Consider the following 52,000-nt stretch of genomic DNA (forward strand, 5'->3'; position numbering starts at 1 on the left):
CCTGACGAGCGTCACGAGTAACGAAGCCAGCTTTACGCAGTTCAGAACGCAGGGATTCGTCGTACTCCATCAGAGCGCGGGTGATACCGTGACGGATCGCACCTGCCTGACCGGAGATACCACCACCTTTAACGGTGATGTACAGATCCAGTTTTTCTACCATATCAACCAGTTCCAGCGGCTGGCGAACTACCATGCGGGCAGTTTCACGACCGAAGTACTGTTCCAGAGAACGTTGGTTGATTACGATTTTACCGCTGCCCGGTTTGATGAACACGCGAGCTGCGGAACTTTTGCGGCGACCAGTGCCGTAGTATTGATTTTCAGCCATTGCCTATAATCCCGATTAGATGTCAAGAACTTGCGGTTGCTGTGCCGCGTGGTTGTGCTCGTTACCTGCGTAAACTTTCAGTTTACGGAACATAGCACGACCCAGCGGGCCTTTTGGCAGCATGCCTTTAACCGCGATTTCAATCACACGCTCAGGACGGCGAGCAATCATCTCTTCAAAGGTCGCTTCTTTGATACCACCGATGTGGCCGGTGTGATGGTAGTACATTTTGTCTTCGCGCTTGTTGCCGGTTACAGCAACTTTTTCTGCGTTCAGAACGATGATGTAGTCACCAGTATCAACGTGCGGAGTGTATTCCGCTTTGTGCTTACCGCGCAGGCGACGAGCCAGTTCGGAAGCCAGACGGCCCAGAGTTTTACCGGTCGCGTCAACAACATACCAGTCGCGCTGTACGGTTTCTGGTTTAGCTGTAAAAGTTTTCATTAAAAGCTTACCCAAATAATAAGTTACACGTTGGTGAACACCCAAACGTTTAGTCAGTTGAGGCTCACACGACAAAGTCCGGCAAACCTACCCCTTCGAATAGCAAATGCCGACACATAGAAAGTTTCGGGAAAAAAACCTTCTCGTAACGTGGGGTCGCAAGATTATAGAGAAGTTGAGGTCAAAGATCGACCCTTAAATGTGATTCGGAGCGGGTTTTTCGGGGGGTGAGTTTTGTGCGGCCTGATGCCCTCACCCCCAGCCCCTCTCCCACGGGGAGAGGGTAGCGTAATAAAGTCGATGCCCCCCGGCGCCTCTCCCACTGGGAGAAGGTAGCATTTATGGCATATGCTCACGCTTGAGGTACTCTTCGCTTTGCATCTCCTGCAAACGCGACAGGCAGCGCTGAAACTCAAACTTCAGCCGTTCGCCCTGATACACCTCATATAAAGGCACTTCTGCGCTCACCACCAGCTTCACATGGCGCTCATAGAATTCATCCACCAGCGCAATAAAACGGCGCGCTTCGCTCTCCATCAGCGGCGTCATGACGGGCACGTCCAGCAGCATCACCGTGTGGAACAGGCGTGAAAGCGCAATGTAGTCATGTTGACTGCGGGCATCCACGCAAAGCGTGGTGAAAGAGACCGCCAGCGTTTGATTCTCAACGCCCTGCGTTTGCAGTGGCCGGTGGTTAATGTCCAGCACCGGCATGTTAGTTCGCGCCGTACCCGCAAGCGCCAGCCACAGCTTATCCATCTGGCTTTGTGTGTCGGCGTTTAACGGTGACAGCCACAAATGTGCCTGGGTCAGCGTGCGCAGACGATAATCCACACCCGCATCAACGTTCATGATGTCGCAATGCTGCTTGATAGCATCAATGGCTGGCAGAAAACGCGCCCGCTGCAAACCGTTTCGGTAAAGCTCGTCAGGGGGAATGTTCGATGTGGCCACCAGCGTAATCCCGCGCGCGAACAGCGCTTTCATCAGGCCGCCCAGCAGCATGGCATCGGTGATGTCGGAAACGAAAAACTCATCGAAACACAGTACGTCCGTTTCGGCTTTGAACCGCTCGGCAACAATATCCAGCGGATCGCTCTGCCCCTGTAGCGCCGTCAGCTCTTCATGAACACGCAGCATAAAACGGTGGAAGTGCAGGCGCTGTTTACGCGTTCCCGGCAGGCTTTGGTAGAACATATCCATCAGCCAGGTTTTACCGCGCCCCACGCCTCCCCACATATATAAGCCACGAACTGGTGCATTCACCTGCGGCTCTTTTTTTCCGAGCAACCGCCCAAATGCCGCTTTTAACCCACCGCTTTGCACTACGTCTGCGGGTTTTGCCGTGAGCTCCTGGTAAATCGTATCCAGTCGGTTTACCGCTTCACGCTGAACGTCATCCGGCTGATGCGAGCCCTCATTCAGGGCCTGTTGGTATCGCGATGAGGGGGAAAGGCTTTGCATGATATTGTTGTTATTCCTTCAGTTAATGCTCATCAGTGTGCATGACTGATGAAAAAAAGGCCGTTCTACACTACGCGATGATACGTCAGGATTCCACTTCTGCGGAAATAGCGGTTATAGTGGCATTATCAGGCACAGGCAGGAGCCGAGCCAACACCCTACGGAATCACAAGACAACGGGAGAAGTTCATGACCTGGGAATATGCGCTAATTGGTTTAGTCGTCGGCATCGTGATCGGTGCTGTGGCCATGCGTTTCGGTAATCGCAAATTGCGTCAGCAGCAGTCCTTACAGTACGAACTGGAAAAGAATAAAGCTGAACTGGAAGAGTATCGCGAAGAGCTGGTCAGCCACTTTGCCCGTAGCGCCGAGCTGCTGGACAACATGGCGACTGATTATCGCCAGCTGTATCAACACATGGCAAAAAGCTCCAGCAGCCTGCTGCCGGAATTGACCGCGGAATCCAACCCATTCCGCAATCGTCTGGCTGACTCCGAAGCCGGTAACGATCAAGCCCCGGTGCAGATGCCACGCGACTATTCAGACGGCGCATCCGGCCTGCTTCGCGGTGGCGCAAAACGCGATTAATCGCACAACCTGAATATATTTTACGGGTGCACATGCTGCACCCGTCCTTTCTTTCTGACCCCAGCTATTATTTAGTCAAACACCTCATTGTTCAGCGGTTTAAAATTCAATAACATCAACATGTTTTTGGGGCCGTTCTTCCTTTATTTCAGGTTACGAGAGTCAGCATCGATGAAGAAAAAAAACCAGCTTTTAAGCGCTATCGCGTTAAGTGTCGGGTTATCTCTCTCGGCGTCCTTCCCTGCAACCGCAAGCCTGCCTGCGCTGGTTCCAGGGCAGGCGGCCATTCCTAGCCTCGCACCGATGCTGGAAAAAGTGCTACCTGCTGTAGTGAGCGTAAAGGTGGAAGGTACTGCGCTGCAAAACCAGCGCGTCCCTGAAGAACTGAAAAAATATTTCGGTGATGAATCCCCCGACCAGCAGGCTCAGCCTTTTGAAGGTCTGGGCTCCGGGGTGATCATCGATGCCGCTAAAGGCTATATCCTGACCAACAATCACGTTATTAGCCAGGCCGATAAAATCAGCGTGCAGCTGAACGATGGCAGGGAGTTTGATGCCAAACTGATTGGCGGTGATGACCAGAGTGATATCGCACTGTTGCAGGTGCAAAACCCCAGTAATCTGACGCAAATCGCCATCGCAGACTCCGACAAACTTCGCGTCGGTGATTTCGCCGTGGCGGTCGGTAACCCGTTTGGTTTAGGGCAAACGGCAACCTCCGGCATCATTTCCGCGCTGGGGCGCAGCGGCCTGAATCTGGAAGGGCTGGAAAACTTTATCCAGACCGATGCCTCTATTAACCGGGGTAACTCCGGCGGCGCGCTGCTTAACCTGAACGGCGAACTGATTGGCATTAATACCGCTATCCTGGCGCCTGGCGGCGGCAGTATCGGTATCGGTTTTGCTATCCCGAGTAATATGGCCAAAACCCTGGCGCAACAACTGATGCAGTTTGGCGAAGTGAAACGCGGGCTGTTGGGCATTAAAGGGATGGAGATGAGCGCGGATATCGCTAAAGCGTTCAACATCAACGTGCAGCGTGGCGCGTTTGTCAGCGAAGTGCTACCAAACTCCGGCTCCGCTAAGGCGGGGGTAAAATCAGGCGACGTCATTGTGAGCCTGAATGATAAGCCTTTGAGCAGTTTTGCCGAGCTTCGTTCACGTATCGCCACCACCGAACCGGGTGCCAAAGTAAAACTCGGCCTGATTCGCGATGGCAAGCCGCTGGATGTGGAAGTCACGCTGGATAAAAGCACGTCCTCTTCGGCCAGCGCAGAGCTTATCGCCCCTGCGCTGCAAGGCGCGACCCTGAGTGACGGGCAGCTTAAAGACGGCACGAAAGGCATTACTATCGATAGCGTCGAAAAAAGCAGCCCTGCAGCTCAGGCGGGTTTACATCAGGATGATGTGATCATCGGCGTGAACCGCAACCGCGTGCAGTCCATCGCGGAAATGCGCAAGGTGCTGGAAAGTAAACCAACGGTCATTGCCCTGCAAATTATGCGTGGCAATGAGTCTATCTATATTTTACTGCGCTAAGCATTTGCGACTCCGGACATCGCCGCTGCGTGTGATGTCCGGAGAACTCATGTTATGCTGCAAACCGTTCCTTTTTTAACGACACGCGCATCATGCTTTTAAAGCTCTTTCGTTCTATTGCCATCGGTTTGATCGTTGCAGGCCTGCTGTTAGTGGCTATGCCGTCTTTACGTCAGTTCAATAAGCTGACGGCACCGCAATTTGACAGCACGGATGAAACGCCTGCCACTTACAACCAGGCCGTTCGCCGTGCCGCCCCCGCCGTGGTTAACGTCTATAACCGCGGTCTTAACAGTTCGAGCCATAACCAGCTGGAGATCCGTACCCTTGGATCCGGTGTGATTATGGACGAACGCGGCTATATCATTACCAACAAGCACGTTATCAACGATGCCGACCAGATAATCGTCGCATTGCAGGATGGCCGCGTGTTTGAAGCACTGCTGGTTGGCTCTGACAGCCTGACCGACCTTGCCGTGCTGAAAATCAACGCCACCGGCGGCCTGCCGGTTATCCCGATTAACCGCAAACGTACGCCGCATATCGGGGATGTTGTTCTGGCGATTGGTAACCCCTACAACCTGGGGCAAACCATCACTCAGGGAATTATCAGCGCCACCGGTCGAATTGGCCTGAACCCATCTGGCAGACAAAACTTCCTGCAAACAGATGCCTCTATCAACCACGGTAACTCCGGCGGTGCGCTGGTGAACTCGCTGGGTGAACTGATGGGGATCAATACCTTATCTTTCGATAAGAGTAATGACGGCGAAACCCCTGAAGGGATCGGTTTTGCAATCCCGTTCCAGTTGGCCACCAAAATCATGGACAAGCTGATCCGCGATGGTCGCGTGATCCGTGGCTACATTGGTATTGGCGGACGTGAAATTGCCCCAATGCATACCCAGGGTGGCGGCATTGATCAGATCCAGGGGATCGTGGTCAACGAGGTGTCACCAGGCGGCCCGGCAGCCAATGCAGGTATTCAGGTCAACGATGTGATTGTGTCAGTGAATGGCACACCGGCGGTATCTGCGCTGGAGACCATGGATCAGGTTGCGGAAATCCGTCCAGGCTCGATCATTCCGGTAGAAGTTATGCGTAATGATAAGAAGCTGACAATCCAGGTGACTATCCAGGAATACCCGGCTACAAACTGATGTGCATAAAAAAACCGAAGCCTGTGCTTCGGTTTTTTTTTGCCGGGTGGCGCTTACGCTTACCCGGCCTACGAGGGGGGAGGTCGTATTACTTGTTAACGAACTCTTCGCCCAGGGTGATATCTTTCTTCAGCGTATCCAGCATTCCTTCCATCGCGTTCTGCTCAAACGCGCTCAGTTTGCCAATAGACTGACGTTCTTCGATACCATTTTTGCCCAGCAGCAGTGGCTGAGAGAAGAAGCGTGCGTGTTCGCCGTCGCCTTCAACGTAAGCGCATTCCACCACGTTTTTCTCGCCTTGCAGAGCGCGAACCAGAGACAGACCGAAACGTGCAGCCGCCTGGCCCATAGACAGAGTTGCAGAACCGCCACCCGCCTTCGCTTCCACCACTTCGGTGCCTGCGTTCTGAATACGTTTGGTCAGGTCAGCCACTTCCTGCTCGGTGAAGCTCACACCCGGGATCTGAGACAGCAGAGGCAGAATCGTCACGCCTGAGTGACCACCGATAACCGGCACTTCGATGTCGGTTGGCTGTTTGCCTTTCAGTTCAGCAACAAAGGTGTTGGAACGGATGATATCCAGCGTAGTCACGCCGAACAGTTTGTTCTTGTCGTAAACACCGGCTTTCTTCAGCACTTCTGCCGCGATAGCCACGGTGGTGTTGACTGGGTTAGTGATGATACCTACGCACGCTTTCGGACAGATTTCAGCGATCTGCTGTACCAGGTTTTTCACGATACCAGCGTTGACGTTAAACAGGTCTGAACGATCCATGCCTGGCTTACGTGCCACACCTGCGGAGATCAGCACAACGTCAGCACCTTGCAGGGCAGGACGCGCATCTTCACCGGAGAAGCCTTTGATTTTCACAGCTGTCGGGATGTGGCTCAGATCAACCGCCACACCTGGGGTTACCGGAGCAATATCGTACAGGGAGAGTTCTGAGCCTGAAGGCAGTTGGGTTTTCAGTAGTAGGGCAAGCGCCTGGCCGATACCACCAGCAGCGCCGAGGACTGCGACTTTCATCCTAAACTCCTTATTATGGTTAACTTAAGTATCTGAAACTCCGTTGCGGCGACCATAATTCAGCAAGTAAATAATTTCAATTTTCGTAGCTAAAGAATTTGAGGTCACTCGCCTTTCGCCAACGCCAGAATGCTATCAGGCAGCAGGCGGCAACGAATTAAGAGGTGGTTACAATACACCCTGCCCCGCCACCAAAACAACATCAATTTGATAACATTTAATTTACTTTTAACCTTATTTGCGCGGCGTGACCCAGGCATGTTTTCTGATAACGAAATCTGATAAAATCACTCCCTTTCATAACATTATTTCAGCCTTACACCTGGCAGATAGTTTGCATAAAAATTCATCCACATGCATAATAATGTTGTTTCTACCGTCATATTCCGGGTGACTTATGCGAAGCTCGTCTAAGCAAGAAGAATTAGTGAAGGCGTTTAAAGCGCTACTCAAAGAAGAGAAATTCAGTTCTCAGGGAGAAATTGTTCAGGCGTTGCAAGAACAAGGCTTCGATAACATTAACCAGTCGAAAGTCTCCCGCATGTTAACCAAATTTGGCGCAGTACGTACGCGTAATGCCAAAATGGAAATGGTCTACTGCCTGCCTGCTGAGCTGGGCGTACCAACAACCTCAAGTCCACTGAAAAACCTGGTTCTGGATATCGACTACAACGATGCCGTTGTGGTTATCCACACAAGCCCGGGCGCTGCACAGCTGATTGCCCGTCTGCTGGACTCCTTAGGTAAAGCGGAAGGCATCCTCGGTACCATTGCCGGCGATGACACCATCTTTACCACTCCGGCAAATGGCTTCTCCGTAAAAGATCTCTACGAAGCCATTCTGGTGCTGTTCGAACAAGAGCTGTAACCCTTCTCCCCGTGGCCGCTGGCTGCGGGGATCATCCTGCTCCCGCCTCGTTTCACCCTACTTTGTACCACCCTTCACTTTGACAAATAGTGCGTTTTACCGCGTTCAAACATTCATTTGGTGAGTGCTAAATCAACAAATCGCACAAAAAATCAAAATCTCATATCCATATGATTTTTTTAGACATAACCAAACAACGTGACGAGAAAATGACCATTTTTATACATTTTGGTTATAAAAAATACGTTGGTTAACACTTAATTACCACCGAAACAATTAGCATGGTATTAATTTTTGTCGTTATTAGTGTATACTTGATTTTGTGATGAGGGTCACGAAACAAGACCCCAATAAAAAAATTCGACGAGGTAAAGAATCATGAAAATCAAAACTACTGTAGCGGCTCTGAGCGTTCTGTCTGTCCTGTCATTCGGTGCTTTCGCAGCCGACTCCATCAACGCAGATCAGGCGCAATCCCGCCAGGCAATCGGTACGGTTTCCGTAGGTGCTATCAGCACTTCTCCTATGGATATGAACGCGATGCTGAACAAAAAAGCGGAAGAACAAGGCGCGTCATCTTATCGCATCATTGAAGCCCGCACTGGCGACCACTGGCACGCAACAGCTGAACTGTACAAATAAGAATTGCTGATATCTGAAGACATAATTTCCCTTAACGGCACCAGGCATAAAAAAAGCAGTTTAACCCTTCTCGCCGTTAAGCAAACACGATTCAGGAGTAATGACTATGAACACTAAATTAATCATCGCAACCCTTGGCCTGGCCTCTGTTCTCTCTTTTGGCGCAAGCGCCGCAGTTCACCAGGTGAATGCCGAACAAGCAGAAAATCTGCAATCCATGGGTAGCGTATCTGTTGCAGCGGTAGCGGGTTCTCCGATGGATATCCGTCAGGAATTGGCCGCTAAAGCTGAAAAAGCAGGCGCCAGCAGCTATAGGATCACCGAACTGAACGAAGGTGACCACTGGCACGCAACGGCTGAACTGTACAAATAGACCCTCGTCGTATCTCATCATACGACTTGCCCCTGACTCCGGTCAGGGGCTTTTTTTTATCTGTGATTCAATACCGGGCGTTAAAACGCAACTGCCCTTCAAGCTCTTCTTCAGCCTCATCGAACAACAACACCAGCGCACCAAAACGCCTGCGCAGTTTTTCCGGCAGATGGATAAATTCGATTTCCAGCGGTAATGGCAACTGATTGCCGGTAACCACATCCCACAGCGTGTCTAAATTGGTAACGCTTTCCCGCTCCAGATCAAACACCCGAATAAATTCACGATAGAAGTCTTCCTGACTGTCGATCTCGTCAAAATCAAATGTGTAGGTTTTCATTGCCAGCCACCCGGTCCAGGCGGGCGGCAGTTGCCGCCCTGACGATTATAATCCCCCAATATGCAGGGTTTTGACTTCCAGAAACTCTTCCAGCCCCAACACAGAGCCTTCACGGCCTAGCCCTGACTCTTTAACGCCGCCGAAAGGTCCCAGCTCAGTCGAGACGGCGCATTCGTTAATGCCGATCATGCCACTTTCAATGGCCTGAGAAACGCGGAACACGCGCGACAGGTTCTGGGTATAGAAATAGGCTGCCAGGCCGAAGGGAGTATTATTGGCGCGCTGAATGACTTCCTCTTCTGACGTAAAGCGGAAGCAGGCAGCGACCGGGCCAAATGTCTCTTCTGCTGCAAGCAGCATATCTTCGTGGCAATCACCCAAAACAGTCGGTGTCCAGAAGTTACCGCCCAGAGGATGCGCCTTGCCGCCTGCCAGCACGGTTGCACCTTTGGCAACGGCATCTTCAACATGCTCGCGCACTTTACTCACCGCCGCAGGCTCAATCATCGGCCCCACGACAACGCCCTCATCAAGCCCATTTCCGACTTTCAGCGCTTTCACGGCATCAGCAAGCTTGTTCACAAACTGGTCGTAGACGGTTTCCTGAATATAGAAGCGGTTTACGCTGACGCAAACCTGCCCGGCATTACGGAATTTGTTGGCGATAGCACCTTTCACGGCGGCATCGATATCGGCATCTTCAAAGACGATATAGGGCGCGTTTCCCCCCAGCTCCATAGAGACTTTTTTCATTGTCTCGGCCGCGTTGCGTACCAGCGTTTTACCCACCGCAGTCGAACCGGTGAAGGAAATTTTACGTACATCGTGGCTGGCCATAATCGCATCGCTGATTTCGTGCGTGTTCCCAGCCACGGCGTTTAATACGCCATCCGGTACACCCGCCTGTTTTGCCAGCGTCAACAGAGCAAAGGCGCTTAGCGGCGTGTTATTAGCCGGTTTGATCACGCCAGTGCATCCCGCGGCCAGCGCCGGACCCAGCTTACGCGTCAGCATCGCCATCGGGAAGTTCCAGGGCGTAATCGCCGCCACCACACCGACAGGTTCACGGGTAGCCAGAATGCGCGAGCCGGGTTTGATCGGCGGGATAATCTCACCGTTCGCCCGTTTAGCCTGTTCAGCAAACCACTGGATAAAACTTGCTGCATACTCAACTTCGCCCTCGGCCTCTTTGAGGGGCTTACCCTGCTCGGTGGTCATTAACCGCCCGAGCCAGCTTTTGTTTTCAATAATCAGTTCATACCAGCGATACAGGATCGTCGAACGCTCCTTCGCTGTTTTCGCCCGCCAGGCGGGGAAAGCACGGGTCGCCGCCGCAATGGCGTCTTCGGTTTCTTTTTTTCCTGCTTTTGCGACTTTGGCGATCACCTCACCCGTTGCCGGGTTGAGCACATCAAAGGTGGTTGTCAGCGTTATCCATTCGCCATTTACCAGATAACCGGTCTGAAAGAGTGCATTGTCCTGAAGTGCCTGGGTAGTCATGTGTCCTCCCTTTCTGAGTTTAAGAACTTGCAAGACTAAGTATAGCCACAAAAAAACCGACGCTTTTGGCGTCGGTTTTTTAAGGTAATCAGTTGTCTGTTAGCGCGTTCTGGTAGCGATGAAGCATAAACACCAATCGCTCTACCGGCTCTGTGACCTGCGGTGGCGCTTCCCAGATGCGCAGCTTCTCCTGGTAAATATCCAGCTCTTCCAGCAGCTGCTTAAAGTAGCGGCGGCGTTTGTCATCACTGGAGGCTGAAATGACATGATCGGCGGTGCGGCGCAGCTGGCGGTGAAACGCTGAGAGATCGTCGTTGATCGGCACTGGCGCATTTCGCAAACGCTGGTGCGCGATGATCATCGTTAATGCCAGGCGGAACTTGGCGATGTCGCCAGGGAATTTATTCAGCAGTAAAAACAGCTGCTGATACAGCGCGGGCAAGTGGTTCTCTTTACGCCGCGCGGCGTTGGTGGTCATAGACGATACCGCAGCCGAAACAAACTGATTTAACAACACGCGGCCGGTGCGCGCCTGTGAGTTATCGCGTACCAGCAGAATCACCATCATCGCCAGGAAACAACCCACCAGTTGACCCAACGCGCTGTCGAGGAACTGACTGAAATGGAAGGTCATTGGGTTATCCAGCACAATGATGTTAATGGTGCTCGCCAGCGCCCCCAGAGAACCAATACGGCGCTTCTGTACCTCAATACCAATAAAGAAGGCCAGTACCGCCAGGCTAATACAGAGCAGCAGCATACTTTGCTGGGTCGAAGGGATGATCACCAGGAAATAGAAGGCGCCAATCGGCAAGGCGGCAATGGTCCCGTACAGGAAATCAATCGCCACCATCCGTGGGTTTGGCAGGCGCATTGCCAGCGAGGTGACAACGGCAATCATCACCATGGCACCGCTACCGGAAGTCCAGCCCGTCCAGAGCCAGAACAGCGTGCCAAGCATACAGGCAAGCGTTGTACGCCAGAAGTTAACCATCGCGTGATGCCGCTCGGCGGACTCCGGCTTGATAACCACTTCGCCTTGCAAGACGTCTTCTTCGGTTGCGCTGATTTTGGTGTTGCTGATTACGCCACGTTTGAGCAACAGATAGCGTGTGGCCGCGCCAACCCAGGTATAGATTGTCTCCGGCGTATCGCGTTCACCCGTCCAGGCGATGACCCTGCGCATACGTTTAAGCTGTTTGTGGACATCCTGTACCGTTTCAACCGGCTCATCAAACAGCTCACGGAAAGTATCAGTCACCACTTCCGGGCGCGTGTTCTGGATAAGATAGGTTTCACACGCCTGGGTTATCAGGGTGAGTGATAGCGTATTGATGGCTTTCAGGCGGCGATTAGCACGCGCCCAGCGGGATGACTCCATGTTCAGGTTGCTGCGCATCCCTTCCAGAGCCGCAGTGCGACGCACCAGCCCGCTCCAGGCTTTATCAACCACCTCGCTGTCGCCGTGCTTAATGCACAGCTGCATCAGCTGATACTGCGAAACCAGCAGCGAATCCAGCTCAATATCGACTTCTTGTTTGATTGAACGAGGCGAGAAAAGCAGGTCGGCAACAATAGCGCAGACAATACCAATGACGATTTCACTACAACGCTCCACCGCGAATTGCGGCGCGAGCAGCGGATCGGTCTGAATAGTAATGATGATGATCAGCGCGGTATAACCCGAAAGCCCCCAGGCGTAGGAGTTTTCCACCTTCACAAGGGAAGAGATCCAGGTACAGAAACCGGCCCAGATACAACACACCATCAGCATCAGCAGAGGCGTGCGGATCATCAGAATGATGATTGTTAGCGCCGCAATACAACCGATGAACGTCCCGACAATACGCAACATCCCGCGGTAGCGGATAGCGCCCGAGTAGGGTTCACCGCCCGCAGCAAATGCCGGGCCGGCGGCCACAATCGCCGCCGTCAGCACCGCCCAGCGGGGAGTTTCCAGCTGGAAGTGAAAGCCAACAAACAGCGCCAGCACAATGGCACATGCCAGCTTCACGGCGAAGCGGATGTGCTGGCTGGCGATGGAGAAGATGCCCATAGCGATTAACCAAACTCACGCAGGCGATGTGCGATTTTACGGAAGATAGAATCCTGGCTGGCATCCCGATCTTTTTCGCCGGTAATCACCACCGTGGCGGTTGTCCCCGCAGGCCACAGGTTCCCCTGCTGCTCATCCAGATGAATACGCACCGGCACACGCTGCGCCAGACGCACCCACTCAAGATTGGAATCAACGGTAGCCATGCCTTTCGTGTCGTTGGTGCTGCTGGAGTTAGTGACACCCGCTGCTACGCTGTCCACCGTGCCTTTCAGCACGCGGTTACTGCCAAGTGGAGTAATTTCTGCACGATACCCCGGACGGACGCCCTCAAGCTTGGTTTCTTCCATATAGGCGAGCACGTAGAACGAGTTTTGCTTCACCAGTGCGACCGCGGTGGAACCCCGGGTAATAAACTCACCGGTATAAACATTCAGGTTTGTCACCCAGCCGTCAGAGGGCGCACGGATCACGGTACGCTCCAGATCGAGCTTCGCCAGATCGCGCGTTGCTTCAGCTTTGGCCAGTTGATGCAGCACGGTTTGCAGTACGTTATTGGACTGGTCAATCTCTTCACGAGACATAGCCTGAACACCTAACTGGTTGCGGCGTCCGGCTTCACGACGTTTTTCAGCCGCCAGCGCCTGGTAGTAGGCTACGTCGGCGTCTGCCTCTTCTAAGGCTTTTTGATAACGTGGCTGGTCGATGGTGAACAGCACCTGATCCTTTTTCACCAGCTGGTTATCGTGTACGTTCACCGCAGTGATAAGACCGGCGACATCTGGCGCTATCGCCACCACATCGGCACTAAAGCGCGCATCGCGCGTCCACGGTGATTCGGTGTAATAGACCCAGGCGCGAAAAATAGCGATGAACGCGAGGATAACCAGCGCCATGGTGATGGCGGTGCGGGAGATTTTTCTTGTTAGCGTTTTCACATCGACCTCAGACAAACATGCGCGATATTAGATAAAACAGGCAGCAATACAGCGCGGTATTAAACAATGCAGGATGCCAGACGAAATCGTAGATCCCGGTAGGAACCAGCACCTTGCGCACCAGCCAGAAGATCGCCAGTGATAAAAGAAGTTCGAAGAATATCGGTGGGAACGACAAACCGAACACCACGATAACGGGAAACAGACTCATGTTGACCTTGATTAGAGAGAGTGCAGGCTACAGAATTTTTAAGCACACGCCACCGCAGGAGAGCAAGAAAAGCTGGGCGAGAGTGGCGTAGCCGTTATGTAATTAATAATATATTAACGTAACTGTTATGCTGTTATCTATAATATGTGATCTAAATCACTTTTAAGCCAGAGTGAACAATGGAACGTTTAAAACGCATGTCGGTCTTTGCCAAAGTGGTCGAACTTGGCTCCTTTACTGCCGCTGCCAGGCAGCTCCAGATGAGCGTCTCTTCCATCAGCCAGACGGTTTCTAAACTGGAAGATGAGCTACAGGTAAAACTGTTGAACCGGAGCACTCGCAGCATTGGGCTGACGGAAGCGGGCAAAATTTACTACCAGGGTTGCCGTCGCATGTTGCAGGAAGTGCAGGAAGTGCACGAACAGCTCTATGCCTTTAACAACACGCCCATCGGTACGCTGCGCATCGGTTGTTCTTCAACTATGGCACAAAATGTACTCGCTGGCATGACGGCTGAAATGCTCAAAGAGTACCCGGGATTAACGGTAAATCTGGTCACGGGGATCCCCGCGCCGGATCTTATCGCCGACGGGCTTGATGTGGTGATCCGCGTCGGTGCGTTGCAGGATTCCAGCCTCTTTTCCCGCCGCCTGGGAAGTATGCCTATGGTGGTCTGCGCCTCAAAAAGCTATCTGGCGCAGTATGGCGTCCCGGAAAAACCCGCCGACCTCAGCAACCATTCATGGCTGGAGTACAGCGTTCGCCCGGACAACGAATTCGAGTTGATTGCTCCGGAAGGCCTTTCAACCAAACTGCTGCCGGAAGGGCGGTTTGTCACCAACGATCCGATGACCATCTCGCGCTGGCTGGTTGCAGGTGCCGGGATCGCCTACGTGCCCCTGATGTGGGTGATCAACGAGATCAACAGCGGAGTGCTGGAGATCCTGTTCCCGCGCTATCAGTCCGACCCGCGTCCGGTGTATGCCCTGTATACCGAAAAAGACAAGCTGCCGCTGAAAGTGCAGGTGTGTATTAACTATCTGACGGAGTATTTTGTGGAAGTGGCGGAGCTGTTTCAGGGAATGCGGGGAAGACGCAAAGAGTAATAATTAAATCCTGGAAAGAATATTTGGCATGAATATTTCCGGGATTCTCCAGCCGCATTTCAGGAATTTTCCCGCCCTCCTATCAAGAATAGTTAATTGACACTGCCACCACCCGACATTTACCGTGTAAGCAGTCTGACATTCAGACTGTTATTTTTTTGTTACCAATATGAATAATAAAAATATAATTTTCAGGATTATTTAAACAAGGACCAGAAATGAATCTATTTGAACAAACACCGCCTTCACGCAGGCGCTACGGGCTTGCTGCGTTCATTGGGCTGATCGCAGGGATTGTCTCCGCGTTCGTCAAATGGGGAGCCGAAGTGCCCCTTCCCCCGCGTAGCCCCACCGATTTATTCAGCGGCGCCTGTGGGCCAGAGCAATTAATAAGAGCAGCAAGTCAGATTGATTGCTCTCGCAACTTCTTAAATCCCCCTTATATATTTTTACGCGACTGGCTGGGTGTTGTTGATCCTAACGCGGCGGTTTACACATTTGCCGGGCATATATTTAACTGGGTTGGCGTCACGCATATTATCTTCTCTATCGTCTTCGCCGTAGGTTATTGCATAGTTGCAGAAGTCTTCCCAAAAATTAAACTCTGGCAAGGCCTGCTCGCCGGTGCCCTAGCGCAGCTTTTTGTCCACATGATCTCGTTCCCGCTGATGGGGCTGACACCACCGCTTTTCGAGCTCCCCTGGTATGAGCACGTTTCGGAGATCGTGGGGCATCTGATCTGGTTCTGGTCGATTGAAATTATTCGCCGTGATTTACGTAACCGTATCACTCACGAGCCCGACCCTGAGTTCCCGCGCGGAAACTTACGTTAAAAAAATGGCGCTACCCACAGAGTAGCGCCATTTTTCATGTCGGGTCAGGTCAGGCTGTGCCGCCCACCGTCAGGCTGTCCACTTTCAGCGTTGGCTGGCCTACGCCAACCGGCAGGCTCTGCCCTTCTTTACCGCAGACGCCCACGCCGTTATCCAGCTTCAGATCGTTACCCACCATCGAAATCTGCTGCATGGCTTCAATGCCGGAGCCAATCAGGGTTGCGCCCTTCACGGCTTTGGTCACTTTACCTTTCTCAATCAGATACGCTTCTGAGGTGGAGAAGACAAATTTACCGGAGGTGATATCCACCTGGCCGCCGCCAAAGTTCGGCGCGAAGATACCGTAATCAACAGATTCGATAATTTCCTGCGGTGTGGATTTGCCCGGCAGCATGTAGGTGTTGGTCATACGCGGCATCGGCAGGTGCGCATAAGACTCGCGACGACCGTTACCGGTTGGCGCAACGCCCATCAGGCGCGCGTTCAGTTTGTCCTGCATGTAGCCTTTCAGCACACCGTTTTCGATAAGCACGTTGTACTGGCCCGGCGTACCTTCATCGTCGATAGCCACAGAGCCGCGGCGATCGCGCATCGTGCCGTCATCGACCACGGTGCAAAGCTCAGACGAGACGAGCTGCCCCATCTGGCCACTGAATACGGAAGTGCCACGGCGGTTAAAGTCGCCTTCCAGACCGTGACCCACGGCTTCATGCAGCAGCACGCCCGGCCAGCCAGCCCCCAGCACTACCGGGAATGTCCCGGCAGGCGCAGCAACGGCATTCAGATTCACCAGCGCCATGCGCACGGCTTCTTTGGCCCATGCGTCAGCGCGTGTTTCACCGTCAACATCGCCCAGGAACCAGTCATAACCGAAACGACCACCGCCGCCGCTTGAGCCGCGCTCACGTTTGCCGTCGTCATCGACCTGCACGCTAATGGAAAGACGCACAAGCGGACGCACGTCCGCTGCCAGGGTGCCGTCAGTCGCAGCAACCAGGATTAATTCATAGACTCCGCTCAGGCTGGCAGACACTTCCTGTACACGTTTATCGGCGGCGCGAGCCACTTTGTCCACGCGGCGCAGAATATCCAGCTTCTCTTCGCGGCTCATGCTTTGCAGTGGATCGATGCTGGTATACAGCGGGGAGTGCTGTACTTCACCCAGCGTTTTTACCCGGCCATCGCCAGTGTCACGTACGATGGTACGCGCGGCTTGCGCACTTTGCTCCAGCGCAGCCAGGCTTATCTGATCCGCATACGCAAAACCGGTCTTCTCACCGCTGACGGCACGCACACCAACGCCCTGGTCGATGTTATAAGAGCCATCTTTAATGATGCTGTCTTCTAAAACCCAGGATTCGTGATAGCTCGACTGAAAGTAAAGATCGCCGTAGTCGAGTCGGCGTTCGGTCAGTTGACCAAGAATGGAAAACAGGTCCTGATGGCTCAGGCCGTTCGCTGCCAGCAGATGTTCACTTACCAGGTTCAGACTCATCGTTTTGCTACTCGTTCGTTGCCGCCAAAAGGCGGTAAATAAATTCTTATCAGTTGAGAGTGAGGCAATTAAGCGCCTTCGTCAAATCATTGCTGTGCATCTTTGCGCGGCTGGCGCAGCACTTCATTAATCTGCGGCTTATCAACCGGGCCCGTAATACGGTAACGCAGAATAGAGACTTTACTCCACAGCGGCCCCAGCACTTTACTGGCTGCAAACACCGCCGCGCCGATAATAGGGTTCACCACGAATGCCGTCGCAACGCCTACGGTTGCGGAGATCTCTGGTGCAACCACGGCCTCCATATTCAGCTCGCGGCGAACGAGATCCACCGAACCTTTCATGGCGATATCAGCTTCCAGGCCATCCACCAGCGTGTCGTCCGTGTGCAGCACACCATCTTTGATCCAGGCCGTACTGCGGATGGAATCATAGTAGAAACCTTCGCTGAAGGTATCGCTGAAATCGAAACGCAGCTTACGCAGCAGGGCATCAAAGCTCAGCAGGCGCAGGATCTGCCCTGCATGGCCGGTGCTGACATCTGCGATCTCCCCTTTACCAAAGTTGGTTTTCAGGATGCCGTTCAGAGAAGCTTCGTCTGGTTTCCACGGCGCTGCACGCCAGTGCAAATCGTAGTTCACGTCAAACGAGGAACCACGCAGCGGAGTGCTGATACCAAAGAAGTTGGCCGCCGCATCCAGTTTGTTCCCCTTAATTTGCCCTTTGAGGGATGTACGCTGTTCGCCTGGGTTATTCACCCATTCGCCCTCTGCCGTCAGGCGCCCAAAACCGGTATCCACCAGACCGCCGGAAAGACTTAACGTATTTCCCTGAATCGCTAAATCAGCGTCGATACGGCCATACTTTTGTCCCCACAACCAGCACTCGGCGCAGCGCAGTTGCAGATCGGGCCAGCCGCTGAAATCCACACGCGCAGTGCTGCTGAACGGCGACGAGTTTGCTGACTGATCTTTCCCGGACGCAGTCACCGGGTTGTAGTAGAGGTAGCGGATCGCCGCTTGCCATGGCGCATTATTACGCAGGGTGAGTGTGCCGTTGATCTCCCTGCCCTGCGCCTCGACTTTCGAGCCCGTCGCCGTGGGCTGAGAAACAATGCTGAGGTTATTCCACTGCTGCCCGGCCATCGTCAGCGCCGGGGTGCGCAGGGTAATGGTTTGCGGGAATTGCGCAGCGTCGTCGACATTTTGCCCGACACCTTTCTGGAACAGAGCCAGCCATTCAGCACCATCCATCGGTGGCAGATTCAGCTCGATGCCTGATTGTTCCGGCAATGGCGGGATGGTGCGGCTGTCCGTGGTCCAGATGGCTTTATCAAGGGTAAGCTTGCGGTTCAGCAGCCAGCGGCTATTAAAGTGGTTCGTGCCGTTCGCATTGCCAGTCAGCTCAAAGCTGTTCAGGTTGCCATCCACGTTAAGTTTCACCGGCAGCGACTGGCCGGCTTTCTTATTCAGCGGCGCCGGAAGGTCACTGCTGAGGTTTTTCAGGTCGCCGGTAATGTCGACGTTATACCGCGCGCTGGCGTGATACGGCAGCTCAATGCCAACCTTACCCTTCCAGGACACTGCGCCGTTGATGGCGCCCGCAATCGGCTTTGGTAACACGTCCATGCGGGATGGCTGCCAGCTGGCGTCCATATTGACGGCCACCTGATAGGCTTTTTCACCCTCAGTGGTCGAAAAATCAATGTTAACCGGCTGATTGAACCAGCTCGCCTTCAGCGGGTCACTCTTCAGATTGCCGTTCTCAAAGCTGAACTGCCCGGTGAGGTTTTTCAGGGTGCTATTAAGCGGTTTGATAAACAGGCTGTTGTTATTAAGCCGGACGTCGCCTTTAGCGGTGGTCATCTTCCCGTCCAGCGGGATGTCCAGATGTAAGCGAGCATTCACATCGCCATCAAGTTGCAACTCCTGAAGGGTAGCGGCCAGGGACTCTTTCAGCGGCGTCTCTTCAAAGTAAGGACCAACGGCTTTACCTGGACCGTTGATATCCGCATCAATGAGCAGTTTTTCTTTCGAATAGTCCGGGATGTTCGCCGTCAGGTTGCTGGCGGTCACGCCTCCAAGCCCTACGCTTGCCGACTTCATCCACAGCCCGTCATTGAGGAAGTTAAGCTCAATATCGAGGTTTTTCAGCGCAGGCCAGTTCGGCTGGAAGGCAAAGGTGGCGTTGTGCAAAGGCACCAGCACCTGGAACTGCCCTTCATTATGTTTGTACGGGAAAAGATGCGGGTTGCCGCCATACACCAGCGTGGCGTTATCGGCCTGGCCGCCCTGGATCGCGCCGCTCAGGTAATCCACCAGCTCTTTGCCCATCAGGTTTTCCGGGAAATAGCGCCAGGCCTGAGAGCCATCGTCAGTGCTAATACCGGCCAGGATGCCAAGCCAGGGTTCATCGCCCTCCGGCTGCAAATAACGGAAGTCACCGCGGGCATGTACCGCTTTGGCTTTCACATCAATATTGCGTCCATCCAGCTGGAAGCCTTTATCATTTTTGAGCCAGTTAAGCGTGGCGGTGCCTTTTTCTATCTCCAGCGGGGCGCGGAATACCGTTTCGTATGGCATTTTGGCGTCGGCCATTTCAGCCGTCAGCCTGCCGTCCTCAACGCTGCCTTCCAGCTTGCCGCTAAAGTGCTGCGCGCCTGGCAGCAGTTTCCACTGTTTCCAGGCCAGGTCTTTCCATGTCGCCTGGAAGCGGGTTTTTTCTGTGGCCTGTAAGGGGATATCCAGCGCCAGCGTCTCTATCTGCCCGCTTGGCTGTGTTGCCAGCCAGATGTCACCCAAATCAGGAGAGAGTTTGGCCGCCATTGAGCGCAGTCCTTCGACTGCGGCCAGATCCAGATTGCTGGCGCGGATGCGTAACTCATCGCTACGTTTACTGCTTGTCCCGCCAACATCCTGCTCGGGTATCCAGGCCAGCGCCAGCGCGCCACGCGGCCAGGGTTTGCTGTCCATGGTGATGCGTGTATCCGGGATAACGAATTGCCAGCCGTTCTGTACTTTGGTGACGTGTGCGGTCAGGTTATCAACGGATAGCTGATGCTGCTCGTTTTCCCCTTTCCAGCTCCCGCCCCCTTGTTTCAGCCAGATATCACCGCTGGCGAATTCGCCTTTGGTCAGAGTCATCCAGCCTTCCAGACTAAAACGGGCGGTTTCCAGCTGCATGTTTTGCTGTAACCAGTCGCCCAGCCAGGGCTTCACATCCACATCATCGGCTTGCAGCCAGACCTTGCCATTGTTCAGCAGACCATTGTCATCGCGCAGATCCATCCGCACCTGCATCACGCCATGCTGCCCGTTCAGGCTGGAGAGGTTAACCTGCCCTTCGGCGCGATGTCGGTCTTTGCCGTTAAGCCAGGTCAGCTGTGGAATGGCCAGCTCAGCGCGCTGGCCGGAGAGCGTAATAAAGCTCACTTCGCTGTCGCGCAGATCGAAATGATCGAACTGGCGCAGGAAGAGATCGCTTATCCGGTTGGTTTCGATACCCTGGCTACTGTCACCACTGCGCAGTGGGGTGTTGGTCAGAAACTGGAGCTGATAAAAGGTGAGATCGCGAAACTGCCAGCGAAGATGCAGCAAGCTTTGCCAGACATCCAGCGCCAGAGTCACACGTTTGATTTTCAGATAGCCGCCATCTTTCAGGCTGGCATTGATATCCCGCACATCGAGCGTCGGGCCGAAGTTTTGCCAGTTGGCGCTAACCTGGCTCACGTCCACCGGCACGCCGGTGGTGGATTCGATTTTCGCCAGCACCTGCGGGCGCCAGCTGTCAAGATGCGGTAAAACGAGGCGCAGCCCGCTCACGAGCAACGCGACAATCACGACAAGCGTTGCCCCTGTAAGCAGTAAAATCCCCGGCAATCGCCTCACGCATCTCTCCTTGTCAGCCTTTGGTCTCGCAGCGTACTGCGTCTTACATCATGACTACGTCAAACTGCTCCTGGTTATAGAGCGGCTCGATTTGCACTTTAACCTGTTTGCCGACAAAGATTTCCACTTCCGCCAGCGCGTGCGACTCTTCACCTTTGAGGGCCTCAGCCACCGCAGGGGAAGCATAGACCAGAAAACGGTCAGAGTCGTAGGCGTGATGGACACGTACAACTTCACGCATGATTTCGTAACAGACAGTCTCCACCGTCTTTACGGTGCCGCGACCGTGACAGGTCGGGCATTCATTACACAGCACGTGCTCTACGCTTTCGCGGGTACGCTTACGCGTCATTTCCACCAGACCCAGCTGTGAGAAGCCGTTGATACTGGTTTTCACGCGATCTTTACTCAGCGCCTGCTCCAGCGAGTGCAGTACGCGGCGGCGGTGATCTTCATTATTCATATCGATAAAGTCGATGATGATAATGCCGCCCAGATTCCGCAGACGAAGCTGGCGCGCGATAGCCTGCGTCGCTTCGATGTTGGTATTGAAAATGGTGTCGTCCAGATTACGATGGCCAACAAAGGCCCCGGTGTTGATATCCACCGTGGTCATGGCTTCGGTCTGATCGATAATCAGATAACCGCCCGATTTCAGCTCAACCTTGCGCTCAAGCGCGCGCTGGATTTCGTTCTCTACGTCATAGAGATCGAAAATCGGCTGGCGGCCGGAGTAGTGCTCCAGCAGACCGGGCATTTCCGGGATATATTCAGCGGTAAACTCCAGCAGCGCTTCATACGTCAGGCGGGAGTCAACACGAATTCTGTCGAGCTGCGCATCGGCAAAGTCGCGCAACACGCGCTGAGCGAGCGCCAGTTCGCCGTACAGCTGATAACGGGTCTGGTTGCGTTTTTTACGCTCCATCACCTTGGTCCAGACGCGTTTCAGGTAGGCCGCATCAGACGCCAGATCCTCTTCGCTGATCCCTTCTGCCGCAGTACGGATGATAAATCCGCCCTGTTCGTCGCAGTAGGCGCTCACCACTTTTTTCAGGCGTTCGCGTTCGCTTTCGCTCTCAATGCGCTGCGAGACACCAACGTGCGAAGCACCCGGCATAAAGACCAGATAACGGGAAGGAAGCGTGATGTCGGTCGTCAGGCGTGCGCCTTTGGTGCCCAGAGGATCTTTCACCACCTGCACCATCAGATCCTGACCCTGACGTACCAGCTCGGAGATATCGCGGACGGCAAACTGTTTTTGCTCTTCGCCTGCAACGCACTCGGTGTGCGGCATGATATCGGAGGCATGTAAAAATGCCGCCTTATCCAGTCCAATATCTACAAAAGCCGCCTGCATACCCGGTAGTACACGACTGACACGACCTTTGTAGATATTGCCTACTATTCCGCGCCGCGCTTCACGCTCAATATGAATTTCCTGAAGAATGCCACCATCAATGTAGGCCACACGGGTTTCCGATGGCGTTACGTTTACCAACAATTCAGCCGTCATAATTATCCCTTCCCTCACGCAGTGAGTTAAAATTGCTCAGCAACTCATACGTTTCCACCAGCGGTAAGCCGACTACGGCGTGATAGCTGCCATTAATCTTCCTGACAAAACAGCCACCCAACCCTTGAATACCGTATGCACCTGCTTTATCCATTGGTTCACCGCTGGCGATATACGCGGCGATCTCGTCGTCGGTAAGCACTCTGAACGTGACGTCCGTGACCACCAGGCAATCCAGTACGTCCTGGCTATCAGCCAGCGCCACTGCGGTCATCACCTGATGAGTTTGTCCGGACATCTTGCGCAGCATTCGCGCCGCATGTTCTGCGTCGCGGGGTTTCTCAAGGACTTCACCGTTTAGAATGACGATGGTATCTGCCCCCAGCACCGGTAAATCACGCGGCACAAGCGCCACACCAGCACGCGCTTTTTCACGTGCAAGGCGGGAAACATACTGCTGGGCGCTTTCACCCTCAGCACGTTTTTCTTCAATGCCGGTAACGATGCGTTCAAAGGAGACGCCCAATTGCGTGAGCAACTCCTGACGACGCGGTGAACCAGAGGCAAGATATACAGACGTCATAGAAACCTTTTATTGCACGGCAAACTGCTGACGAACTTTACGCATCAGCAGGAACAGCCACGGCCAGAGCACACCATTCACTACACTACTCCAGAACACTTCCGGTCGGAAAGAGACATTGATCACTAAAAACTCTGCCCAGAAAACAACGATATCCGCAGCAAGCGACAACAACATCACCACCAGCGCCTGTTGCCAGAGCGCGAGGTTACGAAAGAGCTGGAATTTGAGTGCGACGAGGTACGCAATAATGCTCATGGATAAGGCGCGCACGCCAAGCGTAGAGCCACTAATGAGATCCAGTATGGCACCCATCACAAAACCTGTGCCGACATTTACGCGGTGCGGCAGGGCCAGGATCCAGTAGAGCAAAATGAGCAATACCCAGTTTGGCCGGAAGACAAGGATGTCGTCCGGCCAGGGCATAATTTGCAGCAACAGTGCTATGAGAAACGAGAGCCAGATAACCCAGCGTCCCTGGCTACGATAACTTGCCACTACTGCCCTCCCTGGGAGAGTCGTGGTGGCGGTGGCGCATCCGGTGGAGGCTGCGTTAATCCCGTAGCAGGAGCAGGGACTGGCGCAGGTGGCCCCATAGAGTCTGCTGGCGGAAGCACCTGCGGCATCATTTGCATCAGGCGTTCATTCGCAACACGGTGAACCTCTTCCGGGGTCATCGGGTTAGTGCCGTTACGATCGGCGCCCCACAGAAGCAGCAAATAGCGCAAACGCTGTAAACCGGCCGTTGGACGAGCCTGAATCACGGTGTAAGCACGCTGAGTATCCAGCTTCACAGACGAGACAACCCCAACCGGATAGCCTTCAGGGAAGCGTCCGCCAAGGCCGGATGTCACCAGCACATCGCCCACACGAATATCCGTGTTGGCTGGCAGGTGTTCCAGTTGCAGATCGTCCGTACAGCCGTTACCGGCCGCGATCACACGGATGTCGTTACGGAGTACCTGAATCGGCAGTGCATGGGTTGCATCGCAAATCAGCAGGACGCGGCTGGTCAGTTTCGCGACCGCCACAACCTGGCCGACAACACCTTTATCACTGATGACAGGCTGGCCTTCATAAACCCCGTTGACGCTACCTTTGTCGATCACCACCTGATCGCTGTAAGGATCGTTTACGGTGGAGATAACCTGGGTCACCATTTTCTGCTCGTCCTGACGCAGCGGCGAGCCAAGCAGTTCACGCAGACGCGCGTTTTCCTGCTTATATTGCCCAAGCATCAGCAGCTCGCTATTTTTCAGCAGCAGTTCCTGACGTAACGCCCGGTTTTCAAGTTCGAGCTGGTCACGTGAAGACAGCGTTTGAGAAACGGAGTCGAGTAATTCACGGGGACCATTTGATACAAAGTAGAAAGGACTGACGGCGGTATCCATGTACGTTCTGATTTGGCTGAACGTACCGAGGCGGCTATCGGCAATAATGACACCAAGCGCCACCAGAACCGCCAGGATCAGGCGAAACTGTAGCGATGGGCCACGGCTAAAAATTGGCTTCATAGGCTATGCGTATTCTCGCGTCAGAGAGAAAGGGTAGCCATTCGCTACCCTTTCACAACCGACTACTCTTCGCTGAACAAGTCGCCGCCGTGCATGTCGATCATTTCCAGCGCCTTGCCACCACCACGGGCGACGCAAGTCAGTGGATCTTCTGCAACTACGACAGGAATACCTGTCTCTTCCATTAACAGGCGGTCGAGGTTACGCAGCAGCGCACCACCACCGGTCAGCACCATACCGCGCTCTGAGATGTCAGAAGCCAGTTCTGGTGGGCACTGTTCCAGGGCAACCATTACCGCGCTCACGATACCGGTCAGCGGCTCTTGCAGCGCTTCGAGGATTTCGTTGGAGTTCAGGGTAAAGCCACGTGGAACGCCTTCAGCCAGGTTACGACCACGAACTTCGATTTCGCGAACTTCGTCACCTGGGTAAGCAGAACCGATTTCGTGCTTGATACGCTCTGCGGTGGCTTCACCGATCAGAGAGCCGTAGTTACGGCGCACATAATTAATAATGGCTTCGTCGAAGCGGTCACCACCGATACGTACGGAAGAGGAGTAAACCACACCGTTCAGGGAGATAACGGCCACTTCAGTGGTACCACCACCGATATCAACCACCATAGAACCGGTCGCTTCAGACACAGGCAGACCCGCACCGATTGCCGCAGCCATTGGCTCTTCAATCAGGAACACTTCACGCGCACCAGCACCCTGAGCGGATTCACGGATCGCACGACGTTCTACCTGCGTTGCACCAACGGGCACACACACCAGAACACGCGGGCTTGGACGCATGAAGCTGTTGCTGTGAACCTGCTTGATGAAGTGCTGAAGCATTTTTTCAGTCACGAAGAAGTCAGCAATAACACCGTCTTTCATTGGGCGGATCGCGGCGATGTTGCCTGGGGTACGACCCAGCATCTGCTTCGCATCATGACCCACAGCAGCCACGCTTTTTGGCGAGCCGGCACGGTCCTGACGAATGGCCACAACGGAAGGCTCATTCAATACGATGCCTTGTCCTTTTACATAAATAAGGGTATTCGCGGTACCCAGGTCAATGGACAGGTCATTGGAAAACATGCCACGAAATTTTTTCAACATACTAAGGGATAATCCTGAAAGCTGGGGCGGAAAACAAAATCCGCTTACTTTACCAACCACACGCAGCAGCGACAAGGCGCAAAAATCGTCTGCTACGGTGAAAATTAGTGCAGTACGTTTCCTTTGTTACAAATTCATCCCCTGAGTCCATCAGGGCTGAGTAAACAGTAGCGTCCCTCACTTTCATTTGTAACCAGTCAAAGGTCGTTCACTGGCTTTTGCTCGTCATACTCAAAGCTACAGGCGCGATATTCTACGTGAAAACAAATTAAACGGCAGGTCAAACAGAGTATCTTTGCAAATATTTTTTCACATTGGTGTCAAGAGGCTGAGAGGACGCAAAAAAATCGCCCTGACCGCCCGCAACACCGCGCTCTGTCAACATCTGCCATTCGCCTCTGGAGCGCACGCCGGTGGCAAATACTTGTGTTCGCGTTCCTTTGCACGCTTCAACCAGGCTCTGAACCAGAAGCTGATTTTCCGTGCGTTTTTCGATATTCCTTACCAGCCCTGGATGAAGCTTCAATAATTCGACATCCAGTTCCTTGATCCAGCTGGTGCTGACCAGCGTCAGGCCCGCCTGCGTGACCGCCACACGAGCGCCGAGCGCATTCATCAAACGTACCACCGGGCGTAACCGGCTGATGTGTTGACCTACATCCGCCTCAGCAAGTTCAAAAATAATGCGTTTGCGTTGCGATTTTTCGCATTGCATTAATACATCGCGTAGCCAGCGCTGAAAACGCGGGCGAATCAAAGACTCGACGGTGACCTGTAACGCCAGGTTTTCCTCAGGCCAAAACGTTAAGAAAGGAATAAGCCGCGTAATTTGCTGGCGGTCGTACTCTTCTGATAACCCAAATTGCAGCACCATCGGCAGATACTCTGCCGAAATCACCTCTTCCGTACCGTCGAAAATACGGCACATCAGTTCACGGTGATGTACATGACCGTCTTTCATGACCGCCGGTTTTTGATAAATACGTGGCCCGCCGCGACTCAGCATTTGCTCAATCAGCGTCCGCCAGCGCACATTCCCGCGCCCTTTTTCCGGCAGCGAATCATCATATACGGCCCACCCGTTCGCTCCTTGCAACACAGCGTTGCGGGTAGCGGCTTCCGCATGTTCCATGACCTGTTCAGTCGATTGCCCGCCGCGCCAGGCGCAGATACCAATATGGACCATGTCATCCCTGTCGAGCATTTTACTTTGCGGCAGGGCATCAACAGCTTTAAGCAGTTGACCTGCAATACTTTCCGACTCTTTTAGCGTGCGGTGCGGCAACAGCACGGCAAAATCGCTGCGGTGATAGCGCGCCAGCAGCGAGCCAGGATAGCGCATAATAAAGGTCGACAGCAGGTTGATAAGGACAAAGAGATTATCTTCCGCCACGGCCCGTCCCCAGTTGTCACGTAGCAGATCAAAATCGGGCAGGCGGATCATCATCACGACCCCGTGCGTACCCACTTTTTCAGGGTCATCCAGCAGCGTAGCCAGCTGATTATCAAAGAAGAGACGGTTATTCAGACCGGTTTTATTGTCCTGCGCGGCGTAAGAGCGAATCAGAGTATCCATCCGACTGCGCTGATCGCTGGCAAACTGGATCTCCGAAAGCAGCACGTCCAGAGCGCTGCTGGTGCGCGACGGCCATTCGTAGATTGACCCGCGAACCTGCGGACCACGTTCACCGTTTAAAATGCGTACCGAGCGATTTTCCAGCAATTCCTGCCCTGAAAGCTGACGACGCTGCCAGCGCACGGCCAGAAAAATCAGCAACACAATAAACCCGACCGCCAGCGTGAGCGGCGCGGTGGTCATTAAAGAGCGGAAGTAATTTGCCATCGGATCCTGGTAAACCAGTTTGATGGTCATACCTGGATTTTTCAGCGAGTGGACTGTCACTTCACGATACTGATTCATCATGCCTGCCGGACGGTAGCTTCCCTGTCGGGCATGGCTGAAGACGAGCGAATTCCCCTGGCGGATGTCTATCTGGACGATATCAACCGGTACCATAATTTCATCCAGCTCACGCGACAGGGTCGGCAGTGGCGTGGTCACCAGACGCGTATCAATGACTGATGCCACAGACTGGATACGGTTTACCAGCTTGTCCTGAATGGCGTTATAAAAACTCAGGGAACAGCCGATAAGCGTGACAAAGATGGTGAGCCCCGTCAGCAGCGTGATAAAAGCCGAGAATTTCGTCGTTAATCGCATCCTTGAGATTACTCCGTGGGTTGATGGGGTAGCGAGTAAGCGCTAACTTGCATTTCAAATGCGGCATACTACCAAACCTGGTGTATCTGGCAATTTATTGCGTTAAATCGGCATTGGCTTTCAATGAGCGAGTATAGTCTTCAGAAAATTTTTTCCAATCATCATACGTAGTGAGGACCCTGTATGCAGGCTTTGATCTTAGAACAGCAGGACGGCAAAACGCTTGCCTCGGTGCAAACCATTGAAGAGAACCGTCTGCCGGAAGGTGACGTAACCGTCGACATCGACTGGTCCAGCCTGAATTATAAGGATGCGCTGGCCATCACCGGCAAAGGCAAAATCATCCGTAATTTCCCGATGGTTCCAGGTATCGATTTCGCGGGCCGTGTGCATACGAGCGAAGATCCTCGCTTCCATGCTGGGCAGCAGGTGCTGCTCACCGGCTGGGGCGTTGGCGAAAACCACTGGGGTGGTCTTGCGGCGCAGGCCCGGGTGAAAGGCGACTGGCTGGTGCCGATGCCGACAGGTCTGGATGGCCGTAAAGCGATGATCATTGGCACCGCAGGCTTTACCGCCATGCTCTGCGTGATGGCGCTGGAAGATGCCGGTATTCGTCCTGAATCAGGTGAAATCGTTGTCACCGGGGCCAGCGGTGGCGTGGGCAGTACGGCCGTGACGCTGCTGCACAAATTAGGCTACCAGGTTGCTGCCGTATCAGGACGTGAAAGCACCCACGACTACCTGCGCCAGCTGGGCGCAAACCGTATTCTGGGACGTGACGAATTTGCCGAAACCCGTCCGCTGGAAAAACAGATCTGGGCTGGTGCGGTCGATACCGTGGGCGACAAAGTGCTGGCAAAAGTGCTGGCGCAAATGAACTACGGCGGTTGTGTAGCGGCCTGCGGCCTGGCGGGTGGATTTGCCCTGCCAACCACCGTCATGCCATTTATTCTGCGCAATGTGCGTTTACAGGGGGTAGATTCCGTCATGACCCCTGCGGCGCGTCGTGCAGAAGCCTGGGAACGCCTGTCGCGTGACCTGCCAGAATCGTTCTACGCCCAGAGCGCAACCGAAATCAGCCTTAGCCAGGCACCGGAATATGCCAATAAGATCATGGATAACCAGTTCCACGGCCGCGCGCTGGTGAAAATTGTCTAATCTTCAAATTTTCGTGACATATTCGCGCTAACCCTTCTCCTCCGTCATGCTTAGAAAAACGCATGACGGAGGATGCCATGAAAACCAGAAAACTGACGGAAGCCGACGTAACGTCCGAGTCTGTCTTTATGTTACAGCGCCGCCAGATCCTGAAAATGCTTGGCATCAGCGCAACCGCCCTGACACTCTCACCGGCAGCCCATGCCGACCTGCTTGACTGGTTTAAAGGCAACGATCGCCCGAAAGCCCCTTCCGGTGCGCCACTCACCTTTACCAAACCGGCGGAATGGCAAAACAAACTCACGTTAACACCTGAAGACAAAGTCACCGGTTACAACAACTTCTACGAGTTTGGTCTGGATAAGGCCGACCCGGCAGCCAACGCGGGCGGCATGAAAACCGATCCCTGGACGTTGAAAATTGACGGCGAGGTCGCAAAGCCCCTGACCCTGGATCACCACGACCTGACCACCCGTTTCCCGCTGGAAGAACGCATTTACCGGATGCGCTGTGTCGAAGCCTGGTCGATGGTCGTACCCTGGGTGGGATTCCCGCTGCATAAGCTGCTGGAGATGGTTGAGCCCACCAGCAATGCAAAATATGTCGCTTTTCAGACGCTCTACTCACCTGATGAGATGCCCGGCCAGAAGGACCGGTTTATCGGCGGTGGGCTGGATTATCCTTATGTAGAAGGGTTGCGCCTCGATGAAGCCATGCATCCGCTCACCCTGCTTACGGTAGGTGTGTACGGTAAAGCTCTCCCGCCACAAAACGGCGCACCTATTCGCTTAACCGTACCGTGGAAATACGGATTTAAAGGGATTAAATCGATTGTCAGTATTAAGCTCACCCGTGAACGCCCTCCTACCACCTGGAATCTGGCCGCGCCCGATGAGTACGGTTTTTTTGCCAATGTGAATCCGCATGTGGATCACCCTCGCTGGTCACAGGCCACAGAACGTTTTATCGGCTCAGGCGGCGCGCTGGACGTTAAGCGTCAGCCAACGCTGCTGTTTAACGGCTATGCTGATGAGGTCGCTTCTCTGTATCGCGGCCTGAATTTACGGGAGAATTTTTAAGTGCGGTTAAGCGTAAAACAGATAACCTGGCTCAAGGTCATTTTGCACTTAGCGGGATTGCTTCCTTTTATCTGGCTGTTTTGGGCAGCCAGTCACGGATACTTCAGCGCCGACCCGGCAAAGGATATTCAACACTTTACCGGTAGGATGGCTCTGAAATTTCTGCTGGCCACCTTGCTGGTTTCGCCTTTAGCGCGCTACGCTAAACAGCCATTATTGATACGTACCCGTCGGCTTTTAGGGCTATGGTGTTTTGCCTGGGCGACGCTGCACCTCACCAGCTATGCGCTGCTTGAGCTGGGTATTAACAATCTGGCATTGCTGGGTCGTGAGCTGGTTACGCGTCCTTATCTGACGTTAGGTATCGTCAGCTGGCTGATTTTACTGGCACTGACGCTGACCTCGACGCAATTTGCGCAGCGAAAACTGGGCAGGCGTTGGCAACTGCTGCACAACTTCGTCTATCTTGTCGCGATCCTCGCTCCCATACATTACCTATGGTCGGTGAAGATTTTATCCCCGCAACCCATCATCTACGCCCTGCTCGCACTGGCTCTTTTAGCGTGGCGTTACAAGAAGTTCCGCCAGTGGATGAGATAGTTCGCGAAACTGTGCGTTTTCCCGCAGATTACTTATCCGCCGCGACTCTTTTTCGGATAGCGGTTGATAATCTTCCCTGATAAGACCAGTATTTAGCTGCCAAATGCTACGAAATCGTTATAATGTGCGACCTTGGTTTTCCTGACAGGGGTTTTAGGCCTCTGAAAAGGTGACAATCGCGCATCGAAGGTATATTTTGTTTTTTACCGGAGAATCGCAGGAGATAGCAGCACAATGGCTGACAAGTTCCAGATCTTAGTTTTGAACGGACCGAACTTAAACATGCTCGGCACCCGTGAGCCAGAGAAGTACGGCACCCTGACATTGAGTGAAATTGTTAACCGTCTTGGGACGGAAGCGGCCTCATTGAATGTGGATTTGGATCATTTTCAGTCAAACGCGGAGTACGCAATCATCGACCGTATTCATCAGGCTAAAGACAATGTGGACTATATCCTGATCAATCCGGCCGCGTTTACGCACACCAGTGTTGCTATCCGTGACGCGCTGCTTGCGGTGAGTATCCCGTTCATCGAGATCCACCTCAGCAACGTACATGCGCGGGAGCCGTTCCGTCACCATTCGTATCTGTCAGATATCGCCGCTGGCGTTATCTGCGGACTTGGTGCGGACGGTTATTCATACGCTTTACAGACAGCGGTAAAACGCTTGTCACAATCACACTAAACAAGAGTACGGAACCCACTCATGGATATTCGTAAGATTAAAAAACTGATCGAGCTGGTTGAAGAATCAGGCATCTCCGAACTGGAAATTTCTGAAGGCGAAGAGTCTGTACGCATCAGCCGTGCAGCCCCAGCCGCTAGCTTCCCGGTAATGCAGCAAGCTTACGCTGCACCGATGATGCAGCAGCCTGCGCTGGCCGCAGCCGTTGCACCAGCAGCAGAAGCCGCACCTGCAGCAGCTGCAGAAATCAGTGGTCACATCGTACGTTCCCCAATGGTTGGTACTTTCTACCGCACCCCGAGCCCGGACGCGAAAGCGTTCATCGAAATCGGTCAGAAAGTCAATGTAGGCGATACCCTGTGCATCGTTGAAGCCATGAAAATGATGAACCAGATCGAAGCAGACAAGTCAGGTACTGTGAAAGCGATTCTGGTCGAAAGTGGTCAGCCGGTTGAATTCGACGAGCCGCTGGTCGTCATCGAGTAACGAGGCGCACATGCTGGATAAAATTGTTATCGCCAACCGCGGCGAGATTGCTCTGCGTATTCTTCGTGCCTGTAAAGAACTGGGCATCAAGACTGTCGCGGTGCACTCAAGCGCGGATCGCGATTTAAAACACGTATTGCTGGCGGATGAGACGGTCTGTATTGGCCCGGCTCCGTCCGTAAAAAGCTATCTGAACATCCCGGCTATCATCAGCGCCGCTGAAATCACCGGCGCGGTGGCAATTCATCCGGGTTATGGCTTCCTCTCTGAGAACGCCAACTTTGCTGAGCAGGTTGAACGCTCTGGCTTTATCTTCATCGGCCCGAAAGCCGACACCATTCGCCTGATGGGTGACAAAGTGTCTGCAATCACGGCGATGAAAAAAGCCGGTGTTCCAACCGTTCCAGGTTCTGACGGCCCTCTGACCGACGACATGGATGCTAACCGTGCTCATGCTAAACGCATTGGCTACCCGGTTATTATCAAGGCGTCCGGCGGTGGCGGCGGTCGCGGGATGCGCGTTGTGCGCAGCGACACCGAACTGGCGCAGTCCATCTCCATGACCAAAGCTGAAGCGAAAGCGGCTTTCAGCAATGACATGGTGTACATGGAAAAATACCTGGAAAACCCACGTCACATCGAAATTCAGGTGCTGGCAGACGGTCAGGGTAACGCTATCTATCTGGCAGAACGTGACTGCTCTATGCAGCGTCGTCACCAGAAAGTTGTTGAAGAAGCACCAGCACCGGGCATTACCCCGGAACTGCGTCGCTACATCGGCGAGCGTTGCTCTAAAGCCTGTGTGGATATCGGCTATCGCGGTGCAGGTACCTTTGAGTTCCTGTTCGAAAACGGCGAGTTCTATTTCATCGAAATGAACACCCGTATTCAGGTAGAACACCCGGTTACCGAAATGATCACCGGCGTTGACCTGATCAAAGAGCAGCTGCGTATTGCAGCCGGTCAGCCTCTGTCCATCAAGCAGGAAGAAGTTGTGGTGAAAGGCCATGCGGTAGAATGCCGTATCAACGCCGAAGACCCGAATACCTTCCTGCCAAGCCCGGGTAAAATCACGCGTTTCCACGCGCCGGGTGGCTTTGGTGTGCGTTGGGAGTCTCATATCTACGCCGGCTACACCGTACCGCCGTACTATGACTCAATGATCGGTAAGCTGATTTGCTACGGCGAAAACCGTGACGTGGCTATTGCCCGCATGAAGAACGCCCTGCAAGAACTGATCATCGATGGTATCAAAACCAACGTTGACCTGCAGATGCGTATCATGAGTGACGAGCACTTCCAGAATGGTGGAACTAACATCCACTATCTGGAGAAAAAACTCGGTATGCACGAGAAGTAAGACTGTATCGACGCTAAAAGGCCGGACTTTCCGGCCTTTTTTATTTCTGGGGATCAGAAAGCCCCATCATGTACAATCCCCGCTTTCTTCATCCACAAGGGACAAAAAATGGACACGCGTTTTGTTCAGGCCCATAAAGAAGCGCGCTGGGCGCTGTGGCTGACCCTTCTCTATCTAGCTGCATGGTTAGTAACTGCTTACTTACCTGATTCCGCTATTGGCATCACCGGCTTGCCACACTGGTTTGAAATGGCCTGCCTGCTGGTACCGCTGGTATTTATTGTGTTGTGCTGGGCAATGGTGAAATTTATCTATCGTGATATTCCGCTGGAGGACGATGATGCAGCTTGAAGTCATTCTGCCCCTTATCGCTTACCTGCTGGTGGTGTTTGGTCTGTCAGTTTATGCCATGCGTAAAAGAACGACAGGCACCTTCCTGAACGAGTATTTCCTCGGTAGTCGCTCGATGGGCGGAGTCGTGCTGGCCATGACGCTCACAGCAACTTACATCAGCGCCAGCTCGTTTATCGGCGGGCCCGGCGCTGCCTATAAATACGGGTTAGGCTGGGTGCTGTTAGCGATGATTCAGCTTCCTGCCGTCTGGCTCTCGCTGGGCATTCTGGGTAAAAAATTTGCTATTTTGGCCCGTCGCTATAATGCCGTAACGCTCAACGATATGCTGTTTGCCCGCTACCAGAGCCGACTGTTGGTATGGCTAGCGAGCCTAAGCCTGCTGGTCGCCTTTATCGGCGCGATGACGGTGCAATTTATCGGTGGGGCGCGTCTGCTGGAAACCGCAGCGGGTATTCCTTACGAAACGGGGCTTATCATCTTCGGGGTCAGCATTGCGCTCTATACCGCCTTTGGCGGATTCCGCGCCAGCGTGCTGAACGATACGATGCAGGGCATGGTCATGCTCATTGGTACGATTGTCCTGCTGGTCGGTATCGTTCATGCCGCAGGTGGCCTGAGCCATGCAGTTGAAACGCTCGAAGCGATTGATCCGAAACTGGTCTCGCCGCAGGGAGCGGATGATATCCTTTCCCCGACATTTATGACCTCCTTCTGGGTGCTGGTTTGCTTTGGTGTGATTGGCCTGCCGCATACCGCCGTGCGTTGTATCTCTTATAAGGACAGCAAAGCGGTTCATAAAGGCATCATCATTGGCACCATTGTGGTTGCTATCCTGATGTTTGGCATGCATCTGGCAGGCGCATTAGGTCGTGCCGTGATCCCGGATCTCACCGTGCCGGACCTGGTGATCCCAACATTAATGGTCAAAGTTCTGCCGCCGTTTGCCGCCGGGATATTCCTTGCTGCACCGATGGCCGCCATCATGTCGACGATCAACGCCCAACTGCTGCAAAGTTCCGCTACGATCATTAAAGATCTCTATCTGAACGTGCGTCCTGAACAGGTCACCAATGAAACACGCTTAAAACGCATGTCGGCCGTGATAACCCTGGTGCTGGGAGCGCTGTTGTTGTTAGCCGCATGGCGTCCGCCAGAGATGATCATCTGGCTCAACCTGCTTGCGTTTGGCGGGCTGGAAGCCGTGTTCCTGTGGCCACTGGTTCTGGGGCTGTACTGGGAGCGGGCAAATGCCGCTGGTGCCTTAAGCGGCATGATTGTCGGTGGCGTGCTGTATGCCGTCCTGGCGACATTTAAAATTCAGTATCTGGGCTTCCATCCGATTGTGCCTTCGCTACTGTTAAGTTTGCTGGCGTTTGTGGTGGGTAACCGTTTTGGCCAACCCGTGCCACAGGCTGCCGTAATTTCTACTGATAAATAAAGAGTTTTGCCATGCCGTGGATCCAACTAAAACTGAACACAACCGGCGCTAACGCCGAAGAGCTGAGCGATGCGCTGATGGAAGCCGGTTCGGTTTCCATCACCTTCCAGGACACGCATGACACCCCGGTGTTTGAGCCGCTGCCTGGCGAAACACGCCTGTGGGGCGACACCGACGTTATCGGCCTGTTCGACGCAGAAACCGACATGAAAGAGGTGGTCGCGACCCTGGAAAACCACCCGCTGCTGGGTGTTGGCTTTGTGCATAAAATTGAACAGCTGGAAGACAAAGACTGGGAACGCGAGTGGATGGATAATTTCCACCCGATGCAGTTCGGCAAACGTCTTTGGATCTGCCCAAGCTGGCGCGATGTGCCGGATGAAAACGCGGTCAACGTGATGCTTGATCCGGGTCTGGCGTTTGGTACGGGTACACACCCGACAACGTCACTGTGCCTGCAATGGCTGGATGGACTGGATCTGGAAGGCAAAACAGTGATCGATTTCGGCTGCGGATCCGGGATCCTCGCGATTGCCGCACTGAAACTGGGCGCGAAAAAAGCCATCGGGATCGATATCGATCCGCAGGCGATTCAGGCCAGCCGTGATAACGCCGAACGCAATGGCGTATCCGATCGTCTGGAACTGTATCTGCCAGACGCCCAGCCAGAGGTCATGAAAGCCGATGTAGTGGTCGCTAACATCCTGGCTGGCCCATTACGCGAACTGGCCCCGTTAATCAGCGTGCTGCCCGTTGAGGGTGGTCTGCTGGGCCTTTCTGGTATCCTGGCAAGCCAGGCAGACAGCGTTTGCGAAGCCTATGCCGATCTCTTTGCGCTCGACCCTGTGGTTGAGAAAGAAGAGTGGTGTCGTATTACCGGCCGTAAAAAATAAGCATTTGGCGTGGTCATCTGACCACGCCTGCCTTCCTCGAATTTTTCTCTCGCCGCCAGATGTTCTTCGGTAAAATAACCCTATCAATCATATTGTTAATATATGGTTGAATTACAAAAATTCACCGGAAGAATATTATGACTCACTTAACTGGCAAGGCAGCGCTGTTCGCGCTGAGCATTATCTCGGCTTCTGCTTACGCATCGCACTGGAGCTACCAGGGAGAAGGCGCACCGGAACACTGGGGTGAACTGGATGACGCGTACAAGACCTGCCAAAGCGGGATGAATCAATCACCTGTCAATATTGATTCAACTGCCAAAGCGCATCTCTCCCCGCTGCAAACACACTACACCGATGGCCTTGTGACCCTGACAAATAACGGCCATACCATTCAGGCAACTGAAAAAGCAGAAACTCGCGACACCATCACCCTCGACAAGCAATCCTGGACGCTACAGCAATTCCATTTCCACGCACCGAGTGAAAACACCATTCACGGCAAAAAATACGCGATGGAAATGCATTTGGTACATAAAAATAGCGATGGCGAGCTGGTCGTGGTTGCGGTGATGTTCGATAAGGGTGCCGCAGCTCCTGAGCTTGAAAAACTGTGGAGCGTAATGCCCGAGCAAGCCGGGCAGAGCGTCGCCATCAAGCAGGATCTTGATCTCAATAAGCTTCTGCCAAAAAATAAAACCTACTGGCGCTTTAGCGGTTCTCTGACCACTCCACCGTGCTCCGAAGGTGTGACCTGGATTGTTCTTCAGCAACCACTCACCCTTTCTGCCGCGCAACTGGAGAAATTCACCCATACCATGCATCACGATAATAACCGCCCGGTACAGTCACTTCATGGACGCGTCGTTGTCGAATAACGTGCATTTTTTGCGCTAAGATCATGTTCTAAATTGCGACGCAGATCGCATAGAACTGGGATAATCCGCTGCAAAAAACAGCAGATTATCCCGCTTATGTGATACCTTTATTCAGAAATGATGAGAAGTTACGGGAAATTGTAAGAGACGATAAAATAACCGTTATCGCATAACACAATGATTTAAATAGTGAATAATTTTCACCACTGGCCCTGAGCGGCGATTCATTGATCTACAACAGTGGATTGTTCAAAGTTTGGCCTTTCATCTCGTGCAAAAAATGCGTAATATACGCCGCCTTGCAGTCACAGTATGGTCATTTCTTAACTCATGCGCATCGGACACCACCAGCTCAGAAATCGCCTGATCGCAGCCCCTATGGCAGGTATTACCGACCGACCATTCAGGACGCTGTGCTATGAGATGGGAGCAGGTTTAACCGTTTCCGAGATGATGTCGTCTAACCCGCAAGTGTGGGAAAGCGATAAGTCCCGCCTGCGGATGGTGCACATAGATGAACCAGGTATTCGTACCGTGCAAATTGCCGGAAGCGTGCCTGAAGAGATGGCAGATGCCGCGCGTATTAACGTGGAAAGTGGCGCCCAGATTATTGATATCAATATGGGTTGCCCGGCCAAAAAGGTGAATCGCAAGCTTGCAGGTTCAGCCCTTCTGCAATACCCCGACCAGGTGAAGTCAATCCTGGAGGCGGTTGTCAGCGCGGTGGACGTTCCTGTTACGTTGAAGATTCGCACGGGTTGGTCGCCGGATCACCGTAACTGTGTAGAGATTGCCCAACTGGCCGAAGACTGTGGCATTCAGGCCCTGACCATTCATGGACGCACTCGCGCCTGTTTGTTCAACGGTGAAGCTGAATACGACAGCATTCGGGCAGTTAAGCAGAAAGTTTCCATTCCGATTATCGCGAATGGCGACATAACTGACCCGCTTAAAGCCAGAGCTGTGCTCGACTATACGGGAGCTGATGCTCTGATGATAGGACGTGCCGCTCAGGGAAGACCCTGGATCTTTCGGGAAATCCAGCATTATCTGGACACTGGAGAGCTGCTTGCTCCACTGCCTCTGGCAGAGATTAAGCGCTTGCTTTGTTCGCATGTTCGGGAATTGCATGACTTTTATGGTCAGGCAAAAGGGTACCGAATTGCGCGTAAACACGTCTCCTGGTATCTCCAGGAGCACGCTCCGAATGACCAGTTTCGGCGCACATTCAACGCCATAGAGGATGCCAGCGTACAGCTGGAGGCGTTGGAGGCATACTTCGAAAATCTTGCGTAATGAAATAAAGAGCTGACAGAACTATGTTCGAACAACGCGTAAATTCTGACGTACTGACCGTTTCCACCGTTAACTCTCAGGATCAGGTAACTCAAAAGCCCCTGCGTGACTCGGTTAAACAGGCACTGAAGAACTATTTTGCTCAACTGAACGGTCAGGATGTTAATGACCTGTATGAGCTGGTATTGGCTGAAGTTGAACAGCCACTGTTGGACATGGTGATGCAATACACCCGCGGTAACCAAACCCGCGCTGCGCTGATGATGGGTATCAACCGTGGTACTCTGCGTAAGAAACTGAAAAAATACGGCATGAACTGATACTAATCAGTTAAATGCTTGTTTAAAAAGGCGCTCTTCGGCATGGGGAAGCGCCTTTTTTATTGCCGCTTACAATTAGCGTCAACGCTTTGTAAACCTTCACATTCCCTGCTTTTCAATGTCTGCATTTCGTGTATATTTCCACCACCTTAACGGCCTCACTTCTCCCGGAATGACACAATGATTCGTAAATACTGGTGGCTGGTTGTCTTTGCTGTCTCCGTTTTCATTTTCGATGCGCTGCTGATGCAGTGGATTGAACTGATGAGCACCGAAACCGATAAGTGCCGCAATATGAATTCCGTGAACCCGTTAAAGCTTGTGAATTGTTCCGATCTCGATTAAGCCTCTGACGCTGCGCCCCTTGCTATCACTCAATAATTGAAGGGATTTAAATCCCTTTGAGTCATTACCTGACGGTGATAATGTCTCAGCCCTTCTCAACCTCTCTTGCTAAACCTCTCACAACGAGCTGAATAGACCATGCTGGTTAGCCAATACAACCAAATCCTCGTAGTCACCTCCTTTGTTGTCGCCATCCTTGCTGCCTATACCGCGTTGAATATGGCTGCACGTGTCGCCGGAAGCCAGGGAGTGTCGGCTCGCATCTGGCTAGCGGGCGGTGGCATCGCAATGGGTATTGGCGTGTGGGCGATGCATTTCATCGGGATGCTGGCCATGGATCTCTCCATGAGCATGAGTTACAACGCGGCGCTCACGGTGCTATCGATGGTGATTGCCATCGGCTCATCGATGTTTGCGTTGTGGCTTGTCAGCTGCGAGCAACTGCGTTTACGCCGCCTGTTGCCCGGTGCGTTAGTGATGGGAAGCGGTATTGTCGCCATGCATTACACCGGCATGGCTGCGCTTGAGGTTATGCCTGGCATCGTCTGGGACAAAAGTTGGGTGGCCATTTCCGTCGTCATTGCCCTCGCCGCCTCCCTCACGGCTCTGTGGCTGACATTCCGTTTACGCCACGAAGCCGCGCAGGTGGCGCTGATGCGCCTGGGCGCGGCTATCACCATGGGGATAGCCATCGCCGGGATGCACTATGCCGGCATGAAAGCCGCACAGTTTCCGATGTCGACCATGGTGCATCACCACGGCATTAACGGCAGTTGGCTGGCGGTGCTGGTGAGCGTAGTCGCGCTCTCAATTCTGGGGATCACCCTGCTGGTATCGATGCTGGATGCCCGCCTTCAGGCACGCACATCGTTGTTGGCCTCTTCTCTGGCGGAAGCTAACCGCGAGCTGGCGCAACTGGCGCTGCACGATACGCTAACCCGCCTGCCCAATCGTATTCTTCTGGAAGACCGACTTGATCAGGCCATCAGTAAAGCTGACCGTGAAGGCTCCCATTTTGCGCTGATGTTTATGGATCTCGATGGCTTTAAAGCCATCAACGATGCCTACGGTCATGATGTGGGCGATAAGCTGCTGGTCGCCGTCACAAAGCGCCTGCTGCTGCCACTGAAAGGCCAGTACACCCTTGCCCGTATCGGCGGGGATGAGTTTGTCCTGCTGGCAGAAACGGAAGGGCCAGATGATGCCGCCTCACTGGCAAGTGCGCTGGTTCGTGCCATTGATAGCCCCTTTGCCCTGGAGCCCTATGAGCTGGTCGTGACCCTCAGCATCGGCATTGCGCTGTACCCGCACGACGGTCATAACGATCGTGAGCTGATGTTTAACGCTGATGCGGCGATGTATCACACCAAACATATGGGACGAAATGGCTATCACTTCTTCCAGCCATCAATGAACACCCTGGCGCAAACGCATCTCCAGCTGATGAATGACCTGTGGCTGGCTATCGACCGCGATGAGTTACGTTTGCTTTATCAGCCTAAATTCCACGCTCCAGCAGGGCCAGTCCTCGGATTTGAAGCCCTACTGCGCTGGCAACACCCGAAACAGGGCCTGCTGACACCGGACATGTTCCTGCCGCTGGCTGAAAAAACGGGGCTTATTATTCCTATCGGTAACTGGGTGATTAACGAAGCCTGCCGTCAGTTACGGGAATGGCATCTTCAGGGGCACCAGAGCTGGTCGATGGCGGTGAACCTTTCAACCCTTCAGTTTGAGCAGCCTTCACTGGTTAAAACCGTGCTCGACTGCCTGGAGCGCCATAATGTGCCGCCTGAAATGCTGATTCTGGAAGTGACCGAGACCACGGCAATGAGTAACCCTGATGAAAGTGTGCGCGTATTGACCGAGTTAACCAATGCTGGTGTGAAAGCCTCCATAGACGACTTTGGCACAGGCTACTCAAGCCTGCTTTACCTCAAACGCTTACCGGCCTGTGAGCTGAAAATCGACCGCGCATTTGTAAAAGAGCTGAGTGGCGAAAGTGATGACGCGACGATTGTCTCGGCTATTGTGGCGCTGGCCAAAACGCTTAACCTGAAAGTGGTTGCCGAAGGTGTTGAAACACAGGCGCAGCAGGAATTTTTAACGGAACTGGGCTGCAACACGCTTCAGGGGTATCTGTTAGGTAAACCCGTTAGCGCACAAACTATTGAAGCCCTTTGCCAGGATGGAGAGTTACTCCCCACCAGCGAGTCATAAGGCTACGTCATACATCACTGGTGGCACATGCGTGCGATGCAGTGTCGCCAGAATGTTATCGACCAGAGCCGGAGCCTGTTGATAAAGGTTAAAGCTCTCTCTGTTCATTAACCAGTTCTTAATAAGTCCACTAAAGAAACCGTGGAAAACGATCAGGGTGAGTTCAATATTCACGTTTGGTGAAATCGTATTTTTTAAAACACACAACTCCAGTGTCTTGCGCAAACACTCGTAATTTATGCCGATGCGCTTACGAATTTCATATTCTGAAATAACTTCGTCAGTAAATTCACATTTATGATAAAGAATTTGCAATAGCGCGCACTGTCGGGGTTCGTTGGCGATATATTGCAATGCAGTAATAAATTGCTCACGAAGCATTAACAACGGATCATCATCCTCTGAAAGTGAAAGACGCTCCCTGATGATATCCCGCAGCGGTAATTGCTGTTCCCAGATAGCATTAAATATTTCTGATTTACTGGAGAAATGCCAGTACACCGCCCCACGAGTCACCTGCGCAGCATCGGCAATATCCGTCAGGGTCGTGTTCGCCACACCGCGCGTTGCGAACTGCCCAATTGCCGCTTCGATCAGTCGTTGCCGTGTCTGTTGTGCCTCTTTTTTCGTTTTACGCGCCATAGACAGTACTCATTACTCGCAGGGTTGATATGCCATCCGCAGCCAATAAGCGGGTTCAGCAAAACAGAAGTATTCACCAGAACCGAAATTGATTTTGCACAAAAAAAGTCACTTTATTTAATTCATATATTTGATAAATGATTCAATAGCAACACATTCATTAAATACATTAATAATATGAATCAACCAAGGCAAAATTAAAAACTGCCGATATGATAAACCTGCATATAGGGTGTCAGATTCTGATTATGATGCTCACATATCTCCCTCAGCACTTATAAATTAAACAACATTAAATACCCTCATTATTATACGCAGCTACATTTTTTGTTTTGTGCCCTCAGCCCTCTCACCGATTTACGGCAAACATCGGTTATGGGTATTTAAAGGAACAGTAATGACACTTCATTTCAGACTCTTACCCTTATCCGGTTTAATTGTTGCTGCAGCCCTGCTCGCGGGCTGCGATGGGCAGGGTGACCAACAACCGCATCCGCAGTCGCCGCAAGTCAGCGTGTATACCGTAAAAAGCGCGCCACTGGCCGTGACCACTGAGCTTCCGGGCAGAACCGATGCTTTCCGCGTTGCAGAAGTGCGGCCTCAGGTGAGCGGGATCATACTGCGCCGTAACTTTACGGAAGGAAGCGATGTCAAAGCCGGAGACTCCCTTTATCAGATAGATCCTGCAACCTATCAGGCGGCATACGACAACGCAAAAGGTGAGCTGGCTAAGGCCCAGGCGGCGGCGAATATTGCGCATCTGACGGTCAAACGTTATGTCCCACTGGTGGGCACCCAATATGTCAGTAAGCAGGAGTACGATCAGGCCGTAGCAACAGCTCAGCAGGCTGATGCCAGCGTGGTCGCAGCGCAGGCAGGTGTTGAGAGCGCCCGCATTAATCTCGCGTATACCAAAGTGACATCGCCCATTGAGGGCCGGATTGGTAAATCCAGCGTGACCGAAGGGGCGCTGGTCACCAATGGACAGGCCACGGCTCTGGCAACCGTCCAGCAGCTTGATCCCATTTATGTCGACGTGACCCAGCCCAGCAATGATTTTATGCGTCTGAAGCAGTCCAGCCTGCAAAAAGGAGATGGCAGCAGCACCGTCGAGTTACTGATGGAAAATGGTCAGCCTTATCCCCTGAAAGGCACGCTGCAATTCTCCGACGTGACGGTGGATGAAAGCACCGGCTCGATTACGCTTCGCGCTATTTTCCCGAACCCTAAACACCTGTTATTGCCGGGCATGTTTGTGCGGGCGCGTATTGATGAAGGCGTACAGCCGGACGCCATTCTGGTGCCTCAGCAGGGGGTCACTCGCACACCCCGTGGCGATGCGACCGTACTGGTCGTTAATGACAAAAATCAGGTGGAATCGCGTACGGTTGTTGCGCCACAAGCCATTGGCGATCGCTGGCTGATTACCGAAGGGTTAAAGAACGGTGATCGCGTGATCGTCAGCGGTTTACAGAAAGCCCATCCTGGTACCACCGTGGTGGCTACACCCGATACTACTGCTAATACAGCCAGCTAAGGGAAGAGAACATGGCTAATTTCTTCATCCAGAGGCCTGTTTTCGCCTGGGTGCTCGCTATCATTCTGATGATTGCCGGTGGGCTCGCCATCTTAAAACTGCCCATCGCACAGTATCCTACCATTGCGCCGCCCGCAGTAGCGGTCACGGCAACTTACCCTGGTGCGGATGCCCAGACGGTGCAGGACACCGTTACGCAGGTTATCGAACAGAACATGAACGGTATCGATAACCTGATGTATATGTCCTCCACCAGCGACTCTGCCGGTAGCGTAACGATCACCCTGACCTTCCAGTCGGGTACAGACCCGGACATCGCCCAGGTACAGGTGCAAAATAAACTCCAGCTCGCCATGCCATTGTTGCCGCAAGAAGTGCAGCAACAGGGTATTGGCGTAGAGAAATCCAGTAGCAGCTTCCTGTTGGTTGCGGGCTTTGTTTCGGACAATAAGAGCCTCACCCAGGATGACATCTCTGACTATGTCGCATCGAACGTAAAAGATGCCATTAGCCGAACCTCCGGCGTTGGCGATGTTCAGCTGTTTGGCGCCCAGTACGCCATGCGTATCTGGCTCGACAGCAATGCGATGAACAAATACCAGCTCACACCGCTGGATGTTATCAACCAGCTGAAAACCCAGAACAATCAGATTGCCGCGGGCCAGTTGGGTGGAACACCGTCCGTGCCGGGGCAGCAGTTAAACGCATCTATCATTGCGCAGACCCGACTGAAAACGCCGGAAGAGTTTGGCCGCGTAACGCTGAAGGTGAACCAGGATGGCTCAATGGTGCATCTGAAAGACGTTGCCCGTATTGAGCTGGGCGGCGAAAACTACAACATGGTGACCAAGATCAACGGTCAGGCAGCAACCGGGTTGGGGATTAAGCTTGCCACCGGCGCCAACGCCCTGGATACCGCCGCGGCGATCAAAACCAAGCTTGCGCAGTTGCAGCCTTTCTTCCCGCAAGGGCTGAAAGTGGTTTATCCGTACGACACCACCCCGTTCGTAAAAATTTCTATTCATGAAGTGGTGAAGACGCTGTTTGAGGCAATCATTCTCGTCTTCCTGGTCATGTATCTGTTCCTGCAAAACCTGCGGGCAACCCTCATCCCTACCATCGCGGTTCCGGTAGTGCTGCTGGGGACATTCGCCATACTGGCCGCATTTGGCTTCTCTATAAACACGCTAACGATGTTCGGTATGGTGCTGGCCATCGGCCTGCTGGTTGATGATGCCATCGTGGTGGTGGAGAACGTCGAACGTGTTATGGTCGAAGACAAACTGCCGCCCAAAGAGGCCACGCAGAAGTCGATGGAACAAATTCAGGGCGCACTGGTCGGTATTGCCATGGTGCTCTCCGCGGTGTTCATTCCGATGGCCTTTTTTGGCGGGTCGACGGGGGCCATTTACCGACAGTTTTCACTCACCATTGTTTCAGCGATGGCGTTGTCCGTGCTGGTAGCGTTGATTTTAACGCCCGCACTCTGTGCCACGCTGCTCAAACCAGCCAGCGAGCACCATGAAAAACGAGGTGGGTTCTTCGGCTGGTTTAATGCCCTCTTTGATAAAAGCGTGGAGCATTACACCAACAGCGTCAGCGGTATTTTGCGCAAGACCGGGCGTTATCTGCTGGTTTATGTCCTTATCGTCGGCGGCATGGCGGTTCTGTTCCTGCGCCTGCCAACCTCCTTCCTGCCAGAAGAGGATCAGGGGGTGTTTATGACAATGGTTCAGCTGCCGGCCGGTGCAACGCAGACGCGTACCCAGCAGGTCCTTGACCAGGTTCAGAACTATTACCTGAACAAGGAAAAAGCCAATGTGGAATCGGTGTTTACCGTTAACGGGTTTAGCTTCAGCGGTCAGGGGCAAAACTCAGGTCTGGTGTTCATAAGCCTGAAACCCTGGGAAGATCGCCCGGGGAGCGAAAACAACGTTGAGGCGATTGTTGGACGCGCCACTAAAGCGTTTAGCCAGATAAAAGATGGTCTGGTATTTCCGTTTAACTTGCCTGCCATTCTGGAGTTAGGCACGGCGACCGGCTTCGATTTTGAGCTGATTGACCAGGCCAACCTTGGACATACTCAGCTGACCCAGGCGCGTAATCAGCTACTCGGCATGGTGAAAGAGCATCCTGACCTGCTGGTACGCGTGCGTCCTAACGGGCTTGAAGATACGCCACAGTTCAAGCTGGATGTGGATCAGGAAAAAGCACAGGCGCTGGGTATAAGTCTCTCTGATGTTAACCAGACCATTTCGACCGCGCTTGGCGGGACCTATGTGAATGACTTTATTGATCATGGCCGCGTGAAAAAGGTTTATGTCCAGGCGGATGCCCGTTTCCGAATGCTGCCGGGCGATATCAATAATCTTTACGTGCGCAGTGCAAACGGCGAGATGGTTCCTTTCTCATCGTTTAGCAGCTCTCACTGGGTTTACGGTTCACCGCGCCTGGAGCGATACAACGGGATGCCATCAATGGAGATCCTCGGAGAATCCGCACCGGGTAAAAGTACCGGTGAGGCAATGGTAATGATGGAAAACCTGGCCGCAAAATTGCCTGCGGGTATCGGCTACGACTGGACGGGAATGTCCTTCCAGGAACGTCTGTCGGGTAATCAGGCGCCTGCGCTGTATGCCATCTCTCTGATCGTGGTCTTCTTGTGCCTCGCCGCACTGTATGAAAGCTGGTCGATACCGTTCTCGGTCATGCTGGTTGTGCCACTGGGGGTCATCGGCGCGCTTCTCGCAGCCTCCCTTCGCGGTCTGAACAATGACGTGTACTTCCAGGTCGGCTTGCTCACGACGATAGGGTTATCGGCCAAGAACGCCATTCTGATTGTTGAGTTTGCAAAAGACCTGATGGAAAAAGAAGGCAAAGGCATCATTGAAGCAACGCTTGAAGCGTCAAGAATGCGTCTTCGCCCTATCTTGATGACTTCTCTGGCCTTTATTCTGGGTGTGATGCCGCTGGTGATTAGCAGCGGAGCCGGGAGCGGCGCTCAAAATGCCGTGGGGACAGGGGTAATGGGCGGCATGTTGTCAGCCACCCTTCTGGCCATCTTCTTCGTGCCGGTGTTCTTTGTGGTTGTCCGACGACGTTTCACCCGTCATAAAGAGTAACGCTTAACAAAAGGCACCCTGGGTGCCTTTTTATTTTTAACGGAAACAATGAATTGGCCAGGGAAACATCACAACGTTTAAAATGCGCTATTTGCATTAAGTAAAAATAAAACAGCCAGTGGCTTCACAATTTCTCCATTAATTCATCCGGGTAAGTCTCTTTTCTCCATGATTTTTACAAACCACATAATTTGAGATTATTCCCCATGCAACCTGGGCTTATCACAATGGTAAAATAACCTCGATTCGTTAATTGCCCTCCTGGCTTTCTGGCGAATTAAAAAGAATGCAGAGGTAACATCATGAAAAGGTTCATTTCCGTTGCACTACTCGCTGCGCTGCTTGCTGGTTGCGCGCACGACTCTCCATGTGTACCGGTATACGACGATCAGGGGCGACTGGTTCATACCAATACCTGTATGAAAGGCACCACCCAGGATAACTGGGAAACAGCCGGTGCAATTGCTGGCGGTGCTGCCGCAGTAGCAGGTCTGACGCTGGGTATCGTTGCTTTGACGAAGTAATCGCTAAGGCATAAATGTACACTTGTGAAAGCGCGGCTCCGGTCGCGCTTTTGCTTTGAAATAGTGCAGTTTTTTCAAAGAAGTAAAATATTAGCCCTGGTTTCTTCCATCAGCTTATTTTAATTCAGACGTTAATCACATCTTTTTTGCGCATCTATTCAAATTTCATATTCCATAGTGATGATTTTCACAAATTAATTACATTAAATATCCTGCCAATATTCACGCCAGAAACTATCTATTGTTATATCCGACATGTAATCAAACTTTTGCTCTAATTTGTGGCGCAGGTTGTAATTTCGCACCATTTCGGGGCGCTCGATTTATTTAACCCTGTCTACACTCAGCATTATGCGTTCCGTTGTCCTTTATTTTCGCGAGCGCAAACCTGGCATTACGTTTGCTTTATAAACGTTGGCCAAAGCCACAGACAGGTCAAAGCGTTTTAAAACGCCTCTATAACGATAAATTTCGCCACACAGGATGCATTATGAAAAAGACGATGATAGCCAGCCTGGCCGCCGCGGGCGTGTTGTTTGCTGTAGCCAACCAGGCCCATGCGGGCACAACGCTTGATGCCGTAAAAAAGAAAGGTTTTGTACAGTGCGGTATCAGTGACGGGTTACCTGGCTTCTCTTATGCCGATGCCAACGGCAAATTTACCGGTATTGACGTTGATGTCTGCCGTGGTGTCGCCGCAGCCGTTTTCGGTGATGACAGCAAAGTAAAATATACCCCGCTGACGGCGAAAGAACGCTTCACCGCCCTGCAATCTGGCGAAGTTGATATGCTCTCGCGTAATACCACCTGGACCTCTTCACGCGATGCCGGCATGGGGATGTCATTCACTGGCGTAACCTATTACGACGGTATCGGCTTCCTTACCCATAATAAAGCGGGCCTGAAAAGCGCCAAAGAACTGGATGGGGCAACCGTATGTATTCAGGCCGGTACCGATACCGAACTGAACGTCGCAGATTACTTTAAAGCGAACAAGATGAAATATACACCAGTGACGTTCGACCGCTCTGACGAATCAGCGAAAGCGCTGGAGTCGGGTCGTTGCGATACGCTGGCTTCTGACCAGTCGCAGCTGTACGCCCTGCGTATCAAGCTGAGCAATCCTGCTGAGTGGATCGTATTACCTGAAGTGATCTCCAAAGAGCCTCTGGGACCGGTTGTTCGCCGTGGCGATGAAGACTGGTTCTCCATTGTGCGCTGGACGCTGTTTGCCATGCTGAACGCCGAAGAGATGGGTATCAACTCGAAGAACGTCGATGAGAAAGCAGCGAACCCAACTAACCCGGATATGGCGCACCTGTTAGGGAAAGAAGGCGATTTCGGTAAAGACCTGAAGCTCGACAACAAATGGGCTTACAACATTGTTAAGCAGGTTGGTAACTACTCTGAGATCTTCGAGCGCAACGTAGGATCGGAAAGTCCGCTGAAGATCAAACGCGGCCAGAACAATCTCTGGAACAACGGCGGTATTCAGTACGCTCCGCCAGTTCGTTAAGCATTTGCTGTAACGGGCACCGCGCTTGCGGTGCCCACTCCAGAGTCATGGTTACCGAGGTTTCTTTATGTCCCATCGCCGCTTAGCCGTAAAAGGATCGTTATCCTTTTCTCATCCCGCGGTTCGCGCCTGGCTGTTCCAGATTATCGCCATCGTCGTGGTTGTGGTTATTGCCGTTTACTTAATCCATAACACCGTTACCAACCTGAATAACCGCGGTATCACCTCCGGCTTTGCATTTCTGGATCGCAGCGCGGGTTTCGGCATTGTTCAGCATCTTATTGATTATCAGGAAGGAGACACCTACGGACGCGTGTTCGTGGTCGGCCTGCTGAATACGCTGCTGGTTTCGGCGCTCTGTATTGTTTTCGCTTCCGTACTGGGGTTCTTTATCGGCCTGGCGCGGCTTTCTGAAAACTGGCTGCTGCGAAAACTGTCGACGATTTATATCGAGACGTTCCGTAATATCCCGCCACTGCTGCAAATTTTCTTCTGGTATTTTGCCGTCCTGCGTAACCTCCCTGGGCCTCGCCAGGCAGTGGACGCCTTCGACCTGCTTTTTCTGAGCAATCGTGGGCTGTACATTCCCTCGCCTCTGGCGGGTGAAGGGCTGTATGCATTTATTGCTGCTATTGCTATCGCCATTGCCCTGTCTGTAGGGTTGTTCCGCTATAACCGCAAACACCAGATTAAAACCGGTCAGCTGCGCAAAACCTGGCCTGGTGCCGCACTCCTTATCGTAGGTTTGCCACTGCTGGCACACTGGTTCGTTGGCGCTGCGCTGCACTGGGATATTCCGCATTTGCGCGGTTTTAACTTCCAGGGAGGGATGGTCTTAATCCCTGAGCTGGCGGCACTGACACTGGCGCTATCTATTTATACGTCGGCATTTATCGCGGAGATCATCCGTTCGGGGATCCAGGCCGTGCCTTACGGTCAGCACGAGGCTGCACGCTCACTCGGCCTGCCGAACACAGTGACACTGCGTCAGGTCATTATTCCGCAAGCATTGCGGGTCATCATTCCACCGCTGACCAGCCAGTATCTCAATATTGTCAAAAACTCGTCGCTGGCTGCCGCTATTGGCTATCCCGATATGGTGTCGCTGTTTGCAGGAACCGTGCTCAACCAGACCGGGCAAGCGATTGAAACTATTGCCATCACAATGTCCGTCTATCTGATTATCAGCCTGGTGATTTCGTTGCTGATGAACCTTTATAACCGTCGCATCGCACTGGTTGAGCGTTAAGGAGCCATGATGACAAAAGCGATATTGTCTCACTCTTCGCGTCCATCCAGAAAACCTGGCGGACGCTATATCAACTGGGCGCGCAAGAACCTGTTCTCCAGCTGGAGTAACAGCCTGCTGACCGTTGTCTGTCTGTGGTTGATGTGGGAATTGATCCCACCGTTACTGAACTGGGCATTTTTGCAGGCTAACTGGGTAGGCTCTACCCGCGCTGACTGTACAAAAGCGGGCGCATGTTGGGTGTTTATCCACGAGCGTTTTGGCCAGTTTATGTATGGGCTATATCCGCACGAACAACGCTGGAGAATTAACCTGGCTCTGGTCATCGGTTTGCTCTCCATCGCCGTCATGTTCTGGAAAAAGCTGCCGCATCGCGGGCGTTACATTGCCTGCTGGGCTGTGGCCTATCCCATTGTTGTCTGGGTATTGCTGTACGGTGGTTTCCTTGGACTGGAACGTGTCGAAACTCGCCAGTGGGGTGGCCTGACGCTGACGCTGATTATCGCCTCCGTGGGAATTGCCGGTGCATTACCCTGGGGGATTTTACTGGCACTTGGACGGCGCTCCAGAATGCCGGTCGTGCGTGTGCTTTCCGTTATCTTTATCGAGTTCTGGCGCGGCGTGCCGTTGATTACTGTGCTGTTTATGTCATCGGTCATGCTTCCACTCTTTATGGCTGAAGGAACGAAGATCGATAAGCTTATTCGCGCGCTGGTAGGCGTGATTTTATTCCAGTCGGCTTACGTTGCCGAAGTGGTGCGTGGCGGTCTTCAGGCATTGCCAAAAGGTCAGTACGAGGCTGCGGAATCTCTGGCTCTCGGATACTGGAAAACACAGGGGCTGGTGATACTGCCTCAGGCACTTAAGTTGGTTATTCCAGGGCTGGTGAACACGATCATCGCACTCTTTAAGGATACCAGTCTGGTGATCATCATTGGCTTGTTTGATCTCTTTAGCAGCGTGCAGCAGGCCACTGTCGATCCTGTCTGGCTTGGTATGTCTACTGAGGGCTATGTCTTTGCCGCTCTGATTTACTGGATTTTCTGTTTTAGCATGTCGCGCTATAGCCAGCATCTGGAGAAGCGCTTTAACACCGGGCGTACACCGCACTGAGGAAATTATGAGCCAGATTACTATGACACCTGCCGACGCGATGATTACGCTGGAAAACGTCAATAAATGGTACGGACAGTTTCACGTACTGAAAGATATCAACCTGAAGGTTAAACAGGGGGAGCGAATCGTTCTCTGTGGGCCTTCAGGCTCGGGTAAATCCACAACCATTCGCTGTATCAACCACCTGGAGGAACATCAGCAGGGACGTATTGTGGTTGATGGTATCGAGCTGAATGAAGATATTCGCAATATCGAACGTGTGCGCCAGGAAGTCGGAATGGTATTTCAGCACTTTAACCTTTTCCCGCACCTGACGGTTCTACAGAACTGCACCCTTGCACCAATTTGGGTGCAAAAGATGCCGAAAAAGGAAGCGGAAGCGCTGGCAATGCATTACCTGGAACGCGTGCGTATTGCTGAACATGCGAATAAGTTTCCGGGACAGATATCAGGTGGGCAACAGCAGCGCGTGGCCATCGCCCGTTCACTTTGCATGAAACCTAAAATAATGCTGTTTGATGAGCCAACATCCGCACTCGATCCGGAAATGGTGAAGGAAGTTCTGGATACCATGATTGGTCTGGCGCAATCCGGGATGACCATGCTGTGTGTGACGCATGAAATGGGGTTTGCCCGTACCGTAGCTGACAGGGTGATCTTTATGGATCGCGGTGAGATTGTGGAACAGGCTCCGCCAGATGAGTTCTTTGCTCATCCAAAGTCAGAGCGTACACGAGCATTCTTGTCGCAGGTGATTCACTAGTCGTTAGTCTGCCCGGTGGTGTCTTGTCTACCGGGCTAATTGGCTATCCAGATCGGGTAAGGCTAAGTCGCTACCCGACTTTTTCAGACGGCACAAAGCAAAAAACCCCGTACCTTTCGGTACGGGGTTTTTCTTATTTGATGTCTGGCAGTTGTATGCCAGGTGTCCTGCCCGGCACCCTGCGGGCAGCACTCCGTGCTGTGCAAATCCGCTCCCGGCGGATTTGTCCTACTCAGGAGAGCGCTCACCGACAAACAACACGTAAAACAAAAAGCCCAGTCTTTCGACTGAGCTTTTTGTTTTATTTGATGTCTGGCAGTTCCCTACTCTCACATGGGGAGACCCCACACTACCATCGGCGCTACGGCGTTTCACTTCTGAGTTCGGCATGGGGTCAGGTGGGACCACCGCGCTAAAGCCGCCAGACAAATTCTTTTACTATGTGCCGAACTTCAACCTACGTATTAAGTGGTGCTGATACCCAGAGTCGAACTGGGGACCTCACCCTTACCAAGGGTGCGCTCTACCAACTGAGCCATATCAGCACGCTAAATTTGATGCCTGGCAGTTCCCTACTCTCACATGGGGAGACCCCACACTACCATCGGCGCTACGGCGTTTCACTTCTGAGTTCGGCATGGGGTCAGGTGGGACCACCGCGCTAAAGCCGCCAGGCAA

The 52,000-nt window shown here is 52.9% G+C and carries 47 protein-coding genes, 1 tRNA gene and 2 rRNA genes (1 of these 50 only partly in view); 29 read left to right on the forward strand and 21 right to left on the reverse strand.

The window, feature by feature from the left end:
* The 3 genes from rpsI to zapE form a co-directional block, all read right to left on the reverse strand.
* On the reverse strand, positions 1-331 hold the 5' portion of the coding sequence (gene rpsI / locus F3J30_RS17665; RefSeq protein ID WP_003860436.1) for a 30S ribosomal protein S9. Its footprint begins 62 nt before the window's first position; 331 of the gene's 393 nt are visible here — the first part of the coding sequence; it begins with the start codon at positions 329-331; its stop codon lies beyond the left edge, outside the window.
* A gap of 15 nt (positions 332-346) precedes the next feature.
* A complete protein-coding gene (gene rplM, locus F3J30_RS17670; RefSeq protein ID WP_131635278.1) occupies positions 347-775 on the reverse strand; it encodes a 50S ribosomal protein L13 in 429 nt (142 codons plus the stop codon).
* Between the two features lie 339 nt (positions 776-1,114).
* Positions 1,115-2,239 carry a cell division protein ZapE gene (zapE, locus tag F3J30_RS17675; RefSeq protein ID WP_166718055.1) on the reverse strand — a complete coding sequence of 375 codons (1,125 nt, stop codon included), beginning with the start codon at positions 2,237-2,239 and terminating at the stop codon, positions 1,115-1,117.
* Between the two features lie 189 nt (positions 2,240-2,428).
* Here zapE and zapG point away from each other — a divergent pair, with 189 nt between their 5' ends.
* From zapG to degS, 3 genes are all read left to right on the forward strand, one after another.
* Positions 2,429-2,827, forward strand: coding sequence for a Z-ring associated protein ZapG (gene zapG, locus F3J30_RS17680; RefSeq protein WP_014071981.1), 399 nt, complete (start codon positions 2,429-2,431; stop codon positions 2,825-2,827).
* Between the two features lie 171 nt (positions 2,828-2,998).
* The gene (gene degQ / locus F3J30_RS17685; protein WP_166718056.1) at positions 2,999-4,366 is read left to right on the forward strand and encodes a serine endoprotease DegQ; all 1,368 of its coding nucleotides are present in this window, start codon (positions 2,999-3,001) and stop codon (positions 4,364-4,366) included.
* Positions 4,367-4,458: 92 nt separating this feature from the next.
* Complete coding sequence (degS, locus tag F3J30_RS17690) at positions 4,459-5,526, forward strand: outer membrane-stress sensor serine endopeptidase DegS (RefSeq protein ID WP_014071983.1); 1,068 nt, start codon at positions 4,459-4,461, stop codon at positions 5,524-5,526.
* Between the two features lie 88 nt (positions 5,527-5,614).
* Here degS and mdh read toward each other — a convergent pair whose 3' ends face one another.
* A complete protein-coding gene (mdh, locus tag F3J30_RS17695; RefSeq protein ID WP_014071984.1) occupies positions 5,615-6,553 on the reverse strand; it encodes a malate dehydrogenase in 939 nt (312 codons plus the stop codon).
* Between the two features lie 397 nt (positions 6,554-6,950).
* Here mdh and argR point away from each other — a divergent pair, with 397 nt between their 5' ends.
* The 3 genes from argR to yhcN (F3J30_RS17710) all read left to right on the forward strand — a co-directional run bounded on the left by argR (position 6,951) and on the right by yhcN (F3J30_RS17710) (position 8,436).
* Complete coding sequence (gene argR, locus F3J30_RS17700) at positions 6,951-7,421, forward strand: transcriptional regulator ArgR (protein ID WP_003860428.1); 471 nt, start codon at positions 6,951-6,953, stop codon at positions 7,419-7,421.
* A gap of 378 nt (positions 7,422-7,799) precedes the next feature.
* Positions 7,800-8,063, forward strand: a complete 264-nt coding sequence (gene yhcN / locus F3J30_RS17705) for a peroxide/acid stress response protein YhcN (RefSeq protein WP_166718057.1) — start codon at positions 7,800-7,802, stop codon at positions 8,061-8,063.
* Positions 8,064-8,169: 106 nt separating this feature from the next.
* Positions 8,170-8,436, forward strand: coding sequence for a peroxide/acid stress response protein YhcN (gene yhcN / locus F3J30_RS17710; RefSeq protein ID WP_014071986.1), 267 nt, complete (start codon positions 8,170-8,172; stop codon positions 8,434-8,436).
* A gap of 67 nt (positions 8,437-8,503) precedes the next feature.
* On the opposite strand, the gene F3J30_RS17715 is transcribed toward yhcN (F3J30_RS17710), so the two are convergent.
* The 5 genes from F3J30_RS17715 to aaeX form a co-directional block, all read right to left on the reverse strand.
* Positions 8,504-8,776, reverse strand: coding sequence for a barstar family protein (locus tag F3J30_RS17715; protein WP_166718058.1), 273 nt, complete (start codon positions 8,774-8,776; stop codon positions 8,504-8,506).
* A gap of 45 nt (positions 8,777-8,821) precedes the next feature.
* A complete protein-coding gene (locus tag F3J30_RS17720; protein ID WP_166718059.1) occupies positions 8,822-10,276 on the reverse strand; it encodes an NAD-dependent succinate-semialdehyde dehydrogenase in 1,455 nt (484 codons plus the stop codon).
* A gap of 88 nt (positions 10,277-10,364) precedes the next feature.
* On the reverse strand, positions 10,365-12,332 hold the full coding sequence (gene aaeB / locus F3J30_RS17725; protein ID WP_166718060.1) for a p-hydroxybenzoic acid efflux pump subunit AaeB: 1,968 nt from the start codon (positions 12,330-12,332) through the stop codon (positions 10,365-10,367).
* A gap of 5 nt (positions 12,333-12,337) precedes the next feature.
* Entirely contained in the window at positions 12,338-13,270 is a 933-nt protein-coding gene (gene aaeA / locus F3J30_RS17730; protein WP_166718061.1) for a p-hydroxybenzoic acid efflux pump subunit AaeA, read from the reverse strand.
* Positions 13,271-13,277: 7 nt separating this feature from the next.
* Positions 13,278-13,481, reverse strand: coding sequence for a p-hydroxybenzoic acid efflux pump operon protein AaeX (gene aaeX / locus F3J30_RS17735; RefSeq protein ID WP_003860416.1), 204 nt, complete (start codon positions 13,479-13,481; stop codon positions 13,278-13,280).
* Positions 13,482-13,660: 179 nt separating this feature from the next.
* Here aaeX and aaeR point away from each other — a divergent pair, with 179 nt between their 5' ends.
* Entirely contained in the window at positions 13,661-14,587 is a 927-nt protein-coding gene (gene aaeR / locus F3J30_RS17740; protein WP_014071991.1) for an HTH-type transcriptional activator AaeR, read from the forward strand.
* Between the two features lie 218 nt (positions 14,588-14,805).
* Positions 14,806-15,420 carry a YagU family protein gene (locus F3J30_RS17745; protein WP_014071992.1) on the forward strand — a complete coding sequence of 205 codons (615 nt, stop codon included), beginning with the start codon at positions 14,806-14,808 and terminating at the stop codon, positions 15,418-15,420.
* A gap of 49 nt (positions 15,421-15,469) precedes the next feature.
* Here the strand turns inward: F3J30_RS17745 and tldD are convergent, their stop codons facing one another.
* The 8 genes from tldD to csrD all read right to left on the reverse strand — a co-directional run bounded on the left by tldD (position 15,470) and on the right by csrD (position 27,739).
* Entirely contained in the window at positions 15,470-16,915 is a 1,446-nt protein-coding gene (gene tldD, locus F3J30_RS17750) for a metalloprotease TldD (RefSeq protein ID WP_166718062.1), read from the reverse strand.
* An 86-nt stretch (positions 16,916-17,001) separates the two neighbouring features.
* Positions 17,002-20,802, reverse strand: a complete 3,801-nt coding sequence (gene yhdP / locus F3J30_RS17755; protein WP_166718063.1) for an AsmA2 domain-containing protein YhdP — start codon at positions 20,800-20,802, stop codon at positions 17,002-17,004.
* 43 nt (positions 20,803-20,845) lie between these two features.
* Positions 20,846-22,315, reverse strand: coding sequence for a ribonuclease G (gene rng, locus F3J30_RS17760; RefSeq protein WP_014071995.1), 1,470 nt, complete (start codon positions 22,313-22,315; stop codon positions 20,846-20,848).
* The gene (locus F3J30_RS17765; protein WP_014071996.1) at positions 22,305-22,898 is read right to left on the reverse strand and encodes a nucleoside triphosphate pyrophosphatase; all 594 of its coding nucleotides are present in this window, start codon (positions 22,896-22,898) and stop codon (positions 22,305-22,307) included. Before F3J30_RS17765 ends, rng begins: the two co-directional genes overlap by 11 nt.
* A 9-nt stretch (positions 22,899-22,907) precedes the next feature.
* Positions 22,908-23,396, reverse strand: coding sequence for a rod shape-determining protein MreD (mreD, locus tag F3J30_RS17770; protein WP_014071997.1), 489 nt, complete (start codon positions 23,394-23,396; stop codon positions 22,908-22,910).
* The gene (gene mreC, locus F3J30_RS17775; protein ID WP_014071998.1) at positions 23,396-24,412 is read right to left on the reverse strand and encodes a rod shape-determining protein MreC; all 1,017 of its coding nucleotides are present in this window, start codon (positions 24,410-24,412) and stop codon (positions 23,396-23,398) included. The genes mreD and mreC overlap by 1 nt, the downstream gene beginning before the upstream one ends.
* Positions 24,413-24,474: 62 nt before the next feature.
* Positions 24,475-25,518, reverse strand: coding sequence for a rod shape-determining protein MreB (gene mreB / locus F3J30_RS17780; protein WP_000913396.1), 1,044 nt, complete (start codon positions 25,516-25,518; stop codon positions 24,475-24,477).
* 280 nt (positions 25,519-25,798) lie between these two features.
* On the reverse strand, positions 25,799-27,739 hold the full coding sequence (csrD, locus tag F3J30_RS17785; protein WP_166718064.1) for an RNase E specificity factor CsrD: 1,941 nt from the start codon (positions 27,737-27,739) through the stop codon (positions 25,799-25,801).
* A gap of 183 nt (positions 27,740-27,922) precedes the next feature.
* On the opposite strand from csrD, the gene F3J30_RS17790 reads away from it, so the two are divergent.
* The 14 genes from F3J30_RS17790 to F3J30_RS17855 all read left to right on the forward strand — a co-directional run bounded on the left by F3J30_RS17790 (position 27,923) and on the right by F3J30_RS17855 (position 40,853).
* Positions 27,923-28,897 carry an MDR family oxidoreductase gene (locus F3J30_RS17790; RefSeq protein ID WP_166718065.1) on the forward strand — a complete coding sequence of 325 codons (975 nt, stop codon included), beginning with the start codon at positions 27,923-27,925 and terminating at the stop codon, positions 28,895-28,897.
* 77 nt (positions 28,898-28,974) lie between these two features.
* Positions 28,975-29,976 (forward strand): protein-methionine-sulfoxide reductase catalytic subunit MsrP, encoded by a 1,002-nt coding sequence (gene msrP / locus F3J30_RS17795; RefSeq protein WP_166718066.1) that lies wholly within the window; start codon positions 28,975-28,977, stop codon positions 29,974-29,976.
* The gene (gene msrQ, locus F3J30_RS17800) at positions 29,977-30,576 is read left to right on the forward strand and encodes a protein-methionine-sulfoxide reductase heme-binding subunit MsrQ (RefSeq protein WP_014072002.1); all 600 of its coding nucleotides are present in this window, start codon (positions 29,977-29,979) and stop codon (positions 30,574-30,576) included. It begins immediately after the preceding gene.
* Positions 30,577-30,810: 234 nt separating this feature from the next.
* Complete coding sequence (gene aroQ / locus F3J30_RS17805) at positions 30,811-31,263, forward strand: type II 3-dehydroquinate dehydratase (RefSeq protein ID WP_014072003.1); 453 nt, start codon at positions 30,811-30,813, stop codon at positions 31,261-31,263.
* 21 nt (positions 31,264-31,284) lie between these two features.
* Complete coding sequence (accB, locus tag F3J30_RS17810) at positions 31,285-31,749, forward strand: acetyl-CoA carboxylase biotin carboxyl carrier protein (protein ID WP_014072004.1); 465 nt, start codon at positions 31,285-31,287, stop codon at positions 31,747-31,749.
* A gap of 10 nt (positions 31,750-31,759) precedes the next feature.
* Positions 31,760-33,109: an acetyl-CoA carboxylase biotin carboxylase subunit gene (accC, locus tag F3J30_RS17815; RefSeq protein WP_166718067.1), complete on the forward strand. Its 1,350-nt coding sequence runs from the start codon at positions 31,760-31,762 to the stop codon at positions 33,107-33,109.
* A 108-nt stretch (positions 33,110-33,217) separates the two neighbouring features.
* On the forward strand, positions 33,218-33,460 hold the full coding sequence (locus F3J30_RS17820) for a YhdT family protein (protein WP_166718068.1): 243 nt from the start codon (positions 33,218-33,220) through the stop codon (positions 33,458-33,460).
* The gene (gene panF, locus F3J30_RS17825) at positions 33,450-34,901 is read left to right on the forward strand and encodes a sodium/pantothenate symporter (RefSeq protein WP_166718079.1); all 1,452 of its coding nucleotides are present in this window, start codon (positions 33,450-33,452) and stop codon (positions 34,899-34,901) included. Before F3J30_RS17820 ends, panF begins: the two co-directional genes overlap by 11 nt.
* An 11-nt stretch (positions 34,902-34,912) precedes the next feature.
* Positions 34,913-35,794 carry a 50S ribosomal protein L11 methyltransferase gene (prmA, locus tag F3J30_RS17830; protein ID WP_014072008.1) on the forward strand — a complete coding sequence of 294 codons (882 nt, stop codon included), beginning with the start codon at positions 34,913-34,915 and terminating at the stop codon, positions 35,792-35,794.
* A 137-nt stretch (positions 35,795-35,931) separates the two neighbouring features.
* Positions 35,932-36,672 (forward strand): carbonic anhydrase family protein, encoded by a 741-nt coding sequence (locus tag F3J30_RS17835; protein ID WP_166718069.1) that lies wholly within the window; start codon positions 35,932-35,934, stop codon positions 36,670-36,672.
* Between the two features lie 330 nt (positions 36,673-37,002).
* Entirely contained in the window at positions 37,003-37,968 is a 966-nt protein-coding gene (gene dusB / locus F3J30_RS17840; RefSeq protein ID WP_014072010.1) for a tRNA dihydrouridine synthase DusB, read from the forward strand.
* Positions 37,969-37,991: 23 nt separating this feature from the next.
* On the forward strand, positions 37,992-38,288 hold the full coding sequence (gene fis / locus F3J30_RS17845) for a DNA-binding transcriptional regulator Fis (protein WP_000462905.1): 297 nt from the start codon (positions 37,992-37,994) through the stop codon (positions 38,286-38,288).
* A gap of 180 nt (positions 38,289-38,468) precedes the next feature.
* On the forward strand, positions 38,469-38,633 hold the full coding sequence (locus F3J30_RS17850; RefSeq protein ID WP_014072033.1) for a DUF2556 family protein: 165 nt from the start codon (positions 38,469-38,471) through the stop codon (positions 38,631-38,633).
* A gap of 138 nt (positions 38,634-38,771) precedes the next feature.
* The gene (locus tag F3J30_RS17855) at positions 38,772-40,853 is read left to right on the forward strand and encodes a bifunctional diguanylate cyclase/phosphodiesterase (RefSeq protein WP_166718070.1); all 2,082 of its coding nucleotides are present in this window, start codon (positions 38,772-38,774) and stop codon (positions 40,851-40,853) included.
* Here the strand turns inward: F3J30_RS17855 and envR are convergent.
* Positions 40,848-41,495: an acrEF/envCD operon transcriptional regulator gene (gene envR, locus F3J30_RS17860; RefSeq protein ID WP_166718071.1), complete on the reverse strand. Its 648-nt coding sequence runs from the start codon at positions 41,493-41,495 to the stop codon at positions 40,848-40,850. The genes F3J30_RS17855 and envR overlap by 6 nt on opposite strands.
* 397 nt (positions 41,496-41,892) lie before the next feature.
* On the opposite strand from envR, the gene F3J30_RS17865 reads away from it, so the two are divergent.
* From F3J30_RS17865 to F3J30_RS17895, 7 genes are all read left to right on the forward strand, one after another.
* Positions 41,893-43,032, forward strand: coding sequence for an efflux RND transporter periplasmic adaptor subunit (locus F3J30_RS17865; protein ID WP_166718072.1), 1,140 nt, complete (start codon positions 41,893-41,895; stop codon positions 43,030-43,032).
* Positions 43,033-43,043: 11 nt separating this feature from the next.
* The gene (locus tag F3J30_RS17870) at positions 43,044-46,154 is read left to right on the forward strand and encodes an efflux RND transporter permease subunit (RefSeq protein ID WP_166718073.1); all 3,111 of its coding nucleotides are present in this window, start codon (positions 43,044-43,046) and stop codon (positions 46,152-46,154) included.
* 302 nt (positions 46,155-46,456) lie between these two features.
* Positions 46,457-46,678: a lipoprotein gene (locus F3J30_RS17875; protein ID WP_008502867.1), complete on the forward strand. Its 222-nt coding sequence runs from the start codon at positions 46,457-46,459 to the stop codon at positions 46,676-46,678.
* 490 nt (positions 46,679-47,168) lie between these two features.
* Positions 47,169-48,194, forward strand: coding sequence for an amino acid ABC transporter substrate-binding protein (locus F3J30_RS17880; RefSeq protein WP_014072039.1), 1,026 nt, complete (start codon positions 47,169-47,171; stop codon positions 48,192-48,194).
* Positions 48,195-48,261: 67 nt separating this feature from the next.
* On the forward strand, positions 48,262-49,443 hold the full coding sequence (locus F3J30_RS17885) for an amino acid ABC transporter permease (protein ID WP_014072040.1): 1,182 nt from the start codon (positions 48,262-48,264) through the stop codon (positions 49,441-49,443).
* A gap of 9 nt (positions 49,444-49,452) precedes the next feature.
* Positions 49,453-50,556 (forward strand): amino acid ABC transporter permease, encoded by a 1,104-nt coding sequence (locus F3J30_RS17890; protein WP_166718074.1) that lies wholly within the window; start codon positions 49,453-49,455, stop codon positions 50,554-50,556.
* Between the two features lie 7 nt (positions 50,557-50,563).
* Positions 50,564-51,322, forward strand: coding sequence for an amino acid ABC transporter ATP-binding protein (locus F3J30_RS17895; RefSeq protein WP_014072042.1), 759 nt, complete (start codon positions 50,564-50,566; stop codon positions 51,320-51,322).
* 310 nt (positions 51,323-51,632) lie between these two features.
* Here F3J30_RS17895 and rrf (F3J30_RS17900) read toward each other — a convergent pair.
* The 3 genes from rrf (F3J30_RS17900) to rrf (F3J30_RS17910) all read right to left on the reverse strand — a co-directional run bounded on the left by rrf (F3J30_RS17900) (position 51,633) and on the right by rrf (F3J30_RS17910) (position 51,997).
* Positions 51,633-51,748 (reverse strand): 5S ribosomal RNA (gene rrf, locus F3J30_RS17900).
* A gap of 43 nt (positions 51,749-51,791) precedes the next feature.
* Positions 51,792-51,867: transfer RNA gene (locus F3J30_RS17905), tRNA-Thr, on the reverse strand.
* Positions 51,868-51,881: 14 nt separating this feature from the next.
* A 5S ribosomal RNA gene (rrf, locus tag F3J30_RS17910) occupies positions 51,882-51,997 on the reverse strand.
* Positions 51,998-52,000: the final 3 nt, after the last annotated feature.

Source organism: Enterobacter sp. Tr-810, assembly GCF_011752765.1.
GTDB classification, from domain to species: Bacteria; Pseudomonadota; Gammaproteobacteria; order Enterobacterales; family Enterobacteriaceae; genus Enterobacter; species Enterobacter soli.

Coding starts and splice junctions, on each gene's coding strand:
- rplM (WP_131635278.1), bottom strand. CDS start 775: ATGAAAACTTTTACAGCTAAACCAGAAACCGTACAGCGCGACTGGTAT.
- zapE (WP_166718055.1), bottom strand. CDS start 2,239: ATGCAAAGCCTTTCCCCCTCATCGCGATACCAACAGGCCCTGAATGAG.
- zapG (WP_014071981.1), top strand. CDS start 2,429: ATGACCTGGGAATATGCGCTAATTGGTTTAGTCGTCGGCATCGTGATC.
- degQ (WP_166718056.1), top strand. CDS start 2,999: ATGAAGAAAAAAAACCAGCTTTTAAGCGCTATCGCGTTAAGTGTCGGG.
- degS (WP_014071983.1), top strand. CDS start 4,459: ATGCTTTTAAAGCTCTTTCGTTCTATTGCCATCGGTTTGATCGTTGCA.
- mdh (WP_014071984.1), bottom strand. CDS start 6,553: ATGAAAGTCGCAGTCCTCGGCGCTGCTGGTGGTATCGGCCAGGCGCTT.
- argR (WP_003860428.1), top strand. CDS start 6,951: ATGCGAAGCTCGTCTAAGCAAGAAGAATTAGTGAAGGCGTTTAAAGCG.
- yhcN (WP_166718057.1), top strand. CDS start 7,800: ATGAAAATCAAAACTACTGTAGCGGCTCTGAGCGTTCTGTCTGTCCTG.
- yhcN (WP_014071986.1), top strand. CDS start 8,170: ATGAACACTAAATTAATCATCGCAACCCTTGGCCTGGCCTCTGTTCTC.
- F3J30_RS17715 (WP_166718058.1), bottom strand. CDS start 8,776: ATGAAAACCTACACATTTGATTTTGACGAGATCGACAGTCAGGAAGAC.
- F3J30_RS17720 (WP_166718059.1), bottom strand. CDS start 10,276: ATGACTACCCAGGCACTTCAGGACAATGCACTCTTTCAGACCGGTTAT.
- aaeB (WP_166718060.1), bottom strand. CDS start 12,332: ATGGGCATCTTCTCCATCGCCAGCCAGCACATCCGCTTCGCCGTGAAG.
- aaeX (WP_003860416.1), bottom strand. CDS start 13,481: ATGAGTCTGTTTCCCGTTATCGTGGTGTTCGGTTTGTCGTTCCCACCG.
- aaeR (WP_014071991.1), top strand. CDS start 13,661: ATGGAACGTTTAAAACGCATGTCGGTCTTTGCCAAAGTGGTCGAACTT.
- F3J30_RS17745 (WP_014071992.1), top strand. CDS start 14,806: ATGAATCTATTTGAACAAACACCGCCTTCACGCAGGCGCTACGGGCTT.
- tldD (WP_166718062.1), bottom strand. CDS start 16,915: ATGAGTCTGAACCTGGTAAGTGAACATCTGCTGGCAGCGAACGGCCTG.
- rng (WP_014071995.1), bottom strand. CDS start 22,315: ATGACGGCTGAATTGTTGGTAAACGTAACGCCATCGGAAACCCGTGTG.
- F3J30_RS17765 (WP_014071996.1), bottom strand. CDS start 22,898: ATGACGTCTGTATATCTTGCCTCTGGTTCACCGCGTCGTCAGGAGTTG.
- mreC (WP_014071998.1), bottom strand. CDS start 24,412: ATGAAGCCAATTTTTAGCCGTGGCCCATCGCTACAGTTTCGCCTGATC.
- mreB (WP_000913396.1), bottom strand. CDS start 25,518: ATGTTGAAAAAATTTCGTGGCATGTTTTCCAATGACCTGTCCATTGAC.
- csrD (WP_166718064.1), bottom strand. CDS start 27,739: ATGCGATTAACGACGAAATTCTCGGCTTTTATCACGCTGCTGACGGGG.
- F3J30_RS17790 (WP_166718065.1), top strand. CDS start 27,923: ATGCAGGCTTTGATCTTAGAACAGCAGGACGGCAAAACGCTTGCCTCG.
- msrP (WP_166718066.1), top strand. CDS start 28,975: ATGAAAACCAGAAAACTGACGGAAGCCGACGTAACGTCCGAGTCTGTC.
- aroQ (WP_014072003.1), top strand. CDS start 30,811: ATGGCTGACAAGTTCCAGATCTTAGTTTTGAACGGACCGAACTTAAAC.
- accB (WP_014072004.1), top strand. CDS start 31,285: ATGGATATTCGTAAGATTAAAAAACTGATCGAGCTGGTTGAAGAATCA.
- accC (WP_166718067.1), top strand. CDS start 31,760: ATGCTGGATAAAATTGTTATCGCCAACCGCGGCGAGATTGCTCTGCGT.
- F3J30_RS17820 (WP_166718068.1), top strand. CDS start 33,218: ATGGACACGCGTTTTGTTCAGGCCCATAAAGAAGCGCGCTGGGCGCTG.
- panF (WP_166718079.1), top strand. CDS start 33,450: ATGCAGCTTGAAGTCATTCTGCCCCTTATCGCTTACCTGCTGGTGGTG.
- prmA (WP_014072008.1), top strand. CDS start 34,913: ATGCCGTGGATCCAACTAAAACTGAACACAACCGGCGCTAACGCCGAA.
- F3J30_RS17835 (WP_166718069.1), top strand. CDS start 35,932: ATGACTCACTTAACTGGCAAGGCAGCGCTGTTCGCGCTGAGCATTATC.
- dusB (WP_014072010.1), top strand. CDS start 37,003: ATGCGCATCGGACACCACCAGCTCAGAAATCGCCTGATCGCAGCCCCT.
- fis (WP_000462905.1), top strand. CDS start 37,992: ATGTTCGAACAACGCGTAAATTCTGACGTACTGACCGTTTCCACCGTT.
- F3J30_RS17850 (WP_014072033.1), top strand. CDS start 38,469: ATGATTCGTAAATACTGGTGGCTGGTTGTCTTTGCTGTCTCCGTTTTC.
- F3J30_RS17855 (WP_166718070.1), top strand. CDS start 38,772: ATGCTGGTTAGCCAATACAACCAAATCCTCGTAGTCACCTCCTTTGTT.
- envR (WP_166718071.1), bottom strand. CDS start 41,495: ATGGCGCGTAAAACGAAAAAAGAGGCACAACAGACACGGCAACGACTG.
- F3J30_RS17865 (WP_166718072.1), top strand. CDS start 41,893: ATGACACTTCATTTCAGACTCTTACCCTTATCCGGTTTAATTGTTGCT.
- F3J30_RS17870 (WP_166718073.1), top strand. CDS start 43,044: ATGGCTAATTTCTTCATCCAGAGGCCTGTTTTCGCCTGGGTGCTCGCT.
- F3J30_RS17875 (WP_008502867.1), top strand. CDS start 46,457: ATGAAAAGGTTCATTTCCGTTGCACTACTCGCTGCGCTGCTTGCTGGT.
- F3J30_RS17880 (WP_014072039.1), top strand. CDS start 47,169: ATGAAAAAGACGATGATAGCCAGCCTGGCCGCCGCGGGCGTGTTGTTT.
- F3J30_RS17885 (WP_014072040.1), top strand. CDS start 48,262: ATGTCCCATCGCCGCTTAGCCGTAAAAGGATCGTTATCCTTTTCTCAT.
- F3J30_RS17890 (WP_166718074.1), top strand. CDS start 49,453: ATGACAAAAGCGATATTGTCTCACTCTTCGCGTCCATCCAGAAAACCT.
- F3J30_RS17895 (WP_014072042.1), top strand. CDS start 50,564: ATGAGCCAGATTACTATGACACCTGCCGACGCGATGATTACGCTGGAA.